50 protein-coding genes (1 of these 50 only partly in view) are annotated in these 56,928 nt (G+C 61.6%); 29 read left to right on the forward strand and 21 right to left on the reverse strand.

Annotated features, from left to right (window positions below; all coding sequences use genetic code 11):
• Positions 1 to 95: 95 nt before the first annotated feature.
• Positions 96 to 1,523 (forward strand): ISNCY family transposase, encoded by a 1,428-nt coding sequence (locus ACTJKL_RS19610; RefSeq protein ID WP_440852859.1) that lies wholly within the window; start codon positions 96 to 98, stop codon positions 1,521 to 1,523.
• A gap of 292 nt (positions 1,524 to 1,815) precedes the next feature.
• On the opposite strand, the gene ACTJKL_RS19615 is transcribed toward ACTJKL_RS19610, so the two are convergent.
• A complete protein-coding gene (locus ACTJKL_RS19615; protein WP_440853596.1) occupies positions 1,816 to 2,556 on the reverse strand; it encodes a hypothetical protein in 741 nt (246 codons plus the stop codon).
• A 234-nt stretch (positions 2,557 to 2,790) separates the two neighbouring features.
• Between ACTJKL_RS19615 and ACTJKL_RS19620 the strand changes: the two genes are divergently transcribed.
• On the forward strand, positions 2,791 to 3,183 hold the full coding sequence (locus tag ACTJKL_RS19620) for a GFA family protein (RefSeq protein WP_440853597.1): 393 nt from the start codon (positions 2,791 to 2,793) through the stop codon (positions 3,181 to 3,183).
• A gap of 27 nt (positions 3,184 to 3,210) precedes the next feature.
• Here ACTJKL_RS19620 and ACTJKL_RS19625 read toward each other — a convergent pair whose 3' ends face one another.
• A complete protein-coding gene (locus ACTJKL_RS19625; RefSeq protein WP_440853598.1) occupies positions 3,211 to 4,719 on the reverse strand; it encodes a winged helix-turn-helix domain-containing tetratricopeptide repeat protein in 1,509 nt (502 codons plus the stop codon).
• Between the two features lie 133 nt (positions 4,720 to 4,852).
• Here ACTJKL_RS19625 and ACTJKL_RS19630 point away from each other — a divergent pair, with 133 nt between their 5' ends.
• Both ACTJKL_RS19630 and ACTJKL_RS19635 read left to right on the forward strand, forming a co-directional pair.
• A complete protein-coding gene (locus tag ACTJKL_RS19630) occupies positions 4,853 to 5,065 on the forward strand; it encodes a DUF1127 domain-containing protein (protein ID WP_324763377.1) in 213 nt (70 codons plus the stop codon).
• Between the two features lie 11 nt (positions 5,066 to 5,076).
• Entirely contained in the window at positions 5,077 to 6,243 is a 1,167-nt protein-coding gene (locus ACTJKL_RS19635; RefSeq protein WP_440853599.1) for an MFS transporter, read from the forward strand.
• Between the two features lie 87 nt (positions 6,244 to 6,330).
• Here ACTJKL_RS19635 and ACTJKL_RS19640 read toward each other — a convergent pair whose 3' ends face one another.
• Positions 6,331 to 7,086 (reverse strand): SDR family NAD(P)-dependent oxidoreductase, encoded by a 756-nt coding sequence (locus ACTJKL_RS19640; protein ID WP_440853600.1) that lies wholly within the window; start codon positions 7,084 to 7,086, stop codon positions 6,331 to 6,333.
• Positions 7,087 to 7,254: 168 nt separating this feature from the next.
• Here ACTJKL_RS19640 and ACTJKL_RS19645 point away from each other — a divergent pair, with 168 nt between their 5' ends.
• The 6 genes from ACTJKL_RS19645 to ACTJKL_RS19670 all read left to right on the forward strand — a co-directional run bounded on the left by ACTJKL_RS19645 (position 7,255) and on the right by ACTJKL_RS19670 (position 11,310).
• Positions 7,255 to 7,836, forward strand: coding sequence for a L,D-transpeptidase (locus ACTJKL_RS19645; RefSeq protein ID WP_100673983.1), 582 nt, complete (start codon positions 7,255 to 7,257; stop codon positions 7,834 to 7,836).
• Positions 7,837 to 8,025: 189 nt separating this feature from the next.
• Positions 8,026 to 8,166, forward strand: a complete 141-nt coding sequence (locus tag ACTJKL_RS19650) for a hypothetical protein (RefSeq protein ID WP_003529619.1) — start codon at positions 8,026 to 8,028, stop codon at positions 8,164 to 8,166.
• Positions 8,167 to 8,328: 162 nt separating this feature from the next.
• Entirely contained in the window at positions 8,329 to 8,913 is a 585-nt protein-coding gene (locus ACTJKL_RS19655) for a hypothetical protein (RefSeq protein WP_440853649.1), read from the forward strand.
• A gap of 133 nt (positions 8,914 to 9,046) precedes the next feature.
• Positions 9,047 to 9,634 (forward strand): protein-S-isoprenylcysteine O-methyltransferase, encoded by a 588-nt coding sequence (locus tag ACTJKL_RS19660; protein ID WP_018097672.1) that lies wholly within the window; start codon positions 9,047 to 9,049, stop codon positions 9,632 to 9,634.
• Positions 9,635 to 9,643: 9 nt separating this feature from the next.
• On the forward strand, positions 9,644 to 10,429 hold the full coding sequence (locus ACTJKL_RS19665) for a hypothetical protein (RefSeq protein ID WP_440853601.1): 786 nt from the start codon (positions 9,644 to 9,646) through the stop codon (positions 10,427 to 10,429).
• Positions 10,426 to 11,310 (forward strand): SDR family NAD(P)-dependent oxidoreductase, encoded by an 885-nt coding sequence (locus ACTJKL_RS19670; RefSeq protein WP_379940816.1) that lies wholly within the window; start codon positions 10,426 to 10,428, stop codon positions 11,308 to 11,310. Before ACTJKL_RS19665 ends, ACTJKL_RS19670 begins: the two co-directional genes overlap by 4 nt.
• Positions 11,311 to 12,190: 880 nt before the next feature.
• On the opposite strand, the gene ACTJKL_RS19675 is transcribed toward ACTJKL_RS19670, so the two are convergent.
• From ACTJKL_RS19675 to coaD, 6 genes are all read right to left on the reverse strand, one after another.
• Positions 12,191 to 13,012, reverse strand: a complete 822-nt coding sequence (locus ACTJKL_RS19675; protein ID WP_275597969.1) for a transporter substrate-binding domain-containing protein — start codon at positions 13,010 to 13,012, stop codon at positions 12,191 to 12,193.
• Between the two features lie 290 nt (positions 13,013 to 13,302).
• On the reverse strand, positions 13,303 to 14,433 hold the full coding sequence (gene tgt / locus ACTJKL_RS19680) for a tRNA guanosine(34) transglycosylase Tgt (protein ID WP_440853602.1): 1,131 nt from the start codon (positions 14,431 to 14,433) through the stop codon (positions 13,303 to 13,305).
• Entirely contained in the window at positions 14,434 to 15,516 is a 1,083-nt protein-coding gene (gene queA, locus ACTJKL_RS19685; RefSeq protein WP_440853603.1) for a tRNA preQ1(34) S-adenosylmethionine ribosyltransferase-isomerase QueA, read from the reverse strand.
• A gap of 181 nt (positions 15,517 to 15,697) precedes the next feature.
• A complete protein-coding gene (locus ACTJKL_RS19690; RefSeq protein ID WP_003529604.1) occupies positions 15,698 to 16,207 on the reverse strand; it encodes a peptidylprolyl isomerase in 510 nt (169 codons plus the stop codon).
• Between the two features lie 24 nt (positions 16,208 to 16,231).
• A complete protein-coding gene (locus ACTJKL_RS19695) occupies positions 16,232 to 16,804 on the reverse strand; it encodes a peptidylprolyl isomerase (protein WP_018097677.1) in 573 nt (190 codons plus the stop codon).
• A gap of 26 nt (positions 16,805 to 16,830) precedes the next feature.
• A complete protein-coding gene (coaD, locus tag ACTJKL_RS19700) occupies positions 16,831 to 17,322 on the reverse strand; it encodes a pantetheine-phosphate adenylyltransferase (protein WP_018097678.1) in 492 nt (163 codons plus the stop codon).
• Positions 17,323 to 17,547: 225 nt separating this feature from the next.
• Here coaD and ACTJKL_RS19705 point away from each other — a divergent pair, with 225 nt between their 5' ends.
• Positions 17,548 to 17,679, forward strand: a complete 132-nt coding sequence (locus ACTJKL_RS19705; protein ID WP_003529597.1) for a hypothetical protein — start codon at positions 17,548 to 17,550, stop codon at positions 17,677 to 17,679.
• A 243-nt stretch (positions 17,680 to 17,922) separates the two neighbouring features.
• On the opposite strand, the gene ACTJKL_RS19710 is transcribed toward ACTJKL_RS19705, so the two are convergent.
• The 3 genes from ACTJKL_RS19710 to ACTJKL_RS19720 all read right to left on the reverse strand — a co-directional run bounded on the left by ACTJKL_RS19710 (position 17,923) and on the right by ACTJKL_RS19720 (position 21,820).
• The gene (locus tag ACTJKL_RS19710; protein WP_440853604.1) at positions 17,923 to 19,323 is read right to left on the reverse strand and encodes an MATE family efflux transporter; all 1,401 of its coding nucleotides are present in this window, start codon (positions 19,321 to 19,323) and stop codon (positions 17,923 to 17,925) included.
• A gap of 167 nt (positions 19,324 to 19,490) precedes the next feature.
• On the reverse strand, positions 19,491 to 20,750 hold the full coding sequence (locus ACTJKL_RS19715) for a TCR/Tet family MFS transporter (RefSeq protein WP_440853605.1): 1,260 nt from the start codon (positions 20,748 to 20,750) through the stop codon (positions 19,491 to 19,493).
• A 161-nt stretch (positions 20,751 to 20,911) separates the two neighbouring features.
• The gene (locus ACTJKL_RS19720; protein ID WP_324763366.1) at positions 20,912 to 21,820 is read right to left on the reverse strand and encodes a LysR family transcriptional regulator; all 909 of its coding nucleotides are present in this window, start codon (positions 21,818 to 21,820) and stop codon (positions 20,912 to 20,914) included.
• Between the two features lie 118 nt (positions 21,821 to 21,938).
• Between ACTJKL_RS19720 and ACTJKL_RS19725 the strand changes: the two genes are divergently transcribed.
• Positions 21,939 to 22,937 (forward strand): aldo/keto reductase, encoded by a 999-nt coding sequence (locus ACTJKL_RS19725; protein ID WP_440853606.1) that lies wholly within the window; start codon positions 21,939 to 21,941, stop codon positions 22,935 to 22,937.
• A 41-nt stretch (positions 22,938 to 22,978) separates the two neighbouring features.
• Here the strand turns inward: ACTJKL_RS19725 and ypfJ are convergent, their stop codons facing one another.
• Positions 22,979 to 23,914, reverse strand: coding sequence for a KPN_02809 family neutral zinc metallopeptidase (ypfJ, locus tag ACTJKL_RS19730; RefSeq protein WP_440853607.1), 936 nt, complete (start codon positions 23,912 to 23,914; stop codon positions 22,979 to 22,981).
• 213 nt (positions 23,915 to 24,127) lie between these two features.
• Between ypfJ and ACTJKL_RS19735 the strand changes: the two genes are divergently transcribed.
• The 3 genes from ACTJKL_RS19735 (at position 24,128) to ACTJKL_RS19745 (ending at position 29,293) form a co-directional block, all read left to right on the forward strand.
• Complete coding sequence (locus ACTJKL_RS19735; protein WP_440853608.1) at positions 24,128 to 25,171, forward strand: zinc-dependent alcohol dehydrogenase family protein; 1,044 nt, start codon at positions 24,128 to 24,130, stop codon at positions 25,169 to 25,171.
• Between the two features lie 202 nt (positions 25,172 to 25,373).
• A complete protein-coding gene (gene carB / locus ACTJKL_RS19740) occupies positions 25,374 to 28,865 on the forward strand; it encodes a carbamoyl-phosphate synthase large subunit (protein WP_440853609.1) in 3,492 nt (1,163 codons plus the stop codon).
• Between the two features lie 83 nt (positions 28,866 to 28,948).
• On the forward strand, positions 28,949 to 29,293 hold the full coding sequence (locus tag ACTJKL_RS19745) for a DUF6894 family protein (protein ID WP_379940830.1): 345 nt from the start codon (positions 28,949 to 28,951) through the stop codon (positions 29,291 to 29,293).
• Positions 29,294 to 29,296: 3 nt separating this feature from the next.
• Here ACTJKL_RS19745 and ACTJKL_RS19750 read toward each other — a convergent pair whose 3' ends face one another.
• Complete coding sequence (locus ACTJKL_RS19750; protein WP_440853650.1) at positions 29,297 to 30,739, reverse strand: MFS transporter; 1,443 nt, start codon at positions 30,737 to 30,739, stop codon at positions 29,297 to 29,299.
• A 319-nt stretch (positions 30,740 to 31,058) separates the two neighbouring features.
• Between ACTJKL_RS19750 and greA the strand changes: the two genes are divergently transcribed.
• Both greA and ACTJKL_RS19760 read left to right on the forward strand, forming a co-directional pair.
• Positions 31,059 to 31,535: a transcription elongation factor GreA gene (greA, locus tag ACTJKL_RS19755; protein WP_003529568.1), complete on the forward strand. Its 477-nt coding sequence runs from the start codon at positions 31,059 to 31,061 to the stop codon at positions 31,533 to 31,535.
• Between the two features lie 80 nt (positions 31,536 to 31,615).
• Positions 31,616 to 32,671 carry a glycosyltransferase family 4 protein gene (locus ACTJKL_RS19760; RefSeq protein ID WP_440853610.1) on the forward strand — a complete coding sequence of 352 codons (1,056 nt, stop codon included), beginning with the start codon at positions 31,616 to 31,618 and terminating at the stop codon, positions 32,669 to 32,671.
• Between the two features lie 6 nt (positions 32,672 to 32,677).
• Here ACTJKL_RS19760 and ACTJKL_RS19765 read toward each other — a convergent pair whose 3' ends face one another.
• The 4 genes from ACTJKL_RS19765 to ACTJKL_RS19780 form a co-directional block, all read right to left on the reverse strand.
• A complete protein-coding gene (locus tag ACTJKL_RS19765; RefSeq protein ID WP_440853611.1) occupies positions 32,678 to 33,700 on the reverse strand; it encodes a glycosyltransferase in 1,023 nt (340 codons plus the stop codon).
• Positions 33,697 to 34,728, reverse strand: a complete 1,032-nt coding sequence (locus ACTJKL_RS19770; RefSeq protein ID WP_440853612.1) for a glycosyltransferase — start codon at positions 34,726 to 34,728, stop codon at positions 33,697 to 33,699. Before ACTJKL_RS19770 ends, ACTJKL_RS19765 begins: the two co-directional genes overlap by 4 nt.
• Positions 34,729 to 34,746: 18 nt before the next feature.
• Positions 34,747 to 35,583 (reverse strand): glycosyltransferase family 2 protein, encoded by an 837-nt coding sequence (locus ACTJKL_RS19775; RefSeq protein WP_440853651.1) that lies wholly within the window; start codon positions 35,581 to 35,583, stop codon positions 34,747 to 34,749.
• A gap of 97 nt (positions 35,584 to 35,680) precedes the next feature.
• Positions 35,681 to 36,151: an Lrp/AsnC family transcriptional regulator gene (locus tag ACTJKL_RS19780; RefSeq protein ID WP_003529557.1), complete on the reverse strand. Its 471-nt coding sequence runs from the start codon at positions 36,149 to 36,151 to the stop codon at positions 35,681 to 35,683.
• Positions 36,152 to 36,584: 433 nt separating this feature from the next.
• Between ACTJKL_RS19780 and trxB the strand changes: the two genes are divergently transcribed.
• From trxB to ACTJKL_RS19815, 7 genes are all read left to right on the forward strand, one after another.
• Positions 36,585 to 37,559, forward strand: a complete 975-nt coding sequence (gene trxB / locus ACTJKL_RS19785; RefSeq protein WP_100674002.1) for a thioredoxin-disulfide reductase — start codon at positions 36,585 to 36,587, stop codon at positions 37,557 to 37,559.
• 234 nt (positions 37,560 to 37,793) lie between these two features.
• Positions 37,794 to 38,690: a LysR family transcriptional regulator VtlR gene (locus ACTJKL_RS19790; protein WP_003529555.1), complete on the forward strand. Its 897-nt coding sequence runs from the start codon at positions 37,794 to 37,796 to the stop codon at positions 38,688 to 38,690.
• Between the two features lie 643 nt (positions 38,691 to 39,333).
• Positions 39,334 to 39,624 (forward strand): ArsR/SmtB family transcription factor, encoded by a 291-nt coding sequence (locus ACTJKL_RS19795; protein ID WP_100674004.1) that lies wholly within the window; start codon positions 39,334 to 39,336, stop codon positions 39,622 to 39,624.
• Between the two features lie 48 nt (positions 39,625 to 39,672).
• Positions 39,673 to 40,794, forward strand: coding sequence for an alkene reductase (locus tag ACTJKL_RS19800; protein ID WP_127710960.1), 1,122 nt, complete (start codon positions 39,673 to 39,675; stop codon positions 40,792 to 40,794).
• A gap of 70 nt (positions 40,795 to 40,864) precedes the next feature.
• Positions 40,865 to 41,659: an aminoglycoside phosphotransferase family protein gene (locus tag ACTJKL_RS19805; RefSeq protein WP_338283146.1), complete on the forward strand. Its 795-nt coding sequence runs from the start codon at positions 40,865 to 40,867 to the stop codon at positions 41,657 to 41,659.
• Between the two features lie 58 nt (positions 41,660 to 41,717).
• Entirely contained in the window at positions 41,718 to 42,227 is a 510-nt protein-coding gene (locus ACTJKL_RS19810) for a GNAT family N-acetyltransferase (RefSeq protein WP_338283098.1), read from the forward strand.
• Positions 42,228 to 42,273: 46 nt separating this feature from the next.
• Positions 42,274 to 43,287 (forward strand): transglycosylase SLT domain-containing protein, encoded by a 1,014-nt coding sequence (locus ACTJKL_RS19815; protein ID WP_338283099.1) that lies wholly within the window; start codon positions 42,274 to 42,276, stop codon positions 43,285 to 43,287.
• Here ACTJKL_RS19815 and ACTJKL_RS19820 read toward each other — a convergent pair.
• Positions 43,277 to 44,317, reverse strand: coding sequence for an NAD(P)H-binding protein (locus tag ACTJKL_RS19820; RefSeq protein ID WP_338283100.1), 1,041 nt, complete (start codon positions 44,315 to 44,317; stop codon positions 43,277 to 43,279). The two genes, ACTJKL_RS19815 and ACTJKL_RS19820, sit on opposite strands and share 11 nt — an antisense overlap.
• A 90-nt stretch (positions 44,318 to 44,407) precedes the next feature.
• Here ACTJKL_RS19820 and ACTJKL_RS19825 point away from each other — a divergent pair, with 90 nt between their 5' ends.
• Positions 44,408 to 45,301, forward strand: coding sequence for a LysR family transcriptional regulator (locus ACTJKL_RS19825; protein WP_440853613.1), 894 nt, complete (start codon positions 44,408 to 44,410; stop codon positions 45,299 to 45,301).
• Positions 45,302 to 45,368: 67 nt separating this feature from the next.
• Here the strand turns inward: ACTJKL_RS19825 and gyrA are convergent, their stop codons facing one another.
• The gene (gyrA, locus tag ACTJKL_RS19830; RefSeq protein ID WP_324763353.1) at positions 45,369 to 48,164 is read right to left on the reverse strand and encodes a DNA gyrase subunit A; all 2,796 of its coding nucleotides are present in this window, start codon (positions 48,162 to 48,164) and stop codon (positions 45,369 to 45,371) included.
• A gap of 286 nt (positions 48,165 to 48,450) precedes the next feature.
• On the opposite strand from gyrA, the gene ACTJKL_RS19835 reads away from it, so the two are divergent.
• Positions 48,451 to 49,080, forward strand: a complete 630-nt coding sequence (locus tag ACTJKL_RS19835) for a MarC family protein (protein WP_100674011.1) — start codon at positions 48,451 to 48,453, stop codon at positions 49,078 to 49,080.
• 66 nt (positions 49,081 to 49,146) lie between these two features.
• Here ACTJKL_RS19835 and ACTJKL_RS19840 read toward each other — a convergent pair whose 3' ends face one another.
• A complete protein-coding gene (locus ACTJKL_RS19840; RefSeq protein WP_018097703.1) occupies positions 49,147 to 49,671 on the reverse strand; it encodes a single-stranded DNA-binding protein in 525 nt (174 codons plus the stop codon).
• Between the two features lie 286 nt (positions 49,672 to 49,957).
• Between ACTJKL_RS19840 and uvrA the strand changes: the two genes are divergently transcribed.
• The 3 genes from uvrA to ACTJKL_RS19855 form a co-directional block, all read left to right on the forward strand.
• The gene (gene uvrA / locus ACTJKL_RS19845; protein WP_440853614.1) at positions 49,958 to 52,879 is read left to right on the forward strand and encodes an excinuclease ABC subunit UvrA; all 2,922 of its coding nucleotides are present in this window, start codon (positions 49,958 to 49,960) and stop codon (positions 52,877 to 52,879) included.
• Positions 52,880 to 52,978: 99 nt separating this feature from the next.
• Positions 52,979 to 53,782, forward strand: coding sequence for a DUF72 domain-containing protein (locus tag ACTJKL_RS19850; protein WP_440853615.1), 804 nt, complete (start codon positions 52,979 to 52,981; stop codon positions 53,780 to 53,782).
• A gap of 673 nt (positions 53,783 to 54,455) precedes the next feature.
• A protein-coding gene (locus ACTJKL_RS19855; protein ID WP_440853616.1) for a vitamin B12-dependent ribonucleotide reductase crosses the window boundary here: on the forward strand, positions 54,456 to 56,928 show its 5' portion. The gene runs 1,319 nt beyond the window's last position; only the first 2,473 of its 3,792 coding nucleotides appear in the window; it begins with the start codon at positions 54,456 to 54,458; its stop codon lies off the right edge, out of view.

Raw genomic sequence — 56,928 nt, forward strand, 5'->3', positions numbered from 1 at the left:
GTCGTCGCCTCTCGGGATGCTGGTCAAACGTCAACGTTTGGAAGGAAGACTGGCGACGTGAAGCGTGGTTGAGACCATGAGCGTTCGGAGTCGTCATGTCTTGTTTGATCACCATGTCGCAGAAGGAATTGCATCGTCTTGAACTCATACAGCGGATTCGCGGTGGCAGCCTGACCGTCGTCGAGGCGGCCGCGTTGCTTCGTCTCAGCCGCAGTCAGGTCCACCGGCTGTTGCAGGCCTATGACCTGGACGGCGCCGACGGTCTCGTGTCGAAGAAGCGCGGCCGTCCGAGCAACCGGCGTCATAGCGAGGATTTCCGCAACCTGGTGCTCGATCTGGTGCGTGAGCATTACGGGGATTTTGGACCAACGTTGGCGGCCGAGAAGCTGCTGGAGCGCCACCGGATTGCCGTCAGCAAGGAGACGCTGCGTCAGTGGATGATGGAAGTCGGCATCTGGGTGTCGCGACGCGAGCGCAAGAAGCGGGTCTTCCAGCCGCGCGGCCGGCGCGATTGTTTCGGCGAACTCGTTCAGATCGACGGCTCGCTTCATTGGTGGTTCGAAGGCCGCGGCCCCAAATGCGCCCTGCTCGTCTATATCGACGATGCCACCGGCAAGCTGTTGCACTTACGCTTCGCCGGATCGGAGAACACCTTCGACTATCTGCACGCGACGAAGGCCTACCTGCAGCAATGGGGCAAGCCGATCGCCTTCTATAGCGACAAGCATGGCGTCTTCCGCACCACCCATGCTTCCAAGAAGGACAGAACCAGTGGCCTGACGCAGTTCGGGCGAGCCCTTTATGAACTCAACATCGACATCATCTGCGCCAACACCCCGCAGGCCAAGGGACGCGTCGAGCGCGCCAACCAGACGCTGCAGGATCGCCTCGTCAAGGAACTGCGGCTGCGCGGCATCGACACGATCGCGGCGGCGAATGCCTATGCGCCGGAGTTCATGGCCGACTTCAATCGCCGCTTTGGCAAGGCGCCGCGCAATCCGAAGGACATGCATCGGCCGTTTGCCGCGCATGAGAACCTCGATGGCGCGATGTGCCGCAAGGAGATCCGCAAGCTGTCGCAGTCGCTGACGCTGCGCTATGACAAGGTGATGTTCATCCTCGATCCGACCGACCTCGCCACGGCGCTCGCCGGCAAGAAGGTCATTGTCTGCGACTATCCCGACGGTCGCCTCGAGGTCACCCATGAGGGGACGTCCCTGCCCTACAGAACCTTCGACACGCTGCGCTCGGTGCACCGCTGCGAGGTGGTTGAGAACAAGCGCCTTGATGACATGCTGGCGGTGGTGGCCGAGATGCAGGCCGGACGAGAGCAACAGCGCAGCAAGGGCGGGCCGCGCCGCACCGGCCAGACGGACCATATGTTCGGCATTCGCGACGGCAGCCAGAGCAATGGCTATCAAAAGCGCGGCACGAAGCCTGGCCGGAAGACGGATTTTACCAAGGATCCGGTGGTCATCGCCAAGCGCCAGCAAGCCCTTGCGCAGCTGAAAGCGGCGGAGTGATCGGGATGTCAAAGCTAAAGTTTATCTTGCAGCTGGAGCCATCCGCCGCCGACCGGGCTGCGCAACCCTGACCAGTTCCACCCGGCCGGCGGCTTGCGTCTCCGTACTTTGTAAATATTGCAACTTGCAAATGCAGTAGTAATGGATAGGATGTTGTCGCGTTTCTAAGTTGATTACTTTGTCTCATCTTTAAATAGCTGTGACAATGCATGTAGCCGGGGTACATTCTATTTTCAAGTGCGACATGGCAATAAAAACAATGGCTTGCCTCTTGCAGATCTTTGCATGTGTCTCAAGAGACAGTGATCTCGGCTTCCGTATCGGATTCCAACTTTAAACAGGCTGTCCATAGAGGTGTTTTGTAATAGGTACCGTCCTGCAGAAAATCTAGCCCTTCGCGCTCTTCCTGCAGCAATCCCAGCCAGCACAGGGGCCGAATAATGTCGTAGCGGAACTCCCCTCTGATCGTCGTAGCTTGGATAATCATATCTGCTTGCGCCAGCGAGTACGACTCGCTCGGGTATAACTCGCTCACCAGGTCGTCCAGCGAACAGCCCTTTCTCGCCTTGATATTGATAAGATTGAGAAAGACGTGCCACCACCGCATCCGCACGCGCACATCGTCCCGTGTCTGCGCGTAGTCGATATAGGCATAAAGATAGTCCGTCGCGATCTGATCGAAGAAGGTGTGGGGTCTTGCAAGAAAATCCCGACCGCGTTTGGTGGGAAACAGTCGGTCTTTTTTTCGCCGCACAAGCCTTAGGTGCTTGAGCATGTCGTGGACCACCGAAAGCGGCGGCATGTCAGCTTCGTTCAGAACCTTGTTGACGCTGTATAGATCCTCCGGAGTGTTGCCGGGCCAATCGAAGTGAACAGCGGCCCAGTGCACGAACTTACGGTTCATCGCACCGGACGCAGTCAGACCGATACCGCCTTCGGTCTCGGCATAGGAGATGGCCATGACCATGCCGCGAACCAGTGGCGACATGGCCACTACGTCCACGTCCGCAACGAGCTTAATTTCCGGAAGCATTGCGCGCGCTCCTGGCGAATCCGGTCGCTTGAATTTATCCGGAACGATCTCCCAAGAGCGCGGAGATTGAAACCCCGAAAAGCTAAGCAAAGGGAAGAAAGCCCCTCACGCGGCCCGGCTCTTGCAACCCGGACCAGCCCGTCACATTCTACAAGATAGACATGCGACAAGCCGCACATCTCGGGATGCCGGACAACGTCAACGCTGAACCGCTTGATTTAAGGGAGACACGGTATGGACCGATTCACAGGCGGTTGCCTGTGCGGCAACTTGCGATTTGTGGCGTCGGGACGACCATACCGAGTCGGTCTCTGCCATTGTCTCGACTGCCGCAAGCATCACGGGGCCCTTTTTCACGCGTCCGCCATTTTCCCTGAGCATTCTGTGACGATCGACGGCGAGACACGCGATTACGCCGGTCGGCATTTCTGTCCCCGTTGCGGCTCGATCGTCTTCGCACGCACCGGAGACGAAATCGAGGTGAACCTGGGATCCCTGGACGCCCCGGATCAATTGACGCCAACCTACGAAAGCTGGACCGTCCGTCGCGAATCCTGGCTGCCGCCGTTTCCCCTCAAGAGACGATACGAGCGGGATCGTGATGAAACGAGTCGCTTCGAGGAATAGGCCCCACGAACGGACGATGGATGCGCGTCAATCCGGTAGACCCGCCTTGCGGTAACCGTCAACGAAATGCGCAAGCGTCACAGGGTCGCGGAACGGCTCCGTACTCGCCCAGTGTCGGGTTGTGAAATGCGGGTTGGCGACGAGGAACAGTTCGACCTCGGCGCGCGCCTCGTCGAGCCGGCCCAGTTGGGCAAGGCTTGCCGCCAGGAAACGTCGCGAGCTGGTACGATACGTCTCGTCCCTCCGCAGTGTCTCGACGGCGGCTTCGTATTCGCCGGCGGCATATTGGGCCTGGCCGAGCGTCAGATAGTACCAGCTTGCCGGAAACGGGTTCAGCCGGAACGCCTTGCGGATGTGCTCAAGGCCCTCCTCCACCCGCCCGGCCAAGACCGCTATGTCGGATAAAGTCGCCCAGGTATCGGCCTCATTCGGGTCGAGCTCGATCGCCTTGGCGAATTCCGCATCCGCCTCGGCGAAGCTGCGCTCATATGCAAGCAGGTTGGCCAGCACCCAATGGCAGCCGGCATCGTTCGGATCGATCGCCACGGCTTTGCGTGCCAGTTCCAAAGCAATGCTACGGTTCGGCTCGACCGGTTCGCCCCAATGCACCCATCTCATCCAGTGGTTCATGGCAAGCCAGCGATTGGCCTCGGCATATTCCGGATCAAGCGAAATCGCGCGCGTGAGCATCAGATGCGCTTCCCGCGCCGTCTGAGGCGAATCATCGATCAGCTTGCGCGCCCGCACGCAGAGATCGTAGGCCTCGAGATTCTTGGGGCGATTGCGCGGCGGCTGTGGGCGCAGCCGGCCGAGCAACGCCTCCACGATCTTGCCGGTGACCTCGTCCTGAACTGCAAAGATATCTTCGAGGCTGCGATCGAAGCGTTCCGCCCATAGATGATTGCCGCTCACCGCATCGACCAGCTGTGCGTTGATGCGCACGCGCCCCGCGGCGCGTCGTGCGCTACCCTCCAGCAGATAGCGTACGCCAAGGTCCGCGGCGATCTCGCGCACGTCCCTCGGCTTTCCTTTGAAGGCGAAGGCCGAGTTGCGCGCGATGACGAAAAGGCCGGAGATCCTGGACAGGTCGGTGATCAGGTCTTCGGTCAACCCATCAGCGAAGGATTCCTGCTCCGGATCGCTGCTGAAATTAACGAAAGGCAACACGGCGATCGATGGTTCGTTGGGCAGCGCCAGTGGATTTCGCTTCGCGCCACCGACCTGTTCGACAGGCCCAGTGAAGCGGTAGCCGACCCGCGGAACCGTGGCGATCCATTCTCCGCCGTCGGGGGGCGCACCAAGCATTTTCCGCAGCTGCGCGATCTGGACGGTGAGGTTGCCTTCCTCGACCGCCCTGCCCGGCCACGCCGCATCCATCAACTCGGCTTTTCCGAGGATTTCGCCCGGCCGTCCGGCGAGCGCCTCAAGCAGCTTCAGCCCGCGATAGCCGACGGCGACGGGATCATCGTTCCGAACGAGCGTTCCCGCACCCGGATCAAGGACGAACGGACCAAAGACGATGCGCGATCGCTGCATAGGCGCATCTATAGTGCGTTTGGAAGTTTTTGAGAACTTTTTGGAGGAGCTTAATTACGACGCTTTTCGCATCCCGCAGAATTCGTCCTCCCCAGGTCGAGGGCTCTGCCTCTCAAGCCGTATGGAGGTTGCAATGAACGATATCCCCTCCGTTATGACGGAAATGCCGCGTCGGCCCTACCGCCTCGCGACCCTTCGAAGCATTATCGCGACGTGGGAGGAGCGGAAGCGCTTTCGCTGCGAACTTGAGCAGAAGTTGAAGGACGATCCGCATTTGATCTGCGATATCGGTCTGACGAGGCTTGAGGCCGAGGCGGAGATCGCCAAGCCGTTCTGGCAAGTATAGGCGTAGTCTGCATGACCACTGAAAGCACGACATTAGCGCTCCACGAGCGGATCCCATGGGCCGCCATGGCCGGCATCATCGCGACCGTCACGGTGTTCGCCGTGGCACAGGGGCTTACCTATCCCCTGCTCAGCTTCATCCTGGAGCGGCAGGGGACGACGCCCGGCCTGATCGGCGTGTCCGCGGCGATGACCCCGCTGGGTTTCATCGTATCCGCCCTCTTCATACCGGCACTGGCGCGGCGCATTGGCGGGGCGCGGCTTGCGATCCTGTGTTCGGGCCTGGCCGCGCTCACGCTGATCGCAATCGGCTGGTCGCGGGAGGTCTGGATCTGGATGCCGCTGCGTTTCCTGCTCGGCTTCTTCGCCAATCCGCTTTACGTGATCAGCGAGACCTGGCTGCTCTCGATCACGCCCGCGCGGCGGCGCGGCCGCATCATGGGACTCTATTCGTCGATCGTCTCGGGCGGCTTCGCCATCGGCCCGCTCTCGCTCGGTCTTGTCGGCACGCAAGGGTGGCCGCCCTTCATGGTCGGCATCGTCGCCTTCCTTCTCTGCGGGCTGATCGTGCTTGCGGTCGTGCCGCACCTGCCGAAGATGCCACATGAAGGCGAAGCGACATCGGTCGGAGGCTTTTTCGCACTGGCGCCGCTCCTCTTGTTCGCGGTTTTCGCCGCCGCCGCCTTGGAGCAGACCCTGCTTTCCCTGTTCGCGGTCTATGGCGCGGCGCTCGGCAGCACAGAAGGGCGCATCGCCTCGCTCATCACCTGTTTCATCGCAGGCAATGCCGTGCTGCAGATATTGCTCGGGCGGGTGGCCGAACGGTTCGGGTCGCTGCGGACGATGATGCTCTGCGCCTTGGCTTCGCTAGGTGGCTGCCTGCTGCTGCCGGCGATCTTCGAATCATGGCTCATCTGGCCGCTCTTTTTCGTCTGGGGCGGAGCCTCGTTCGGAATCTACACAATGTCGCTGATCCAGCTCGGCGAACGTTTCACCGGCCAGGCCCTGATCGCCGGCAACGCGGCCTTCGCCTTCGTATGGGGCATCGGCGGCATCGTGGGCTCGCCCGCGACCGGACTGGCGATGCAACTGATCGGACATCAGGGGCTGCCATCATCCCTTGGCCTGCTTTGCTTCGTGCTGGCGGTGTTTCTCGTGGCAAAGAGACGGCGGATCTGACCGGGATTGCGTCGTGCCGCGGTCCAACACGTTGAAACTACGCACTTCCGGACGGAATGCCGTTCTCCACCCTTTCCCGGAAGTGCTCTAATGCGCCGTAAAGGCACCGTCGACCGGATGATAGCTGCCGGTGATGAAGCTCGCCTGTTCCGACAGCAGGAAACAGACGAGAGCGGCAACTTCCTCCGGTTTTCCCCGTCGGCCGAGCGGCTGCAGCGCTTCCAGGCGTCGTGTCTTCGCCAATTCCGAATGTCCCGACAGAAGCGGCGTTTCGATCCAGCCGGGGCCGACCGCGTTGACGCGAATCCCCATTCTTGCATATTCGATCCCGGCAGCTTTGGTGAGCCCCACCACCCCGTGCTTGGCGGCGGTGTAGGCAGACGCGGTGGGCAAGGCGACCGCGCCGAGAATCGAGGACATGTTGACGATGGCGCCGCCGCCATTTCCGAGCATGGCGGCGATCTGGTATTTCATACAGTAGAAGACGCCGTTCAGGTTGACTTCTATCAGCCTGCGCCAATCTTCGAGCGGGTAGTCCGCGGTCGCTTTGCGCGGCCCCTCTATGCCTGCGTTGTTGACCGCCAGATGCAATCCGCCGCATTCCTGCACGGCGAAGGCGACCATCTGCTCCACCGCCTCCGCGTCGGTGACGTCGACGGTGAAATCTCGCGCCCTACCCCCGGCTGAGCGAATCTCGGCGGCGACGCTTCGCGCCGCTTCGGTGTCGCGGTCTGCGACGATCACTTCCGCACCCTCGCCGCCAAGTTGCCTGGAAACGGCGGCGCCGATGCCGGAACCCGCGCCGGTCACGATTGCGATTTTTCCTTCCACGCCAAGTTTCATCGTGCCGCTCCTTGTCTCCGCTGCTTCCCCGAACCAGTCGATCAGACGCCGGTTCCGGTCGCAAGAGGTTTCATCCTTGCGGTCGTAACCGTTGCAAGGCTTGGCCGACACGCGCTTGGGTGTTAAACACGAAATCGTAGGGACTCACAATTTACTCAGCAGGTGAGAATGGAGAACGATCGCATTACGCGCCGGGTACTCGTGCTGGGTAGCCTGGCTCTATTGGCCTCCGGTTGCAGTTCGTTGCGACCAGCCGACAGCCCGCAAACGGCCAGGACCCGTATAGACCCACGATACCGCAGGCAGGAGGTCGCCTATTATGGCGGCGAAGCGCCCGGAACGATCGTTGTCAATACGGGAGAACGCTATCTCTATTATGTTCAGGGTGGCGGTTCGGCGATTCGCTACGGGATCGGCGTAGGTGAGGAAGGCCGCACCCTCAAAGGCCGGGCGAAAATCGGCCGCAAGGCGGAGTGGCCCTCCTGGACGCCGACTGCAAACATGATTCGCCGCAAGCCGCATCTGGCACAATATGCCGGCGGAGTGAGCGGCGGGTTGCATAACCCGCTTGGAGCCGCGGCCCTCTACCTTTACCAGGGCGGAAACGACACTATGTTCCGGCTGCACGGGACGAACGAGCCCTGGACGATCGGGCAGGCCGTATCGAGCGGGTGCATTCGCTTGACGAACGACGACATCGTCGATCTTTACAGCCGTACCCCGGTGGGTACGACCGTGCTGATCGTTTGATGGCGTTTTCCGTTACATTTCGGTATAAATGACTAAGCCCCGTGTGTTCCGACGCGGTTGATAACCCGGTAACCATAAAGCGGTTATCAACTGTGTCCTTTCTGCACTAGGCCCCGGCGCAAATCGCCACTATTACTTGAAGTGTTGCCTTCGATAACCCATTCCGACTATTGAGGAAAGGACTACTTGATGAGCCGAATTCTAGTTGTGATGATTGCGTTGCTTTCCGTTGCCGGCCTCACCGCGTGTGATACGATCGGCAAAGGTAAGGGTAAGGCCCCGCCGCCTGCTGCCGTCGATACGGTAGAGCCGGCGCCGGTATACAAGTAACAGTGACTTTGCGCCGTGGGAGAGCTCAACGAGCGCTCTCCCACGGCGCGTTATTCAGGCTAGACCGGCTGTGAGACTGACGGCATAGTACGTGTCAAGAACTCCAGCGAGCCGGCCCGAGGTCTGGATTGTCAGAACTCGGAAGACAATCTAAGTGGTGTGATGACGCTTGCACGAGGCCGCATATCCTTTGTGATCTTGGTCGCACTGGCAGCAGCAGCATGCCAGACACAAGACAAAAATCCCGAACCGCGCTACGTTTCCAGCAGCCTGAATGGGCCGGCGAAACTCGAATCTCAAGCGCGCGAGCAGGGTTATTTCATCGAATTTCGCTCCCGCTACGCGCTGAGCTATGGCCACACCTACGTCATCTACGGGCGCACGAACAAGTCTGGCGCGGTCGTTCAGCGTCAGGTTGCCGGCCTTGCACCGGCCACGCTCGATCCGACGCCGTATGTCCTCGGCCATTTTGTGCCCGTTCCCGCCGAAACCGGCGCGAGCGACGGTGACCTCGAGGAAGAATACCGCTCGGCAAGCTGGCGCGTCATGCTGACGGAGGCGGAATACAAGAAGGTCGTGGCGTTCATCGACAAACTGAAAGCCAGGTCGAAGGTCTGGCACGCGTCGCTATACAACTGCAACGCCTTCGTGGCCGAAATCGCCCGCTCCATGGGCTATAAGACGCCCGGCATCTGGCTTCGACCGCAGGAATTCATTACAAGGCTTCGGGAGATGAACGGAGGTTGAGAGGCGACGGGCACAGAGCTCGCGATCCAGCCGTCACCGTTCGACATAGAATCACGCTGCGAAGCATCGGCTGAAGAAGGTTCCCGCCCGATCGTTGACGCCAGGCGCATGCTAAGGATTTGGGGAACTAGACATGTCGGTATCCTCCATCGGCGAGATCGCCTGGGTGCTCGGAATCGTTGCCTGGTACTTCATTCGCCGCCCCTATGAACGCCGGGCCAAGCGCGTGCGAGTCGTCAGCCATCGCCGCTCAACCTCCGAGATGCTGGGGCTGGCGGCAGCCCTGCTCGGCCTCGCGATCATTCCCGCTTTTTATGTCGCAACCGGCATCCCGGAGGGAGCCGACCACCCTGCCCGGCTCTGGGCCGTCGTGGTCGGTGCCGCGATTTTCTGTCTGGCCATGTGGGTCTTTCGCAGAACCCACAAGGAACTCGGGCGCAACTGGTCGATCACGCTCGAGATTCGCGACAAGCACGAACTGATTCGCCGCGGTCCTTACGCCCTGGTCCGCCACCCCATGTATACTTCGTTCCTGCTGATGGGCGTCGGTCAGGCGTTTCTTCTGCCGAACTGGGTCGCAGGGCTGGCGGGTCTTGCCGGCTTCGCGGTCCTCTTTCTTCTGAGGGTGGACAAGGAGGAACGCATGATGATGGAAATGTTCGGCTCTGAGTATCGCGACTACATGGCGGACACCAAGCGGATCATTCCGTACATTTACTAGAGGTGCATGATGCGAGGCCGAGCCCTCAAGCTTTCAGCCTCTCGGCGCCTGGTCGGGGATCTCATGCGATTTTCGATGAAGGTGCCGCGGGTGAGCGTGCAGCGGCGGATGAATCTCGGGCCGTTGCTCAAGGCCAGAACATCGCTTGAAAGCAGACCATCCTGGACCGCGCTCTTCCTCAAAGGATACGCCCTTCTCGCGCAGGAGACGCCCGAGTTGCGGCGCGCTTACGTCAAGTTTCCCAGACCGCAGCTCTACGAGTATCCGGGAAGCATCGCTTCCATCGCGCATGAAAGGGAGTACGAGGGCGAACGAATCGTGCTGCTGACGACGATCAAGAATCCGGAGCGCCGTTCGATTACGGAGCTGGGCTCCTTGATGCAGGCGGCGCGAACCAGCCCCGTGCTGGAGGTCAAAGAATTCCGGCGCGCCTTGAAGATCGCCCGCCTCCCCGGCCCTGTCAGATGGCTTCTAATGTGGCTCGGTTTGAATATCGGCCGGCAAAGGGCGCGCCGTTTCGGTACATTTCAGCTGTCGGTCTATTCGGGCCTCGGCGCAGAATCGCTCAACCCTCTCACGCCTTTGACCTCACTTCTGAATTACGGCCCGATCGACAAGGATGGCTCGGTCACGGTGCGTATCCACTATGACCACCGGGTCATGGACGGCGCCAACGTCGCGCGCGCCCTCGAGCGGTTCGAGAGGATATTGAACGGCGAAATCACCGCCGAGCTGGAGGGGCTTGCATCTGGGCGCGACGTGACCGCTGCGGCAGGTTCCGAGGCAGCGCGATGACTTCGGGCGGTCAAAGTCGTCCGGCCGTAGTCGTCGTCGGTGCATCGCGGGGAATCGGCAAGGCAATCGCCGAAGTGGCCGCGAGGGATGGCACGCCGGTCGTGATGGTTGCGCGTTCGGCCGAGTCACTGGCGGCCGCCGCCGACGGTATCCGCAAGGCCGGAGGCGAGGCGTTCACGGTCCCGCTGGATTTCCTGGCTGATGACGCGACGCTCGGTCTCGAGAACTTCCTGTCCGCAAACGGCCTGTTCTGCGACGTACTCGTCAACAGCGCCGGTTATGGATTGCGCGGAGGGGCGACGGTCCTGCCGCTCGATGAACAGCTCGGCCTCGTCGACCTCAACATCCGCGCCCTTACCGAACTCACCCTGCGTTTCCTGCCGGCAATGGTCGCGCGCGGTCGCGGCGGCGTCATCAATCTCGGTTCGGTCGCAAGCTTCACGCCGGGGCCGTATATGGCGCTCTACTATGCCAGCAAAGGTTTCGTCCGCTCCTTTTCGGAAGCGCTGCATCAGGAACTGCGTCGCACCGGCGTGACCGTCACATGCGTGGCGCCGGGCCCGGTCTCGACGGAATTTCTGGCAACCTCCGGCGCCAATCGCGTCGCGCTGTTCAAGATCCTGCCCAAGCTCGAATCGGGCTATGTCGCTGAAAAGGCCTGGCGCGGCTTCAAAGCGGGCCGCCGCCTCGTCATACCCGGCATTGCGTCCAAGCTGACGATCCTGTTGGCGACACTGGTCCCGTCGGCGATCATGCTGCCCCTGATCGGCCGATTGCAGCGCAGGAGCAAGGATCCGTGCCCTTGCGGATCCGGAAAAAGTTTCACCTCGTGCTGCGGTGCCCGCGGCAATTCGCTCGGAATCACCACGCAGAGTCGATAGCGAAGTAGTCGCGGAGTGGCGAGCGGCCATGAAACACCGGCCTCTCCGATGAGGTCGAGCCTCTACGATCGATGAATAAACAGATTAAATGGCGTCCATATCTCCTTGATAATCAAGCGACATCGTCAAAGCCCCTTCTATAGCGTTTCACTGTGCCATTGAAACAGTGAGACGCTATAGCCCTCTGAAACTACGCGCTCTCGGACAGAGAACCGCCACACCTTTCTTGCAAGTGCTCTAACAAAGGCCAGTTGAGATTTCGGATTCCCGCAGCGGCTTGTTTTGTTTGATCTCCTCATTCCTGTGCTTGTCACAGGAATCCCAGCCAGACCAAGTCCTTGGGCTGAAAGAACGCTTCCCGTGCCGCAGACGCGGCGCTGCTGGATCCCCTGTGACGAGCACAGGGATGAGGGTAGAGAGGGTGCGGTCCCTCGGCGCGCTTCATAAACCGTGACGATAGTAAGGCGGCGCGGAAGCTCCCGCCCGTATACAGCGTCCCGCTTCGCTTCGATGTAGTGGCCGCACATCTCGGTCCCTCATTCCTGTGCTCGTCACAGGAATCCAGCCAGACCAAGTCCTTGGGCTGAAAGAACGTTTCCCGCGCCGCAGACGCGGCGCTGCTCTCATCTCTGTGACAAGCACAGAGATGGCGAAGGAGGAGAGGTTGCATTGAAGCAAGCACGTCCGGCGGGAAACTGCTACGACGCGATCGACTGATTTCCAGATCCGAAACGCATCGTTCGGGGATTTGGCCAGGCTCCCATGGACGGCCAAGCGGCTTTTCCCTGACACGGGAAGAACCAGAGCATCGGATCCTGGAAGACCGGATGCTCTGGTCGTGGCTTCAGCACCTCCGAAGAGCGCCGGCTTCGTGACGCTATCAGTCCTTGCTGTAGTCGGCGCCGTACCACTTGGTCGTCAGTTTTCCGAGTGTGCCATCGGCCTTCATCGCTTTGATGATTTCACCGATTTTGGCAGTCCATTCCGGGTCGCCTTTATCGGCAATGACGACCGCGGGCGACCGAAAGGGATAGACATCCTCGAGGATACGGACGGGATAGTCGTTTCTGACTGCATTTTTTGCGGTCTGCTCGGGGGCGATGACCGCGTCCAACCGAACACCGTTGCCAAGACGCAGGTCGTCGAAGGGCATCATGGAATCGGGAAACGTGCGCACCTCGCCCGGTTCGAGTTTGTATTGAACCGGCGGCAAGCCCGGCGCATCGATCTCCAGGCGACGGTTGATGAAGTCTTCGGACGCCGTGCCTGTCTCGACGCCGATAACCTTACCATTCAGATCTTCTTCCGATTGAATGCCGCTTTCGGCATGAACGACGTAGACGTAAGGGCTGTAATAGTAGATTCCGGCGAAATCGATGACCTCTGCGCGCGCCTTGGTCGGAGCGACGGAACCGACCCCGAGATCGAAACGGCCCTGCCAGTGCCCCCCGGTCATGGTTGCCCATTCCGGAGTTTCGAAACGCACGTTCACGCCCAACCGGTTGCCGATTTCTTTGGCGACATCAATGTCAAAGCCGACAAGGACATTGTTTTCATCGAGGAACCCCTGCGGCGGCCAGCCGACATTGGTGGCGACGACCATCTCTTTTTTCTCGTTGACGCGATCAAGCGTAGGGCCTGCCACTGCCGAACTGCAAAATATAAACAGAGACGCCGATGCTATAGCAGCAATTCTTTTCATGTTTTCTCCTATCCCCCGTTGAACGGTCAACAACTCCTTTGACGTTTTTTGCTGGGATAGTTCTACAAACGGACGCAGTCCGCAAACCCATTTATTAGAATTGTGCTATCGGAATTTCCGATTCCACCTTCCGAAATCGGTTCTGATAGCTTCGGGTTGTCGAAATGAAACCAGCACCGCCGGAGGGTCCAGTTCGTTTCTGTCGGTGGAAGGCCGTCGGTGACGGCGTCGTTCAGGGGAGCCAAACTTTCGGGCGCGCAGATCGCAGTTACCAGCGGGCCACGCGAAGATCACACCGGTGGCAGATCGCCGCGCTGCCAGCCTTCCATGGTCTCCGCCATGAAATCGGTATAGCGCCCTTCTTCGATCGCCTTGCGGATGCCGGCCATCAACTCCTGATAATAGGCCAGATTGCTCCAGCTGAGCAGCATGCCGCCGAGCGATTCGTTTGAACGAATCAGGTGGTGCAGGTAGGCGCGCGAATAGTCGCGAGTCGCCGGACAGGAAGACTGTTCGTCGAGCGGGCGCGTGTCTTCCGCGTGTCGGGCATTGCGCAGATTGATGCGGCCGTAGCGCGTGAAGGCAAGCCCATGGCGTCCGGAGCGGGTCGGCATGACGCAGTCGAACATGTCGATCCCATGCGCGACCGACTTCAGGATATCGTCCGGCGTTCCGACGCCCATCAGATAGCGCGGCTTGTCGGCCGGCAGGACGGGGCAGGTCACGTCGAGCATGCCGAGCATGACCTCCTGCGGCTCACCAACGGCCAGCCCCCCGACGGCATAGCCCTTGAGGTCCAGATCCCGGAGGGCCAGGGCCGAGCGTTCGCGCAGCCTGGGAATGTCGCCGCCCTGTACGATGCCGAACATCGCCCTCCCCGGCTGATCGCCGAAGGCGACCTTGCAGCGCTCTGCCCAGCGCAGCGACATTTCCATCGCGCGCTCGATCTCGTCCGGTTCCGCCGGCAGCGCCACGCATTCGTCGAGCTGCATCTGAATGTCACTGCCGAGCAGGCCCTGGATCTCGATCGAACGTTCGGGCGACATATGATAGAGCGTGCCGTCGACATGGCTCTTGAAGGTAACGCCCTGTTCGTTGAGCTTGCGCAGGCTTGACAGCGACATGACCTGGAAGCCGCCGCTGTCGGTCAGGATCGGCCGCTCCCAGCGGATGAACTTGTGCAGTCCGCCAAGCCTGGCGACCCGTTCGGCGCCCGGGCGTAGCATCAGGTGATAGGTGTTGCCCAGAATGATATCGGCGCCCAGATCGCGCACCTGGTCGAGATACATCGCCTTGACCGTGCCGACGGTTCCGACCGGCATGAAGGCAGGCGTACGGATCGTCCCGCGAGGGGTCACCACTTCGCCACGGCGCGCATTGCCGTCGTTGGCAAGCAGTTTGAATTGAAACGCTTCGGTCATCTAATCTTTCCGGAAGAGCAGGCTCGAATCGCCATAGGAATAGAATCGGTACCCCGTTGCGATCGCATGCGCATACGCGGCGTGCATCGTCTCGAGCCCCGCAAAGGCCGAGACGAGCATGAACAGGGTCGATTTCGGCAGGTGGAAATTGGTCATCAGCATATCGACCGCGCGGAAGCGATAACCCGGCGTTATGAAAATCCCGGTTGCGCCCGACCAGGGACGGATGCTTCCGTCTTCGGCGGCTGCGCTCTCGATCAGCCGAAGCGATGTCGTGCCGACACAGACGATGCGGCCGCCGCGTTCGCGCACGGCATTGAGCTTCGCAGCGGTCATCGGATCGACGTGACCGATTTCCTCGTGCATCACGTGGTCGGCGGTATCGTCTGCCTTGACGGGGAGGAAGGTTCCCGCACCTACATGCAGCGTGACGAAATACCGTTCGATCCCGGCCTCGTCCAGGCTGGCGAAAAGCCGGTCGGTAAAGTGCAGCCCTGCAGTCGGCGCGGCTACCGCCCCTTCCTCGCGCGCATAGACCGTCTGGTAGTCGGTCCGGTCCCGTGCATCGTCGGCACGCTTGGATGCGATGTAAGGCGGCAGGGGAATGTGTCCGACGGCCATGATCGCCTCATCGAGCGAGGGGCCCGAGAGATCGAAGCGAAGCGTCACCTCGCCGGCATCGCCTTTCTCCTCGACCACGGCCTCCAGCGACCCGAGCAGGCAGGCATTGCCGCCATGACCGAAGCTGATCCGGTCACCCGGCTTCAATCTGCGGGCCGGACGGGCGAAAGCTTTCCAGCGACTGGGCGCAACCCGCATATGCAGCGTCAGCGACACGGGCGTGCTTATGTCCTCACCCCGGTAGCGGACGCCTTCGAGCTGCGCCGGTATGACCTTGGTGTCGTTGAAAACCAGCGCATCGCCCGGCCGCAGGAATGACGGCAGATCGAGGACGCCGCGATCTTCGAGAACCGGTTCGCCGTCGGGGCGAACGACGAGCATGCGGGCGCTGTCGCGCGGGCTTGCGGGCCTCAGCGCAATCGAATTTTCCGGCAGGTCGAAATCGAACAGGTCTACGCGCATCTATGGTATCAATTAAAAGCAAACCCGCCCCGGCGGCTCGCGCGCGATCGGGGCGGGCAGGTCAGTGCGCTACAGCGCCGCGCGTCTGACAAGACGCGCGAAGATCGCCGCAGCACGTCGAACCGCTGCATGTTCCGCCCTTGGATCGATGACGATCCAAGGCAACATGCAGTAGCGCAGATCAGGCGTCGGCGGCAACCCGCATCGAAACGATGGTATCCGGATCGCGGACCGGTTCGCCGCGCTTGATGTTGTCGATATTCTCCATTCCTTCGACGACCTGGCCCCAGACCGAATACTGCTTGTTGAGCCAGGGAGCGTCGGTGAAGCAGATGAAGAACTGGGAATTGGCCGAGTTCGGCATCTGGCTGCGCGCCATGGAGCACGTTCCGCGCACATGTGAAACGTCGGAGAATTCGGCCTTCAGATCCGGCTTCGAGGAACCGCCCATGCCCGCGCGGGACGGGTTGAATTGCTCGCCGCCGGTCTTGCCGTATTGCACGTCACCGGTCTGGGCCATGAAATCCTCGATCACGCGGTGAAAGACCACCCCGTCATAGGCGCCTTCACGCGTCAGTTCCTTGATGCGGGCGACATGGCCCGGAGCCACGTCCGGCCGCAGCTCGATCACCACCCTGCCCTTTGTGGTTTCCATGATGATCGTATTTTCCGGATCCTTGATCTCGGCCATGATTCTTCTCCTTCTGTTTCAGTCTTACCTGCCGACCTTAACGCTGATCATGCGATCTGGATCGGCGACGGCACCATTATTGGCGTCATCGCCGAGCTTGATCTTGTCGACATTCTCCATGCCTTCGACCACCTTGCCGACGACCGTGTACTGGCCGTTGAGGAAATCGCCCGGTGCGAACATGATGAAGAACTGCGAGTTGGCACTGTTTGGATCCTGGGCGCGGGCCATACCGACCGTGCCGCGCTCGAAGGGAACGTCGGAGAACTCGGCCGGAAGGTTGGGCTTGGACGAGCCGCCGGTTCCAGCGCGATCGGGCTGGTAGCCGTCCTTCACGTCGCCGAACTCGACGTCGCCGGTCTGGGCCATGAAGCCCTTGATGACGCGATGAAAGGCGACATTGTCATATTCTCCCGCCGCGGCCAGTTCCTTGATCTGCTGGACGTGCTTCGGGGCGATATCCGGACGCAGTTCGATGACCACCGGACCATCCTTGAGCTGAACCGTCAGAATGTTTTCGCCGGACTGCGCCAGCGCACCTCCCGTGAAGGTTGCGAGCGCCAAGGCTCCGGCAAAAGCGAATTGGAGAATCTTCATTGGGACTCCTTGCGTGATGTAAAGCTTTATTTGCGCTTTGCCTGCAGCGCCTGGTGAACCGCCCCAGGGACGAAAGCGCTGACGTCACCGCCCATAGCCGCGATCTGCCGAACCAATGTGGCCGTAATGGGCCGCGAGGCGGTACCTGCCGGCAGGAACAGGGTCTGAATGTCAGGGGCCATCTGCCGGTTCATGCCCGCCATCTGCATCTCGTAGTCCAGGTCCGTTCCATCGCGGAGCCCCCGGACCAGCAGCCTTGCGCCGTGCTTGCGGGCGGCATCGACCACGAGATTGTCGAAAGAGACGACGGAGATGTCGGCTGCCCTCTCCGGCAGCGTCTCCTCAAGCGCGGCCCGGATGAGATCCGCCCTTTCGTCGAAAGTGAAAAGCGGCGCCTTACCGGGATGAACTCCGATCGCGACGATGACCTTAGCTGCGACGTTCAATGCCTGGACGAGTACATCGAGATGCCCGTTGGTGATCGGATCGAAGGAGCCGGGATAGAAAGCCGTGGTCATCGCGCCTGTTTCCGTTTGGTGAAGCCTTTTGTCACGGACGGCCGCGGACCGCAAGGGTTGTACGATCCTTGCTTCCTGTTCCCCCGGAAACAGCGTCGGCAAAATGGTGAATGCTAGATGAACGCAACGTTTAAGAGGGTTTCACACCGCAAGTCTTAGTGTGGAGCCAAGTCGACGGGAACTTTTTTCAGTACCTGCCGTTTAAAACCACGAAAGGAGACGGCCATGGGACTTGCTCTATTTTCAATGGCGATGTTCTTCGCGATGGTCGTTGCGACGATCCATGCGCTGCGAGACGAGGACCGTGACCGCGCGACCGTGCTGTTGCCGCTGGCCGATAGACGCAGGCGCAAATGACGAATTCTAATATCGTGGCTCGCCACAGTTGAAACCAATGCCTCCAGGAAACTTCTCGCCGGAAGTTTCACAAGCGATCCCATTCTTCCCCTGATGCGATCGCTTCTACAAGCCGGACGGTCTCCCCTGCCCGTCCGGCTTTTTCTTTGCGCACATGCCCTGCCTTTCTGGCTGGATACCTGTGACAAGCACAGGAATGAGGAAATCAAACAAGACGCCGCGGGTATCCGATCTCGACAGGCCTTAGCCGGCCGGGGCCACGCTCACCCTGCGGAGGAGACGGAAGAAGCGCCAGTTGAGCAACAGCGCCGCAGACGCAAGACCGAGGACAAAGCCGAACCAGACGCCGACGCCGCCGAAACCCAGCGGAAAGGCAAAAGCCCAGGCGCAGAAAAAGCCGATCGGCCAATAGGCGATCATCGCCAGGATCATCGGTATGGTCGTGTCCTTGAGGCCGCGCAGCATGCCGGCGGCAATGGCCTGCAGGCCGTCGACGAGCTGGAAGGCACCGGCGATGACGATCAGTGGTCCTGCAAAGGCGAGAACCTCGGCTGCATCGTGCCGCCTCGTATCGAGGTAGAGGCCGGCAAGCTCGTGCGGAAACAGGGCGAAAATCGTGCTGCCGACGGCAGCAAAGCCGACGCCGAGCGTCAGCACGGCAATTGCGGCACGCTTCACGCCTACCATGTCGCCGCTGCCATAGGCCAATCCTATGCGAACCGTTCCGGCCTGCGCCAGCCCAAGCGGGATCATGAAAGCGATGGACGCGAACTGGAGTGCTATGCCGTGGGCCGCCAGCTCGATGGTTCCGATCGTGCCCATGAGCAGCGAAGCCACGGTAAACAGGCTGACTTCCGCGAGAATCGTCACGGAGATCGGAATGCCGAGATAGACCACCTCTCCGAAAGCCGGCCAATCCGGCCGCCAGAAGCGGACGAACAGCTCGTAGCGATGCAGTTCCGGCTGCCGGCGGATATAGCCTATCGTCAGGGCCGCACCGAGCAGCGCCACGCCGAGAGCGGCGACGGCCGCTCCGAAGATGCCCAGCTCCGGAAAACCGAAATGGCCGAAAATTAGAACATAGCAAAGCGCGGCATTGAGAACCAAGGTCACGAGCGTCACGTAGAGGATCACCCCTGCCCGCTCGAGCCCGCTCAAGAATGCCCTGAGGACCATGAAAATGAGGCTGGGGAAGATCGCCCATTGCGCGATATGCAGATATTCTCCCGCAAGCGCAGCGACTTCGGGTTTCTGCCCGGCAAAGAGAAGGATCGGCTCGGCCATCCAGAGGACCGGCGCAGTCAGCACGCCGTAAAGCAGCACCACCCACATGCCCATGCGTACCGAGCGCCGGACGGAGACCTGATCGCCCCGGCCCTGCGCCTGAGCAACCATGGGGACCACCGCATTGGCAAATCCGCTGCCGAATATGAAGACCGTGAAGAAGACCTGCGTCGCGAGGATGATCGACGCCAGCTGGGTGGCGCCCAGCTGGCCGACCATGAGCACGTCCGTCGTATTGATTGCCAACTGGGCCAGCTGGGCGCCGATAAACGGCACGCCAAGATAGAGGCTCGCGCGAAAATGCGTGGGCCATGAATTGTCGCTCTGCGCAAGCACGAAGTCTTTGGTCGCGGTCAGCATGAGGAATCCTGGCTCTGCACCGGCAATGGGCAAAGGGAAAAATGAAGAAGAGAGAACGAATTAGAGCACCACCAGGGCTTGCGCCAGCGGTAAAGGCCGAACTGCTCGATTTTTCATCGATCGATCAAGAATATTGATCAATCTGGAGGCAGGGAAGCCACGGACCGCTATGCCTCCGTCACGCTCGGAACGGCATCCCGGATGACATTTCCCCGGCCGGCGCGGACCTTGGCAAGGAAAATCACCAGCGCGGCGACGATCAAACAGCCTGCCAGGGCATAGGGGGCGCCGGAAAAGCGATAGGCGGCTGCAGGGTCGGTGAAGAAGGCGAAAATTTGCGTGAACATCAGAGGCCCGAGGATCGTGGTGATGCTGGATATGCTGGTGAGCGCACCTTGCAGCTCGCCCTGTGCCGAAGGCGGGACATGGACGGAGGCTATGCTGCGGAGCGGTGGGTCGGCGAGGCTTTCGAGCGCCGTCGCGACGATCACCGCATAGACCATCCAGCCTTCCCAGGCAGTCGCATAGCCGGCCATCCCGAGGGCTGTGAAAGTGAGCCCGAGTGCTGCGGTTCGCCTTTCTCCCAGTGCGGGCACGACGCGGGGGAGCACCAGCGCCATCACGATTGCGCCGCCGACACCGAAGATCCCCAGCGAAAGTCCGATCTGCCCTTCGCTCCACCCGTAGCGATAGGAAGCAACGAAGGACCAGACGGCCGGGTAGACGGCGTGAGCCAGCCAGTAGAGGAAGAAGACGAGGCCTACCCAGCCGATCCCCGGATAATGCCGCATCTGCTTGAGCGCGCCGAGCGGATTGGCCCGATGCCATTCGAAGCGGCGCCGGTTGGCCGGGGCGAGCGTTTCCGGCAGGAGAAAGACCCCCATGATGAAATTGACGAAGGAGAGCGCTGCAGCACCATAAAAGGGCACTCTCGGGCCCAATTCGCCAAGGAAGCCTCCGATGACCGGGCCGAGCGCAAAACCGGTGCCGAAGGCAATGCCGATCAGCCCGAAATTCTTGGCGCGGTTCTCATCGTCGCTGACATCGGCAATGTAGGCGGATGCGGTGCCGAATCTCGCGCCGCTGATGCCGGCAAGGCTGCGTCCGATGAAGAGCATCCAATAACTGGTCGCAAGCGCACAGATCAGGTTGTCGATAGCGAATGTCAGCACGGAGGCGAGCAGGACCGGCCGACGCCCGAATCGATCGCTCAGATTCCCGATTAGCGGTGCGAAGAGAAATTGCATCGCCGAATAGACGAGCAACAACCACCCGCCGTCGATGGCGGCCTCGCCGACATCCGCGCCCGTCAGCTCCTCCAGATAGGTCGGCAACACCGGCACGATGATTGCGATGCCCATGATGTCGAGGAAGAGAATGAGGAAGACGAGGAACAGGCCGCGTCTCACGAATTTCTTGTCGAGCATGAAGCTCCCTCCCCGCTTTCCGCCGGAGCGGAGACAGAACGTGAACGACGTTACCAGATTAGGTGTAACGGCTTGCCTGATCCGAAACAATACGTGAACATGTCAAAGTTTAAGATGGTACCGATCGGTTGTGCTGATAGCTCGTATAGCCTCCGCGTGCATCATTGCCCCGCATGCCGCTGCTCCGACTTCAGGAAGTCCACGAAGGCGCGCACGGGCGCCGGCAGGTGCCGGCGACCGGCATAGTAAAGGAACGGCCCGGGAAAGCTGGTCTCCCATGCTGCGAGGATGCGAACCAGTCTCCCGGCCTCGATCTGCGGCATCAGGAACTCCTCGAAGGTACGTATCACCCCCAGGCCGTCGACGGCCGCGCCGAGCTCGAGGTCGACCGAATTGGCGAGCACTGCCGGCGGCGGCGCAATATTCATCGCCATTTCTCCCTCGCCAAATTCCCACGGCAGCGAAACGCCGTTCTGGAATCGGTGGCGGATGGTCGCGTGGTCGAGAAGATCGCGCGGATGTTGCGGTTCGCCGTGACGGGCGAGATAGTCCGGAGCGGCCGCGGTGATGTAGCGCTGCACGCGCGGACCGATGGGAATTGCGATCATGTCCTTCTCGACGCGTTCCTCGTAGCGCACGCCGGCATCGAAGCCGGCGGCAAGCACATCGATGAAGCCATCCTCGGCGGTGACCTCCAAGGTGATCGCCGGATGCGCTTTCATGAATCGGCCGACGAGCGGCGGCAGGATGACCCTTGCGACGATGGTCGGAACGTTCAACCGCAATGTACCTGCCGGACTGCCGCGCTCGCTCGCCACCTGATCGAGCGCTCCGGCAATCTCCCCGAGCGCCGGCGACAGCCGCTCGAGCAAGCGCTTGCCCGCTTCCGTCGGCGTGACGCTGCGCGTCGTGCGGTTGAGCAATCTGACGCCAAGTCTGGCCTCGAGACGCCGCAGCGCTTCGCTGAGCGCCGAAGCGGAAACGCCGCGCTTGCGGGCGGCCGTACGAAAGCTGCGCTCGCGTGCAACCGCGGCAAAGGCGTCGAGATCGGCAAGCGGCAGATCATGCATTGTACAAAATTCAGAACAAGTCGTTTGGCTTGTAGGTGATTATCGCACACTGCCATCCGAAGTAAACATTGCATCGACGCAAGCGGCCGCGGGACGGCCTCATCAAAGGAGAAACGAGATGCATATGGTTTCGCTCGGGAATTCCGGTCCGAAGGTCTCGGCAATCGGGCTTGGCTGCATGGGAATGTCGGGCATGTACGGTCCGTCCGATCGCGCGGAAAGCATCGCCACCATTCATGCGGCCCTCGATGCGGGCATCACCCTGCTCGACACCGGCGACTTTTACGGCATGGGGCACAACGAGATCCTGATCGGCGAGGCGCTGAAGGGACGCAATCGAGACCAGGTGCAGTTGAGCGTCAAGTTCGGCGCATTGCGGGATCCGGCCGGCGCATGGCTCGGTTACGATGCACGACCGAACGCTGTACGCAACTTTCTCGCCTATACGCTGCAGCGCCTTGGTGTCGAATATATCGACGTCTATCGCCCCTCCCGTCTCGATCCGAACGTGCCGATAGAGGAGACGATCGGTGCCGTTGCCGATATGGTAAAGGCAGGCTATGTGCGCCATATCGGTCTCTCCGAAGTCGGCGCGGACACGATAAGGCGCGCGGCAGCCGTTCACCCGATCTCAGACCTCCAGATCGAATATTCGCTGGTTTCGCGCGGCATCGAGGACGAGATCCTGCCGGTCTGCCGCGAACACGGCATCGCCGTCACGGCCTACGGTGTGCTGTCGCGCGGGCTGATCAGCGGCCACTGGCAGAAAGATGCCGCAAAGGGCGGCGACTTCCGAGCGATGAGCCCCCGGTTTCAGGAAGGAAATGTTGAGCGAAACCTCGCCTTGGTCGAGGCGCTCAGACGCATCGCCGAGGCCAAAGGCGTTACCGTCGCCCAGATCGCCATCGCCTGGGTCGCCGCTCAAGGTCACGATATCGTGCCGCTCGTCGGTGCGCGCCGACGGGACCGTCTCGCCGAAGCACTCGGCGCGCAGGCGGTCCGACTGGACGCTGACGACATATCTGCGATCGAAAGCGCCGTGCCGAAAGGCGCCGCCGCCGGTGCGCGTTATCCGGAAGCACAGCTCGTGCACATGGACAGTGAGCGGCAGAGATGACGAAGGAACGCCGGACCGGGCTCCCCGCTCCGGCATTGTGATCAGATAGCGCCGGAAAAGGTGTCGCAATCCGACATCTTGCCGCTGTCGAAGCCCCGCTGGAACCACCGCATCCGCTGCTCGGACGTGCCGTGATTGAAACTTTCCGGGACGACATAGCCCTGCATGCGCTTTTGCAGCGTGTCGTCGCCGATCTGGGTCGCAGCGTTCAGCGCCTCCTCCAGATCGCCACGCTCCAGCAGCCCCTTCTGCTCGGTGTACTTGCCCCAGATTCCGGCGAAGCAGTCCGCCTGCAGTTCGACCCGGACCGACATCTGGTTCGCCTCGGCCTCGCTCATGCGTTGCCGCATTTCATTGAATTTGGGCAATACGCCGATCAGGTTCTGGACATGATGGCCGACTTCATGCGCAAGCACATAGGCCTGGGCAAAGTCGCCGGAGGCCTCGAACTTCTGGGCCAGCTCGTCGAAGAAGCTCATATCGAGATAGACCTTTCGGTCGCCGGGGCAATAGAAGGGACCCGAGGCGGACGAGGCAAAGCCGCAGGCCGAGCGGACCGAGCCGCTGAACAGCACCAGCCTCGGTTCTTCATATTGCTCGCCGCTTGCCTGGAAGATGCCGTTCCAGGTGTCCTCCGTTTCGGCAAGAACCGTGGCCATGAAGGCCTTCATCTCTTCTTCCTCGGCCGTGCCCTGCGGCGCCGCGGAGCCGTCGCTCTGCTCGAAGCCCGGCATGTTCGCCGGGCCCCCACCCTCGAGCACCTGGAGCATGTCGATGCCCATCGCCTTCAGGACGAAATAGAGAATGACGAGGAAGATGAGCGTGCCGAAGCTCATGCCGCCACCGGCGCGACGCATTCCGCCGCCACCACCGGGCAGGCGGAATCCACCGCCACGACCGAAAGGACCGCCTCCCCGGGGGCCGGCCCCGCGTTGATCCTCGATGTTTCCGGACTGGCGGCGGCCCTTCCATTCCATGATCTGTCCTCCAGAAGGCGTCGCCTCTACTTTAGCGCGCTGAGTGATTTTATAAGCCGGGGCGGCGATCCTTGTAAAACGCAATCGCCGTCACCCGGTTGCATCCGACGTATCGTTTTGTGGAGCGGAGCTGCCGGCGCGAAGGACGAGGCCTCAGGATTGACGCTCGCGCCGTGTTCGGCTCCAATGGAAAGCAGGCGACGGGAGGAACAGATGAAGGCAGTGCGTCTGGAGTCGGTGGGCAATATCTCCGTTCGGAACGTCGAGATTCCCGTGCCCGGGCCTGACGATCTGCTCGTCAAAGTGGAAGCCTGCGGCATCTGCGGGACCGATCGTCATCTTCTTCATGGAGAATTTCCGTCGACGCCGCCGGTAACGCTCGGCCATGAATTCTGCGGCATCGTCGTTGAAGCGGGGAGCGGCGTTCGAGACATCGCACCGGGTGCGAGGATTACCGGAGATCCCAACATCTCCTGCGGTAGCTGCCCCCAGTGCCAGATGGGCCGGGTCAATCTCTGCCGGAACCTGCGCGCGATCGGCATCCATCGCGACGGCGGCTTCGCCGAATACGTCCTGGTGCCGCGCAAGCAGGCGTTCGAAATTCCGCTTACTCTCGATCCCGTGCACGGCGCTTTCTGCGAGCCTCTCGCCTGCTGCCTGCACGGTGTCGATCTTTCGGGCATCAAAGCGGGCTCAACGGTGACGATCCTGGGCGGCGGCGTGATCGGCCTGCTGACGGTGCAGCTCGCGAGGCTCGCCGGCGCCACGACGGTCATTCTCTCGACACGCCAGGCAGCGAAGCGTCGTCTGGCCGAGAATCTCGGCGCCACCGCATCGGTCGACCCGTCGGCCGGCGACATCATCGAGGCGATCGCGGGTCCGGCAGGTCTCGTCCCCGGAGGGGTCGATGTCGTCATCGAGTGCGCCGGGGTCGCGGAAACGGTGCAGCAGTCGACGCGCCTCGCCAAAGCGGGCGGTACGGTCGTGATCCTCGGCGTGCTGCCGCAAGGCGAAAGGGTCGAAATCGAACCGTTCGACATTCTTTTCCGCGAGCTCCGCGTGCTTGGTTCCTTTATCAATCCTTTCGTCCACCGCCGCGCGGCCGACCTGGTCGCGGCAGGCGCGATCGAGATCGACCGGTTGATTTCACGGCGCATATCGCTCGATGAGGCGCCTGATGTCATTTCAAATCCCGCCGCTGCCGGCGAGGTGAAGGTATTGGTGATCCCGTCCGCCGAGCGGGTGGCGCAGCAGTAGCGATTCCATAGGAGAACCGTTGGTTCGAGAGGCGGAACAAATATCTTCGCTTTCTTGTCGATTCCCGAATTTTCGGGGTTCCGCTGGCGAAAACATTTGCCTATAAGCCGCTTCTAGCCTGAAAAGACCATCAATGCGCGACCCGGCCGGTGACCTCCCAACCTGGCCGGTTTTTCGCGCAGCTAGAAACGGATGATTGCCCATGCCGAAGCGCCAAGACATCAAATCGATCCTCATCATCGGCGCGGGGCCGATCGTCATCGGTCAGGCATGCGAATTCGACTACTCCGGCACCCAGGCGTGCAAGGCGTTGAAGGAGGAAGGCTACCGCGTCATCCTGGTCAACTCCAACCCGGCGACGATCATGACCGATCCCGGACTGGCGGACGCGACCTATGTCGAGCCGATTACGCCCGAGGTCGTCGCCAAGATCATCGCCAAGGAACGCCCGGACGCCCTGCTGCCGACCATGGGCGGACAGACGGCGCTCAACACGGCCCTGTCGCTGCGCCGCATGGGCGTGCTCGACCGCTACAATGTCGAAATGATCGGTGCGAAGCCCGAGGCGATCGACAAGGCGGAAGACCGTGCCCTGTTCCGCGAGGCCATGGCGCATATCGGCCTGGAGACGCCCAAGTCGCGGCTGGCGAACGCCACGGACATCAAGGACCACGACCGCAAGTCACACGAGGCGGAGCGCTCGGCCCTCAAGGCGAAGCTTTCCGGTGACGAACTCGACAAGGCGCTGGACGAACTCGAAAACCAGTGGAACCTGGGCGAAGGCGATCGCAAGCAGCGCTATGTGAACCATGCCATGGCGATCGCCGCACAAGCGCTCGACGATGTCGGCCTTCCCGCGATCATCCGGCCGTCCTTCACGCTCGGCGGCACCGGCGGCGGCATCGCCTATAACCGTTCGGAGTTCTTCGAGATCGTGGGCAGCGGTCTCGACGCGTCGCCGACGACGGAAGTCCTGATCGAGGAATCGGTCCTCGGCTGGAAGGAATATGAAATGGAGGTCGTCCGCGACAAGGCGGACAACTGCATCATCATCTGCTCGATCGAGAACATCGATCCGATGGGCGTCCACACGGGCGATTCGATCACCGTTGCGCCGGCGCTGACCTTGACCGACAAGGAATATCAGATCATGCGCAACGCCTCGATCGCGGTGCTGCGCGAGATCGGCGTCGAAACGGGGGGCTCGAACGTGCAGTTCGCCGTCAACCCTGAAAATGGCCGCCTCGTCGTCATCGAGATGAACCCGCGGGTGTCGCGCTCCTCCGCACTCGCATCGAAGGCCACCGGCTTCCCGATCGCCAAGATCGCCGCCAAGCTCGCCGTCGGCTATACGCTCGACGAGCTCGAGAACGACATCACCGGCGGCGCGACGCCCGCATCCTTCGAACCTTCGATCGACTACGTCGTCACCAAGATCCCCCGCTTCGCCTTCGAGAAATTCCCGGGAGCCGAGCCGACGCTCACGACCGCAATGAAGTCGGTGGGCGAAGTGATGGCGATCGGCCGGACCTTCGCCGAATCGCTGCAGAAGGCGCTGCGCGGACTTGAGACCGGGCTGACCGGACTTGACGAGATCGAGGTTCCCGATTTCGACGACAACGGCGACGGCCGCAATGCCATCCGCGCTGCGCTCGGCACGCCGACGCCGGACCGCCTGCGCATGGTCGCCCAGGCGCTGCGTCTCGGCATGAGCGAAGCCGAAGTGCATGAAGCCTGCAAGATCGACCCCTGGTTCATTGCCCAGTTCAAGGCGATCGTAGACATGGAGGCGCGCATCCGCGAGCACGGCCTGCCCACCGACGCCGAGAACCTGCGCATGCTGAAGGCGATGGGCTTCTCCGACGCCCGGCTCGCTACGCTTACCGGCAAGCGTCCGAAAGAGGTGGCAGAGCTCCGCAACGCACTGAACGTGCGCCCCGTCTACAAGCGCATCGACACCTGCGCGGCCGAGTTCGCATCGCCGACCGCCTACATGTATTCGACCTACGAGACGCCTTTCATAGGTGCCGCCCGGTCGGAGGCGCAGGTTTCCGATCGGAAAAAGGTCGTCATCCTCGGCGGCGGACCGAACCGGATCGGCCAGGGCATCGAATTCGACTACTGCTGCTGCCATGCCGCCTTCGCACTGAAGGACGCCGGCTACGAAGCGATCATGATCAACTGCAACCCGGAGACGGTTTCGACAGATTACGACACCTCCGACCGGCTCTATTTCGAGCCCCTGACGGCAGAGGACGTGATCGAGATCATGCGTGCCGAACAGGAAAACGGCACATTGCACGGCGTCATCGTCCAGTTCGGCGGCCAGACTCCGCTGAAGCTTGCCGAAGCGCTGGAAAAGAACGGCATCCCGATCCTCGGCACCGCGCCGGACGCGATCGACCTCGCCGAGGACCGTGATCGCTTCCAAAAGCTCCTGATGAAGCTCGACCTCAACCAGCCGAATAACGGCATTGCCTACTCCGTCGAGCAGGCCCGCCTCGTCGCCGGCGAAATCGGCTTCCCGCTGGTCGTGCGCCCGTCCTATGTTCTCGGCGGTCGCGCCATGCAGATCATCCATTCGGAAAGCATGCTGCAGAGCTATCTGCTCGATACCGTTCCGGGGCTGGTTCCTGAAGATATCAAGCAGCGCTATCCGAACGACAAGACCGGCCAGATCAACACCTTGCTCGGCAAGAACCCGCTCCTCTTCGACAGCTACCTGACGAATGCGATCGAAGTGGACGTCGATTGCCTTTGCGACGGCAAGGATGTCTTCGTTTCGGGCATCATGGAGCATATCGAGGAAGCCGGCATCCACTCGGGCGACTCCGCCTGCTCGCTGCCGGTGCATTCGCTCGGCACGGAGATGGTCGACGAGCTGGAGCGTCAGACGGGGGCGCTTGCCAGGGCGCTGAATGTCGGCGGTCTGATGAACGTGCAGTTCGCCATCAAGGACGGCACCATCTATGTGCTCGAAGTGAACCCGCGCGCTTCACGCACCGTTCCTTTCGTCGCCAAGACGATCGGCGCGCCGATCGCCAAGATCGCCGCCCGCGTCATGGCCGGCGAAATGCTCGACGAGGCGATCGCCGCCTATGGCAAGAAGCCGGATCCGCGCAACCTGAAACATATCGCCGTCAAGGAGGCCGTGTTCCCCTTCGCCCGCTTCCCGGGCGTCGATACGCTGCTTGGCCCGGAAATGCGTTCGACCGGCGAGGTCATCGGCCTCGACACCGACTATGCGCTGGCCTTTGCCAAGTCGCAGCTCGGTGCCGGCGTCGACCTGCCGCGCGACGGAACGGTTTTCGTTTCGGTTCGCGACGAGGATAAGGAACGGGTGCTGCCCGCGATTCGCATTCTCGCCGATATCGGCTTCAAGGTCATGGCGACCGGCGGCACGGCGCGCTTCCTCGGCGAGCAGGGCATCGTGGCAACCAAGATCAACAAGGTCCTGGAAGGACGGCCCCATGTCGAGGACGCCATCCGCAACCGGCAGGTCCAGCTCGTGATCAACACGACCGACGGCAACAAGGCGATCTCCGACTCGAAATCGCTTCGCCGTGCGACGCTGATGCAGAAGGTGCCCTATTACACGACGATGGCCGGCGCCGAGGCCGCGGCACTCGCCATCAAGGCACTGAAGGCAGGCAACCTCGAAGTGCGTCCGCTGCAGAGCTACTTCGAAGCCTGACCATTGCGGATTTACGCTTCTGAACGCAGCCTGAATGTCCGATTCAGGCTGCGTTCCATTGCCGCATGGTTCCATGCCCCGACATGCGGAAACGGATCACCCGTGACGCGCATGGTTGGGGCAACGACATGCAGCTATATTTCTTCGATCTTCATTGGGATGACGATTGTGTCACCGATGACGAGGGCATCCTTCACTTCGATGAGGGATCAGCGCTCTATTACGCCCAGCGCATTGCCGACAGGATCGGCCGCGACGCGGATTATGGTTCCCTGAAGGTCACGATACGCTCGCAGGCAGGCGCGCTCCTTGCAACCGTCACGCCTTCGCAGGGCCGCGCCGCCGAACAGGAAGCCCTGCTCGGCCGCCGCCCCGGCCTGTTCCCGCATCCGTTCAAAGCCGGCCTTGCGCCGGCCGCCGCTCGGTGAACGCTACCGGATGGCTGCCCTGCCCTCGCATCGCGCCAGCCGCAGGGTCCTGATCCCGAAGAAGAGCGACGCGGCGGCGAGAACGCAGCCGAGCGCGAAAACGCTCAGCATTGCCGTCGAAATCACCCGAGCGCTGACACCTTCGTCGAATCCTCCGGCATTGGCGACCGCTCCGAAAACGGCCGCGCCGATCGCGTAGCCGGCGGATTGCAGCGTCGGCAGCAGCGCCGAGGTCTTGTCGCGTTCCTCGATGGTCGAGACGTTCATCAGCAGCTGGCTCAGCGTTCCCCAGCAAAGGCCGAAACCGGCTCCGACGGCGCTCTGGCTGACGAAGACGAGGCCGTATTCGCCGGAACCGACGGCGAGCGTCAATCCGCCGAGGCCGAGGCAGAGGAACAACGGCCCGGTCCAGACCAGCCGTACGCGCGTCTCGTGAGAGCGAAGGCTCGCGACGATGATTGCCGTCAGGCTCCAGGATATGGCCATCAGGGCGTTCGAGAAGCCGGCGGCGGTCGGGCCGAAACCCCAGAGATGTTGCAGTGTGTAGACGAGATAGACGGAGCCCGAGGCCTGTGCCAGAGGCATCAGCAACACGACCCAGAGCCCCGTTCCAAGCGGGCGGTCGAACGAAAACGCGCCGAAGGGGAGGATGGACTGCGGCGATCGGCGGTCGAAGCGAACGGTTGCGACGAAGACCGCGAGTGCCGCCGCCAGCAGCGCCGACATCCTGTAGCCGTCGGCAGCCGTATTCGAAAGCGAGATCAGCATTATGCCGAAGCCGAACGCCACGAGGCGCAGCAAGGGAACCGGTCCGGCCGCCCTTGGACCTTGCTTTGGCTGACGAAGGATTGCGACGACGAGCGCTATGAAGATTGCGGCTGCCGGTATGTTGACGAAGAAGGCCGCACGCCAGGACCAATATTCCGTGAGCAGGCCGGATATCAGCGGCCCCCCGAAGGCGGCGGCAGCCCATACGATCGCTTCTGCGCCGAAGATCTTGGGCACCAGCCGCTGTGGAAAGAGCTCCGGTATCAGCGCGTAGCACAGGGCGGCAATGATACCCTCCCCAAGGCCCTGAAGCACTCTCCCGGCCAGAACCTGCGGCATGCTGCTCGCCATCGTCGCGATGGCCGTGCCCGTCGCGAAGACGAGCGCGGCAACGACCAGCGTGTTGCGCGCACCGAACCGGACCTTCAGGCTTGCCGCCAAGGCGCCACCGACGATGGCGAAAACGAGGTAAAGCGTGAAGGCCCAGGACAACAGGGCGGCTCCGCCAAATTCCGCGACGGCCGTCGGCAGTGCCGTCGAGACGAAGAACTCGTTGAAGGCAAAAAGCGCCACGCCAAGGCACAGCGTCACGGTTGCGGCGAGGTGGCGCGGCCGAAGGAGCTCGCTCCAGCTCCCCTCCTCCACGTCGATCTCCGTCTGCGGCGCCGGACCGGCCACTTGTGATTCCTCTTCGACTAAACTCATGATTCGGCCCCGTGTGGTTGGTATGGAGCCGGCACTGATACGACCTCAATCGCGGTTGAGGTAAAGAGGCTTTACTGCAGAATCTCACCTTTATCCCAACCCGCCGGAAGCCGCGGATCGACATGACGTGCCGCGCGAGGATCGCGAAAAATCTGGCTTTCGGACTTCGGATTCTGTTATAAGATCGGTTCGGTTTGTTCGGACGGTTCCGGTGCTTGCGCTCCGGAGGCCGTTTTCTTTTGCGCTGGCGCCGCCGAAAGGCGGCGCCGCGTGTTTGATGAAGGATGATGAAATGGTCGACAAGGTGCCCATGACACAGGGTGGATTCGTCAATCTGCAGGAGGAGCTGCGCTGGCGCCAGCAGGAAGAACGGCCGCGCATCATCGAAGCGATCGCCGAGGCCCGCGCCCATGGCGACTTGTCGGAAAACGCCGAATATCATGCGGCAAAGGAAGCCCAGAGCCATAACGAGGGAAGAATTTCCGAACTCGAAGACCTGATTGCGCGCGCCGAAGTCATCGATCTTTCGAAAATGTCCGGATCGAAGATCAAGTTCGGCGCCAGGGTGAAGCTCGTCGACGAGGATACGGAAGAAGAAAAGACCTATCAGATCGTCGGCGATCAGGAGGCCGACGTCAAACAGGGACGCATCTCCATCTCCTCTCCGATCGCCCGCGCGCTGATCGGCAAGGAGGTCGGCGACTCGATCGAAGTCAATGCACCCGGCGGATCCAAGGCATATGAGATTCTCGCCGTTCAATGGGGCTGACCTGCCTTTAGGGGCGCGCCGGCCCCGCGCCGCCCCTCCTCCCTTGAATTGATTGTCGCAGGCGCAAGGAGAGCGCACAGGTGGTCGATATCCGCGACGTCGAAGTGATCGCGCCCAATTTCAAGCAGCGCCTGTCCGGCGTCACCTCGACAATCATTCAGCTGGTGCCTGTGCAGCGTGCCCTTGGACAGAAGATCGCGGTTCTCGGGCCGGGCCTGCCCAAGAGCCTTCCTTCGGTCCGCTTTCGCGATCTCATTCATCTCTGGAAGAGGCCCGAAGGCCGGCCCTGCCGCGTTTGGCACGCGCGTCGAAACGTCGAAATGCTCCCGGCCATCCTTCTGCGCGACCTGCTGCGCATGAAGATCCGGATCATCTTTACCTCCGCTTCGCAACGCCGGCATACCGGATGGAGCAAGTTCCTCATCCGCCGGATGGACGCGGTTATCGCCACCAGCGGCAGGACGGCCGCCTATCTCAATGTACCGAACACCGTCATCCTGCACGGGATCGACACCAAGCGCTTTCAGCCACCCTTCGACAAGACGGAGGCGAAGAAGGCACTCGGCCTCGATCCCGCGAAGAAATTCGTAGGATGCTTCGGGCGCGTACGACATCAGAAGGGGACCGACCTCTTCGTCGACAGCATGATCGCCCTCCTGCCCTGCCGGCCGGGCTGGGGCGCTATCGTTGCCGGGCGGGCCACCGGCCCTCACCTCGCCTTCGAGTCGGAACTGAAGGAACGCGTCGCCAAAGCCGGTCTCGCCGACCGCATCCTGTTCGTAGGCGAACACACGAATATTCCCGACTGGTACCGCGCCCTCGATCTCTTCATCGCCCCGCAACGCTGGGAAGGCTTCGGCCTGACGCCGCTCGAAGCAATGGCGACCGGGGTCCCCGTCGTGGCAACCGATGTCGGCGCGTTTTCGGAACTGGTAACCAGCGGTTCCGAGGAGACGGGCCGCATCATCGCGGCCGACGATCTCAAGGCGATGGTCGATGCGGCAGCCGCCTTCATGGACGACCTGCCGCGGCTTGCCGCCGCCGGCGCCCACGGCCTGGCACGGACCGCCGAAAACTTCGCCATCGAGCAGGAAGCCCGCGCGATCGGAGCGGTTTACGAAAGCCTGATGCGTTGATCTTGGCTACGGCTTCGAGGCAAACAGCTGCAGATAGGCGTCAGTGATCGCTTCCCTTGAGAACTGACCGACAAGCGTCTCGTGGCCGCGCTCGGCCAAGCGCGTGCTTAGGGAATTGTCGGCCACGATCTGCTCGACGGCGCGGGCGAAACCTTCGGCATCGCCGATATCGACCATCAGGCCGTTTTCGCCGTCGCGCATGAACCATTGCGGCCCCTCGGAACGGGTCGATACGACTGGCGTTCCCTGGGCCCATGACTCGAGAATGACGTTGCCGAGCGGCTCGTGGCTGGACGACATCACGAAGACGTCGGCCGCAGCCAGGAAGGGCCTCGTGTCTTCCTGCCAGCCGGCAAAGCGAACGCGGCTGGAAACGCCGAGGTCCGTCGCGAGCTTGTGCAGATTGTCACGCTCCTCTCCATCGCCAAGCAGCCAGAGATAGATCCCCGGCAGTCTGGCGACCGCTTCGATCAGCGTATGAAACCCTTTCCGCTCGACGAATCGGCCCATGGACATCACCACGGACGCATCGGCTGGCGTATCGAGCATTGCCCGGTCTATCGCCTCGACGCGCCCGGTTCCGGTGAAATTGGAGATGACCCTTATCTCCCGTTTCCAGCCGAGACCTCGAACGCGCTCGGCAATTCCCGGCGTGTTGCACACGATGCAGTCGGTGTTTCTGAAATAGCTCAACCGTGTCGGATAATCGCCGAGGCGCGAGATCTTGAGTGCGCCTTTGTAGTTCGGCATCAACTCGCTTGCCCGGGGCGCCCAAGCCATCAGGACATCGGGCTTCTCGCGCCGCGCCATGTGCTTCACCTTCAACGGCAGCAGGATCCGATCGAGCGAGAGGTTGCGAAAATGGCTTTCCCGGATCGTCGCGGCGCCTTCGATGTCTCGCCGCCAGCCGCGTCCGGGGCGGATGATCGCCGACTGCTCGACGCCGCGTTCCGCAAGCGCATTGACCAGGTGTACGAAGAAACGCTCGGCGCCGCCGTCCTTGCCGAAATGAAAGTGAGTGACTTTCATCGCTTTGCGACACCTCTGTCGAAAAGGTCGAGATAAGCGTCGGTGATCGCTTTTTCGGAGAAGCGCGTGCGCAAGGTTTCGCGGCCGCCGGCGCTCAGCCTCTCGCGAAGTGCCGGATCGTCGCGCAGCCGGCGAATGGCCTCCGCAAGACCCACGTCATCGCCGCAATCGACCATGAGAGCATCGCTCTCATGCGTCATCACCCAGGATGGCCCCTCAGCGCGAGAGGCTATCGTGGGCTTTCCGGCGCCCCAGCCTTCGAAGCAGACATTGCCGAGAGGCTCGTGCGACGAGTTGATGACGAAGGCGTCGCCGGCGGAGAGAAAACCATAGGCGTTGGTCTGCCATCCGGTGAAGCGGACGCGATCGCGAAGCCCGAGTTCGTCGGTCAGCTGCTCGAGCTGCTCTCGTTCCGGACCATCGCCGACCAGCCAGAGATAGGTGTTGTCCACCTCCCTCACGGCGCGGATGAGCCCTGCGAAACCCTTGCGTTTGACGAAGCGGCCCATGCCGACCACGACGAAGGCATCCGCCGGTGTCTGCAGGTCGGCCCGCGCTACGGGCGGTGCAGGCTTTGCGCGGGTGAAGTTCGCGATCACCTCGATGTCGCGCTTCCAGCCAAGTTCGCGAACCTTGGCGGCCATATCCGGTGTGATGCAGACGAGTGTCTCGACATTGGTATAGTAGCCGAGATGTTCGGGATAATCCCCCAGCCGGGAAATGCGAAATGCCTTGGCATGAGCCGGCATGAAGCGGCTCGCCCGCAACTGCCAGGCCATTATGACGTCCGGCTCGAACTCGCGAAGGACCCGGTTCATCCGCCATTTCAGGAGGAAGCGAGAAAGCGAAATGCGCCGAAAAACCCCTTCATAGATCGTAGCACTGTTCTCCAGGTCCCTACGCCAGCTGCGGCCCGGGCGGATCAGTGCCCGTTGTTCGACGCCCCTCTCATGCAGCGCATTGACGAGATTGACGAAGAACCGCTCCGCACCGCCCTCCGTGCCGAAGTGAATATGCATGACCTTCATGCCGAACCCCCTGATCGATCAGTGCGAAAGCGCATCATCCACATTCGGGCGCACCTTCAGAGCGTGCCGCTGGTAGATCTTCGCCGCCGTCAGGAAGGCATAGACCGCCCCGGTCATGGCCTCGATGAAGCCCGACAGGCCGCAGCGCCAGAGACCGTTGCGGAAATAGAGCCTGAGAAAATAGATCGGCGGGGTGAAGATGAGCTTGTAGAAGCGCGGCCGTTTTCCGGATTCGACCTGCTGGTCCGCTTTCAGCGTCGAGTATTTGTTTTCCTTCAGGATCTGCTCGTCCATGACCAGCGGGCGGAAATGAAGGAGACTGCCGGTCCGGGCATTGTCGACGTTTCCCTCGGGAACGATGCCTTCATGGACTTTCTGGCTAAGGTCGTAACGTCCCTTGCCGCGCCGGATCAGCCGCAAGTTCCGCCGCTCGCGGACGTTTTCGGGGGTGTAGCCATAGCCGATCAGATAGGGACGACGCGCCACGCGCCAGCCGACGGTTTCGGCCGATGCTGCGAGCAGCTCAGGCAGCAATTCCCGTAGCGCCTTGTCCAATCTTTCGTCCGCATCGATGTTGAAGCACCAGGGCTGGCTGCACCGCTCGAGCGCGAACTGCTTCTGCCCGGCATAGCCGCGCCACGGCTCGTACATGAAACGGATGGGCCATCCCGCGTCGATATAGGATTGAACCAAAGCGGCGGTGCCGTCCGTCGATCCGGAATCGACGATCACGATTTCCGCGCACCGCTCGAGGCTCTCGATGCATTTGCCGAGATAAGCCTCCTCATTCAAGCAGATGATGAAGGCTGAAAGCGGAAGCTTGGGGGTCGTATGGCCGTCCCGCGTCGCCGGAATCGGCAGGGTTCCCTCGCTCTCGTCCTGGTAATTGCTCAATTCATTCGGTCCGCGGGGCGTTTGGTTGCGATGCTCGGCGGCCGGGCCGCCCTGCACATCAGATTTCTACCTGACATGCGTCCTTCACTTGACGGATCGTCAGCATCGTCCGCACCGTGTCGACATTCTCGGTGGCGGTCAGCTCTTCAATAACGAAATCCTGAAAGCTCGCAAGGTTTTCGGCCACGCACTGCAGCAGAAAGTCCGATTCCCCGGAGACCATCCAGGCCTCGCGAACAAGCGGCCACGAGGCGGTGCGGGCGGCAAACGCCTTCAGATTGGCATCGGACTGGTGCTTGAGGCCGACCATGCAGAAGGCGACGAGGTCGTATCCCAGCGCGGACGCGTTCAGAAGCGCACGATAGCCTCTGATGACGCCGGCCTCCTCGAGCTTGCGCACGCGGCGCAGGCACGGAGGAGCCGAGATCCCCACCCTCTCGGCCAGTTCCACATTCGTGATTCGGCCGTCGTCCTGCAGTTCGCGCAGTATCTTCATATCGATGGCATCGAGCTCGACGCGTACGACCATTGCCCAAATCCCCAATCCTGCCGGCCTTGCGGGGAAGGCCCCGTTTTATCCGCCGATCAACTGCACCACAGGCCGTAACCGCGCGACCTATCCGTCCGCACCAAAGGGCGCCTGGCGGCGGCTGCCCCCGGGCTGTCTCCGTGCTTGGGTAGCACGTAACCGAATGCCGATACGAGAGCGCTTGCAGTTGCATGCACAAAAACCTTGTGCGCCCGGGCGCTGGAGCGTGTTATGCCGGTGCTGCGGGTCAAAACCGATGCAAATATGCCCGATCTGGTGTCAAATCGACGCTGACCACGCAACCACTTGTGTGTATCAGAGGACGCGCCCTTGAAAGTGCGCGCTGTGAATACCTAAAGTAAGGCAATATTTGCATTGGCGGATTGCACCGGAGGACGCTCCCTGCTCTCTCCGGCGGACGAAGGACAAAAGCATGACTGCGCGCCACACGAAAGTGTTGATTATCGGTTCCGGCCCTGCCGGTTATACCGCGGCCATCTATACGGCGCGAGCCATGCTTTCGCCGGTCCTCATCGCCGGTATGGAACAGGGCGGCCAGCTGATGATCACCACGGATGTGGAGAACTATCCGGGCTATGCCGATCCGGTCCAGGGGCCCTGGATGATGGAGCAGATGCTGAATCAGGCGATCCACGTCGGCACGGAAATCGTCAACGACCTCGTAACCGACGTCGACCTGTCCGTCCGCCCCTTCCGCCTCAAGACGGATAGCGGCACGGATTGGACGGCGGACGCTTTGATCATCGCCACCGGCGCCAAGGCGAAATGGCTCGGCATCGAAACCGAGCCGACCTTCATGGGATTCGGCGTTTCCGCCTGTGCCACCTGCGACGGGTTCTTTTATCGCAACAAGGATGTCATCGTCGTCGGCGGTGGCAACTCCGCGGTGGAGGAAGCACTTTATCTCTCCAATCTGGCGAAGACCGTCACCGTCGTTCACCGCCGGGATGCTTTTCGCGCGGAAAAGATCCTGCAGGAGCGCCTTTTCGCAAAGCCGAACGTCAAGGTGATTTGGGACCACGAGGTTCTGGAATATCTCGGGACCCCTGCAAAGCCGCCGATGCCGGCCTCGGTCAACGGCGTGAAGCTTCGCAACACCAAGACCGGGGAAACATCCGACATGGCCATCGACGGTGTTTTCGTCGCGATCGGTCATGCGCCTGCGGTCGAGCTCTTCAAGGGCAAACTTCGCCAGAAGCCGAACGGGTATCTTTGGACTGCGCCGGATTCCACCGCGACCGACGTCCCGGGCGTCTTCGCCGCCGGCGACGTGACCGACGACATCTATCGGCAGGCGGTTACCGCCGCCGGCATGGGTTGCATGGCTGCGCTCGAAGCGGAGAAATACCTGGCGGGTCATATGCCCGTCGCAATTGCAGCCGAATAGAAGCTGCTAAACAGGGCACGCGCCGGGATCGGGGCGCGGCTCTGCTAGCGCGGGATGAGGAAAAGTGCGTGCGGTTTTCCGCCCGCATCCCGCGTCTCAACTTATTAGAATCGATCACGTTCATGATCTTAGGTCGGTCCGACCTAAGATCATCGTGATCTAGGGAACAGATGCATCGGTCGTCTCCGGAGAAAAGTGGCAAGCTTTTCCGGCTGAGCCTTTATGGGGGATTCTATGTCGCTGGACTGGGACAAACTGCGCATTTTCCATGCGGCGGCCGAGGCTGGCTCGTTCACGCACGCGGCAGACAAACTCCACCTTTCGCAGTCGGCGATCAGCCGGCAGGTCAGTTCGCTCGAGCAGGATGTCGGTATCAAGCTCTTTCATCGGCACGCCCGCGGCCTGATCCTCACCGAACAGGGCGAAATGCTCTATCGCACCGCGCACGACGTGCTGATGAAGCTCGAAAGCGTCAAGGCGCAGCTTAGCGAGACGACGGACAAGCCGAGCGGCAAGTTGCGGATCACGACCACGGTCGGCCTCGGCCAGGGGTGGCTGACCGACAAGATCCAGGAATTCATGTCCTTGTATCCGGAAATCCAGGTACAGCTCATCCTCGACAACGAGGAGCTGGATGTGAACATGCGTCATGCGGACTGCGCCATCAGGCTGCGGCAGCCGCAACAGTCGGATCTGATCCAGCGCAAGCTCTTCACCGTGCACATGCATGTCTATGCCGCGCCGTCCTACATCAACAAATATGGCGAGCCGCAATCGCTTGACGATCTCGACAATCACCGGATCATCACCTTCGGCGAGCCCGCCCCCAACTATCTGCTCGACGTGAACTGGCTGGAGATTGCCGGACGCGATTCCGACAATCCGCGCATTTCGCATCTGCAGATCAACAGCCAGACATCGATCAAGCGCGCCTGCCTGCTCGGCATCGGCATCGCCATGCTTCCGGACTATATCGTCGGCCGCGATCCCGGTCTCATTCAACTGCCGATAAGCGCCGATATCCCCTCTTTCGATACCTATTTCTGCTATCCGGACGAATTGAAGAACGCGGCGAAGCTGAAAGTCTTCCGCGATTACATCGTCGCAAAAGCGAGAAACTGGAACTTTTGACGTTCCGTTCAATTGCCCGAATTGTGAGCAATTGCCAGATTCTTGCGTAAACCTTTGTTATTGCATGTCTCTTTTCGAGCGAGAGCGAAGCTCCTCGCGAAGCGCATCGTTGTGCGCTGCAAAAATGAGCAGCGATGCGCAAACGGCATGGCTGTCATGCATATTAAATGATTGCCGACAGCCCAAAAAAGCAGCATACCAAACTCAGCTGATGCATCTTTGGTGGCTTCTCCTCCCAGTGCCACCGCAGCAGCTGTTCCCCTCTGGAGGTTTTAATTACCTTCACAACTACAAGGGCCCAAGTTTTCTTGTGGCCCTCTTTTTTTGCCTGCGGGAGCCCCACAGCCCTCAGTTGCGAAAATCTTCGGAACGGCTATTGAAAGCGGCTACGGCCCTCCCCATATCTCTTTCAGCTGGTGCATCTAGCGGCTTTCTCCTCCCCAGCCGCTGCAGCAGCTGTTCCCCTCTGGAGGTTTGAAACCTTCACAACTGAAAGGGCCCAAGTTTCTTGTGGCCCTCTTTTTTTGCCCGCGTTTTGCCCGGCATTCACAGGTCATTTGGGCTCGGTATTCACGACGTTGTGACTTCCTGTATCGAATTTTAGCGATATATATATCGAAGAAACTAAATACGTCGAAATACAATGGATAGAGACGAAATCCTCAAAGCACTGGCGCATCCGACGCGCATGGAGATCCTGACCTGGCTGAAGGAGCCGCAGACGCATTTCTCCGGCCAGGAGCATCCGCTCGACATGGGCGTCTGCGCAGGGCAGTTCGAAAGATGCGGCCTGTCGCAGTCGACGGTTTCATCTCATCTCGCCGTGCTGCAGCGCGCCGGTCTGGTGACGACCCGCCGCGTGGGCCAGTGGGTCTTCTATCGGCGCAATGAGGAGACCATCGCAGCGTTTCTGAAGACCATCGGCGATCTCTGATTTCCCCCACTTCCTCCCAAGTCTCAACCGCAATGGAAAGGACAATCCATGGCCTCTCTCTTCGATCCGATCACGATCGGCGATATCAGCCTCAGCAACCGCGTGGTGATGGCACCTCTGACCCGGAACCGTTCACCCCAGGCCGTGCCCAATGATCTGAACGTCGCCTATTACGAACAGCGCGCATCCGCCGGCCTGCTGATCACCGAAGCGACGGCGATAAGCCACCAGGGCCAGGGCTATGCCGACGTGCCGGGCCTTTACAAACCGGAGGCCCTCGCCGGCTGGCGCAAAGTCACGGATTCGGTTCACAAAGCCGGTGGCAAGATCGTCGTGCAGATGTGGCATGTCGGGCGGATATCCCACGACTCGCTCCAGCCGCAGGGCGGCAAACCGGTCGCCCCTTCCGCTATCCGCGCAAAATCGAAGACCTATCTCGTCAATCCCGATGGGACCGGCAGCTTTGCCGAAACCTCCGAACCGAGGGCGCTCGAACTGGCGGAGATCGGCGGAATCGTCGAGGATTACCGCAAAGCTTCTCGGGCCGCGATCGAAGCCGGTTTCGACGGCGTCGAGATCCATGCTGCCAACGGCTATCTGATCGACCAGTTCCTGCGCTCCGGGTCCAATCAGCGCACGGACGCCTACGGCGGCTCGATCGAGAACCGCGCCCGCTTCCTCTTCGAGGTGGTCGATGCCGTTACCAAGGAGATCGGCGCTGGCCGGGTCGGGATCCGCATCTCTCCCGTGACCCCCGCCAACGACGCCTTCGATCCGGATCCGCAGCCGCTCTTCACCTATGTCGCCGAGGGCCTGGCCCGCTATCCGCTCGCCTATGTGCACGTGATCGAGGGCGCTACCGGTGGGGCGCGCGACCATCAGCAGGGTGACCGGCCCTTCGACTACACAAGCCTCCGTGCCGCCTACGCAGCCGCCGGCGGCAGGGCAGCCTGGATGACGAACAACGGTTACGATCGCGATCTGGCGCTGAAGACGGTCGAAAACGGCGAAGCCGATCTGGTTGCTTTCGGCAAACCCTTCATCGCCAATCCGGATCTCGTTCGTCGTTTGAGAGACAACGTGCCCCTGAATGCGCCGGACCAGGCGACCTTCTATGGCGGCGGCGCCAAGGGTTATACGGATTACCCATCGCTCGAAAACGTCGCCTGAATCGATAAAGACCAAGGAGCCCCGCCCAATGCGCGGGCTCCTTGCGCAGCGAATCGATTATGCTGTCCCGATGTTCACGTCCTTCATCGATGAATGGTCTCTAGAGCCCGCAGGCGACCCTATCCTCACGCGGACGAGCCATCTCCTGCCCGTTCGCTGGCGCGGCGTGCCGGCGATGCTCAAGGTGGCAGACGAGCCGGAGGAAAGATTTGGTGGGCAGTTGATGCGATGGTGGGATGGCCACGGCGTCGCCCGGGTCTACGCCGCAACCGAAAGCGCCATCCTCCTCGAACGGTCGGAGAGCCGCCGATCGCTTTTTCATATGGCGATGACCGGCAGCGACGACGACGCCACCCGGATCGTCTGCCGCACCGTTGCCGCGCTGCATGCACCACGGCCCTCCACGCCGGCGGGTCTCGCACCGCTCGAGCGCTGGTTCCAGGCGCTGGACCCTGCAGCCCGCGCCCATGGCGGTATTCTCAGGACCTGTGCAGACGCTGCCCACCATCTCCTATCCGCGCCCGAAGTCCCGGTCGTCCTGCACGGAGACATTCACCACGGCAACATTCTCGACTTCGATGCCCGGGGCTGGCTCGCCATAGATCCCAAGGGCCTCTATGGCGATCGCGGTTTCGATTACGCCAATCTCTTCTGCAATCCGGAGCTTCCCGTCGTAACCGCTCCGGGGCGGCTATCCGGACAGCTTGCAATCGTCGCCCATGAGGCGCGGCTGGAGCCGAAGAGGCTCCTTCGGTGGATCGTCGCCTATGCCGGCCTGTCGGCGGCCTGGTTCCTTGGCGACGGAGAAAGCCCGGAAAGCACTTTGGCAGTGGCCGCGATTGCAGCCGCGGAGCTGAGCGGCTAGTGGACGGGGAGAAACTCGGCTGTTGAGCCGACAAGTCCGCTGGACCCGGAGGAAGAGTATGGAAATCAGAGATGCCGCAGAAACCGATCTTCCGGCGATATGCGCGATCTACAACGACGCTGTGGCGAACACGACGGCGATCTGGAACGAGACCCTTGTCGACGTCGCCAACCGGAAAACCTGGCTGAAAGCACGCAACGCTGCCGGCTTTCCGGTGCTTGCCGCCCTTTCCCCTGACGGCGAGGTCGTCGGCTACGCCTCCTTCGGCGAGTGGCGCGCCTTCGACGGATACCGGCACACGGTGGAGCACTCGGTCTATGTGCGGACGGACCAGCGCGGCGGCGGCATAGGCCGGGCGCTTATGCTCGCGCTCATCGATCGTGCCGAAGCACTTGGCAAGCACGTGATGGTCGCGGGGATAGAGTCGGCAAACCTGCCGTCGATCCGTCTCCATGAGCAACTCGGTTTTCGTGAGGCCGGCCATATGAAGGAGGTCGGCACGAAATTCGGCCGATGGCTCGACCTCATCTTCATGCAACTGATCCTTCGCACCGGTTCTCCGGACTGAAAGCTTTGCAGCCCGATTTCTCGTCCGCAACGAAGATGCTATCTATATGCACTCGTTGGTCGCCGAGGGCCGCATGGTCGCGTACGAAAAGGCAGGCACAAGCTTTATCCGGAGCACCCTGAAGGGACGTCTGGCACGCGTCGCCGCGGCCGTGTTGTCCGTGGTCATGTGTTTTGTCTCCGCCCACTCCGGGGCTGCGGAGGCACGCACCGACGCGCCGGCTCCGCCGCGGAAGTGCCTCTACTCGGGGGTGTCCACGGCAAACCCCTTCCTCCGTCTCTGCATCAGCCCCGACAATTTCGCCCGCGACGTCTGCGGCATCATCGAACATTATGCCAAGGCGAACGATCTGCCCGCCGCTTTCTTCGCCCGTCTGATCTGGCGCGAAAGTCTTTTCCAGCCGGACGCCATCAGCCCCAAGGGCGCAGAAGGAATTGCCCAGTTCATGCCCGCGACGGCAAAGCTGCGCGGCCTCTCGGACAGCTTCAACGCGGTGGCGGCGCTCGGCAAATCCGCCGAATATCTGAGGGAGCTCAAGTCCCGGTACGGCAATCTCGGTTTTGCGGCGGCGGCCTACAATGCCGGCGAAGCAGGCCTGGAGCGCTTCCTGGAAAAGGACCGTCTACCCTATGAAACGCGGGATTACGTGCTGGCGATCACCGCCTATTCGGTCGAAGACTGGCGCGACAACCCACCGAAGTCGCTCAACATCGAACTCGACAAGAACAAAAGCTTCCTCGATGGCTGCGTCGCGCTTGCCAATACGCGGCGCTTGCGCGAGCTGGTTATCGCCGATGAAGCCGTCTGGGCGCCCTGGGGCGTTCAGCTTTCGGCCCACTATCAGAAATCCATGGCGCAGCGGCTGTTCCTGAATGCCGTGAAAAGATTGCCCGCTCCGATCAACAGCGAAAAGGCAGTTCTGGTGCGGGAGCGCAATGCCAGCTTCGGGTCCAGGCGCCGCTACGCTGCCCGCATCGGCCGGCAGACACGCGCCGAGGCAGACCAGCTTTGCGCCGCCATCCGCAAGAGCGGTGGCGTCTGCGTCGTGTTCAAGAACTGACGGATGCACGCCCCAGCGCGTTGCCGCTATGCCCGGCGGGGAAATTGTTGCTCGTTTCACTGCGCAGGCAATCAAGAGACGCAAGCGTCGTTGCAACGGCTTGGTCGATCGGCGTATGCGGCTCTTCACCCAGCAGCGCGACAAGGCGATCGTTGCGCATTTCAAGCGGCTTCCGCCACAGGTAGCGCATCTCCTTAACTTCCCGAAAGAAAGGGACGACGGGCGACGCCAGCGTGACGAGCCACCACGGAAAGGACCGAACCCTTAGGTGCGGCCTGTCCGCCGCACGTCTGATCGCGGCGATCATTCTGGTGCCTTCATCGTCGAAGTGTCCGCGCATATGGTAGACGGCGAAGGGCGGGAGGGTTTCCGCACGCTCGATCAGGCGTGCCATCGTCTCCGCCATGTCCGGCAAATAGGCCCATTGGTGAGCGACCCCTTTCGCGCCGGGATAAGTTACCGTCGTCAGCGGTTTTCCAGGCTTCACCAGCCCTTGCGAGAACCAGTTGTTCCCAGCATTCGGCCCGAAGAAATCCCCCGCCCGGAGGATGATGACGCCGGTGCCTTCCTCAGAGGCAGCTTTCAGCCGGGCCTCCATTTCCTTGCGAATCGCTCCCTTTTTCGTCAGTGGCCGCTGCGGTGAATCCTCACGAAGAATTGGGAAAGCGTCGGGACCGAAGTTATACATCGTGCCCGGTAACACGATGCGGGCGGCAGCCTGTCCGGCTGCACCTATGGTGTTGTCGAGCATCGGCAGCACCAGGCGTTCCCAATCGCGGTAACCGGGCGGATTGACCGCATGAACGATGAACCCCACTCCCTCTGCCGCGGCACGAACATCCTCCGCGTTCATCGCGTCGCCTTGAATCCACTCGAGGGCCGGCATTTCTGCGGATACCTTCGCAGCGTTGCGGTGCAGCGCGCGGACTTTCCACCCACGCGCATTCAGGTTTTGCGCCACGGCGCCACCGATTCCGCCTGTTGCACCCAGCACCAGGACCGTTCCTGTATTCTCTTTCGTCGCGCTCATCATTCTCTCCATCGCTTGACGAAGGGAGCATCGGCCATCATTCGGCTAAACGGAATAGTCTAAATAGGTCTTTCCGCTATACTGAAATGCATGAACCTCATTGAGCCGAGTTGGGACTTCTACCGCACCTTTCTCATGGTGTTGCGCGAGCGCTCGCTATCGGCCGCGGCGCGCCAGCTCGGCCTGACCCAGCCGACCGTTGGCCGGCACATAGATGCCTTGGAGACGTCCGTGGGGTTTCCGCTCTTCACGCGTTCGCCGCACGGATTGATGCCGACCGACGCCGCGCTGGAGTTGCGGCCCTATGCCGAGACCCTGGCAGCGACAGCTGCAGCCCTGTTGCGTGCCGCATCAGGACAACACGGTGCGATCGGCGGAACGGTCCGTATCAGCGCCAGTGAGGTCATCGGCGTTGAAGTCCTGCCCCCGATCCTCGCCGAATTGCACAGGGACTATCCGGACCTCTCCGTCGAACTTTCCGCGTCGGATGTCGTCGAAGACTTGCTTCGCCAGGAGGCGGATATCGCTGTGCGCATGGTCGCGCCGGCCCAGGAGGCATTGGTTGCGCGCCATATCGGTGCGGTTCCGCTCGGTTTCCATGCGCATCGCTCCTATCTGGAGCGCCGTGGGATACCGCAGACGCTTGAGGATCTCTCCCGCCACAGCGTGATTGGCTATGACCGGGAAACGCCGGCGATCCGCTCGATCATAGGAAGAGCATCGGACTTGCCGATCGGGCGCTTCGCTTTCAAATCCGATAGCAACCTTGCTCAACTCGCGGCGATCCGCGCCGGTTTCGGCATCGGCATTTGCCAAAACGCCCTTGCCGCCCGCGACTCGGATCTCATGCACGTGCTGACGGATGCCTTTGAACTGAAGCTCGAGACCTGGCTCGTAATGCACGAAAATCTCCGTGCGACGCCACGTTGCCGCGTGGTTTTCGATGCCCTTGCCCGCGGGCTTCTCGACTACCTGCGCCAATAAATCGATTCCCAAAAAAAGAGACCCGCCGCTGGAAAGCGGCGGGCCTGAACTTATTCCTGCGCTTCGATCACTCGTCCGGTGTCGACGTGGTGTCCGGCGGCAGCTCCGGTTCGGCCATGACGCCTTCGGCACCTACGGCTTCGATCTCCTCGTCGCCATCCGGCTCACTGATCCGCTCGACCGAAACGACCTTCTCGTCCTTGGCGGTGGAGAAAATGGTCACGCCCTTGGTGGCGCGGCTCGCCAGGCGAATGCCTTCCACCGGAACCCGGATGAGCTGACCTCCATCGGAAACGAGCATGATCTGGTCGTTGTGCTCGATCGGGAAGGCGGCGACGAGTTCGCCGATTTCCGCCGTCTTCGAGGTATCGGTGGCGCGAATGCCCTTGCCGCCGCGGCCTGAAGTGCGGAAGTCGTAGGACGAGGAACGCTTGCCGAAGCCTTTCACCGAGACCGTCAGGATGAATTGCTCGCGCGCCTTCAGTTCCTCGTAGCGCTCATTGGTGAGTTCGCCGCCATTGGTGACCTCCTCGCCGACAAGCACGATTTCCTCTTCTTCACCGGTCAAGGCGCGACGCTCCGCTGCCGACCGTTTCAGATAAGCGGCACGCTCCCACGGCTCGGCTTCGACGTGAGCGACGATGGCCATCGAGATGATCCGGTCGCCGTCACCGAGCGAAATGCCGCGAACGCCGATCGAGTTGCGGCCCGCAAAGACGCGGACATCGGCAACGGGGAAGCGGATGCACTGGCCGAGGGCTGTCGTGAGCACCACGTCGTCGAACTCGGTGCAGGTGTCGACCGAGAGGATTTCGTCGCCCTCCTCTTCGAGCTTCATCGCAATCTTGCCGTTGCGGTTGACCTGGACGAAGTCTGAGAGCTTGTTGCGACGGACCGTGCCGCGGGTCGTCGAGAACATGACGTCGAGGTTTTCCCAGGTCGTCTCGTCCTCGGGAAGCGGCATGATCGTGGTGATGCGCTCGCCGGGTTCCAGCGGCAGCATGTTGATCAGCGCCTTTCCGCGCGACTGCGGCGTGCCGATCGGAAGGCGCCAGACCTTCTCCTTATAGACGATGCCGCGGGAGGAGAAGAACAGAACCGGCGTGTGCGTATTGGCGACGAACAGCCTGGTAACGAAATCCTCGTCGCGCGTGGCCATGCCCGAGCGGCCCTTGCCGCCGCGGCGCTGCGCCCGATAGGTCGTCAGCGGCACACGCTTGATGTAGCCGAGATGGGACACGGTCACCACCATGTCCTCCTGCGCGATCAGGTCCTCGTCGTCCATGTCCGGACCGCCGTCGGCAATCTCGGTTCGGCGCGGCGTGCCGAACTCGTCGCGGACTGCGGCAAGTTCGTTCTTGACGATCTGCATGATACGGAGACGGGACGACAGGATGTCGAGGTAGTCCTTGATCTCCTCGCCGATCTTGTTGAGCTCGTCGCCGATCTCGTCGCGGCCGAGCGCGGTCAGACGCTGCAGGCGCAGATCGAGGATCGCGCGAGCCTGTTCTTCGGACAGGTTATACGTAGCGTCGTCATTGATCCGGTGACGCGGGTCGTCGATCAGCCGGATCAGCGCATCGACGTCGTGCGCCGGCCAGCGGCGTTCCATCAGCTGTTCGCGCGCGGTCTGCGGATCCGGCGCCTGGCGGATGAGCTTGATCACCTCGTCGATATTCGCGACCGCGATCGCGAGACCGACCAGCACATGCGCCCGCTCGCGCGCCTTGCGCAGCAGGTATTTCGTGCGCCGGCTGACGACATCCTCGCGGAAGGAGACGAAGGCGCGCAGCATATCGAGCAGCGTCATCTGCTCCGGCTTGCCGCCGTTCAGCGCCACCATGTTGCAGCCGAAGGAGGTCTGCAACGGCGTGTAGCGGTAAAGCTGGTTGAGAATGACTTCGGCGTTGGCGTCGCGCTTCAGTTCGATGACGACGCGATAGCCCTGGCGGTCGGATTCGTCGCGAAGATCGGAAATGCCCTCGATCCGCTTCTCGCGGACGAGTTCGGCCATCTTCTCTATCATCGTCGCCTTGTTCACCTGATAGGGGATCTCGGTGATGATGATCTGCTCGCGATCGCCGCGCATCGGCTCGATATGGGCACGCCCGCGCATGATGACGGAGCCGCGGCCGGTCTCGTAGGCCTGACGGATTCCCGAACGGCCGAGGATCAGCGCCCCGGTCGGGAAATCCGGCCCCGGAATGATCTGCATCAGCTCCGGCAGTTCGATCGCGGGATTGTCGATCAGGGCGATACAGCCGTCGATCACCTCTACGAGGTTATGAGGTGGGATATTGGTCGCCATGCCGACGGCGATGCCGCCGGCCCCGTTGACGAGGAGGTTCGGGAACTTTGCCGGGACGACGACGGGCTCGTGCAGGGTGCCGTCGTAGTTGTCGCGGAAATCGACCGTGTCCTTGTCGAGATCGTCCAGCAGCGAATGCGCCGCCTTCTGAAGCCGGCACTCGGTATAACGCTCTGCCGCCGGCGGATCGCCGTCGACGGAGCCGAAGTTGCCCTGGCCGTCGATCAGCGGCAGCCGCAGAGACCAATCCTGCGCCATGCGTGCGAGCGCATCGTAAATCGCCATGTTGCCGTGCGGATGGTATTTACCCATCACGTCACCGGTGACGCGGGCGCATTTTACGTATTTCTTGTTCCAGTCGATGCCGAGCTCGCTCATCCCGTAGAGGATGCGGCGATGAACGGGTTTGAGACCGTCGCGCACGTCGGGAAGCGCGCGCGACACGATCACGCTCATGGCGTAATCGAGATACGACCGCTGCATTTCCTCGATGATGGAAATCGGCTCGATGCCTGGCGGATTTTTTCCGCCGCCGGGGGTGCTTTGCTCAGTCAATGGCGATCACGATCTTTGTTCAGAATCAATCGGTTTTTTATAGCCGAATGCGGCTCGGAGCGCCAATTTTCGGCCGGTGTTTTGAACAGTCTTTTGCCGCAGGAACAGGCTTTTCTAGGGCAAGGAAAGGAGCTCGCAAGGAAAGCTGCGCGCCTCGGGGATGGCGCTGGTTTAAGCCATTGCGTTGCACTTGGCTACCCGCTCTTTCCAAGCTCGCATCGCTTGCCTAACAATGCGGGCCGCACCACCGGGAAGAGCCGGGGTAGAAATCCGGAAGGGGATACGGATGTTCGATGTCGATCTCTTGGTCAATGCGCTGACGACGCTGCTCGTCACGCTTGATCCGCCCGGCCTTGCGCCGATCTTCCTGAGCCTGACCGTCGGCTTGAGCCGGCAGCAGCGCTTCCAGGTCGCGACCCGCGGCTCGCTCATCGCTTTTTTCATCCTCGCCGCCTTTGCGCTTTTTGGCGACGGCATCCTCGGTCTGCTCGGCATCTCGATCGGCGCCTTCCGGATCGCCGGCGGCATGCTGCTCTTCTGGATCGCTTTCGAGATGATTTTCGAGAAACGCCAGGAGCGAAAGGAAAAGGCCGGAGAGACGGCGATCACGAAGGACCACCTTCACAATATCGCGGTCTTTCCTCTCGCACTGCCGCTGATTGCCGGGCCGGGAGCGATCTCGGCAACCATCCTTCTCGGCAGCTCCTTTCCCTCGGCATTGGATCGGGTGCAGCTCATCGTCGTCATCGCCGCATCGATGGCCATATTGTTCCTGGCGCTGGTGATCGCCGAGCGCATCGACCGATTCCTGGGCGTCACCGGCCGGGCGATCCTTACCCGCCTCCTCGGCGTCATCCTTGCCGCACTCGCCGTTCAATTCGTCGTGGACGGCGTGCGCTCGGCGTTTCAGGTCTGAAGGCATAACGAGAACGGCCCGCGACGAAGCGGGCCGGATGGGTCTCGGACTGGCTGGAGCAGTCGATCAGAACGGAATGTCGTCGTCGAGATCGCGCGAGAAGTTGCCGCCCTGGTTCGGCTGGTTCGATTGACCGCCGGACCGGGCGCCGCCCGAGGAGGACCGCGACTGATCGTATTCCTCGTAGCCGCCACCGCCGTAGTCGCTGCCGCCGCGACCTGCGCCGCCGCCCTCGCCTCCGCGACCGTCGAGCATCGTCAGGGTCGAGTTGAAGCCCTGAAGGACGACCTCGGTCGAATAGCGGTCATTGCCGGTCTGATCCTGCCACTTGCGCGTCTGCAGCTGGCCTTCGATGTAGAGCTTGGCGCCTTTCTTCACATATTGTTCGACGACCTTGCAGAGGCCTTCGTTGAAGACGACGACCGTGTGCCACTCCGTCTTCTCGCGGCGCTCGCCCGAATTGCGGTCGCGCCAGGTTTCGGAGGTGGCAATTCTGAGGTTGGCGATCGGCCGGCCGTCCTGCGTGCGCCGGATTTCCGGGTCGGCCCCGACGTTTCCGATCAAGATCACCTTGTTGACGCTACCAGCCATATCGCTTTTCCCGTTTCTGCCGCCGGACCGCTCGGCCGGCTTTCCAATGTCTCATGTGCGAACACCTTAGCGGCCCGCCGCCGCCGATACGCCCCGTATCGCGCATAATCCACAGCTGATTTGGCGTGGATATGGCAGAGTTTGTTCTTTTTTTGTTCTAGTATTCCTCTATGATCCTGTCAACCGAATCGCAATTGAACCGCCTCTTTTGCCGATTGCGCCTCGACATGGGCGCGGCCGTCATTACATAGGGGGCTTTCAACCGACATACAAAGCTGGCCTTCCGATGAGCGAACTCAAGACCATCTCCATTCGCGGCGCTCGCGAGCACAATCTCAAGGGCATCGACCTTGATCTGCCGCGCAACAAGCTGATCGTGATGACCGGCCTTTCGGGCTCCGGGAAATCCTCGCTTGCCTTCGACACGATCTACGCCGAGGGCCAGCGGCGTTATGTCGAGAGCCTCTCGGCCTATGCGCGCCAGTTCCTCGAAATGATGCAGAAGCCCGACGTCGATCAGATCGACGGGCTCTCGCCGGCGATCTCGATCGAGCAGAAGACCACGTCGCGCAACCCGCGCTCGACTGTCGGAACCGTTACCGAGATCTACGACTATCTGCGCCTGCTCTTCGCGCGCGTCGGCGTGCCCTATTCTCCCGCTACGGGCCTGCCGATCGAAAGCCAGACCGTCAGCCAGATGGTCGACCGGGTGCTGGAGTTCGGCGAGGGAACGCGCCTCTATATGCTGGCCCCGCTCGTGCGCGGGCGCAAGGGCGAGTACAGAAAAGAACTCGCCGAGCTGATGAAGAAGGGCTTCCAGCGCGTAAAGGTAGACGGGCAATTTTACGAGATTGCCGACGTGCCGGCGCTCGACAAGAAATACAAACACGACATCGACGTGGTCGTCGACCGTGTCGTGGTGCGGCCCGATATCGGAACCCGTCTCGCCGACAGTATCGAAACCTGCCTTACGCTCGCCGACGGCTTGGCGATCGCCGAATTCGCCGACCGCCCCCTGCCTCCGGAAGAGACCTCCGCCGGCGGCTCGGTCAACAAGTCGCTGAACGAAACGCATGAGCGGGTGCTGTTTTCCGAGAAGTTCGCCTGTCCCGTCTCGGGTTTCACCATTCCCGAGATCGAGCCGCGGCTTTTCTCCTTCAACAATCCCTTCGGAGCCTGCACGACCTGCGACGGGCTGGGCAGCCAGCAGAAGATCGACGAGGCGCTGATCGTTCCGGAGCCGAACCGCACCCTCAGGGACGGCGCCATCGCACCCTGGGCGAAATCCACCTCGCCCTACTACAACCAGACGCTCGAGGCCCTCGGCACGGTTTTCGGCTTCAAGCTCGGCAGTCGCTGGAGCGAGCTTTCCGAGGAAGCACAGGACGCGATTCTCCACGGCACGAAGGACAAGATCACCTTCCACTATCAGGACGGCGCCCGATCCTACAACACGACGAAAACCTTCGAGGGCATCGTGCCGAATCTCGAACGCCGCTGGAAAGAGACCGACAGCGCCTGGGCGCGCGAGGAGATCGAGCGCTATATGTCGGCGGCGCCCTGCCCCGCCTGTGCCGGTTACCGGCTGAAGCCGGAAGCGCTTGCCGTCAAGATCCACGCGCTGCATATCGGCGAGGTTTCCGATATGTCTATTCGCGCCGCACGCGACTGGTTCGAGGTCTTGCCCGAGCATCTCAGCACGAAGCAGAACGAGATCGCCGTGCGCATCCTCAAGGAGATCCGCGAGCGCCTGCGCTTCCTGAACGACGTCGGCCTCGAATATCTGAGCCTTTCACGCAATTCCGGCACGCTTTCGGGCGGAGAAAGCCAGCGCATCCGGCTCGCGTCGCAGATCGGCTCAGGGTTGACGGGCGTTCTCTATGTTCTCGACGAGCCCTCGATCGGCCTTCACCAGCGCGACAATGCCCGCCTCCTGGATACGCTGAGGCATCTGCGCGACATCGGCAACACGGTCATTGTCGTGGAGCATGATGAGGATGCGATCCTGACGGCCGATTACGTCGTCGACATCGGCCCGGCGGCCGGCATTCACGGTGGCGAGGTCATTGCGGAAGGGACCCCTTCCGATATCATGTCCAATCCGAAATCGCTGACGGGGAAATATCTCTCCGGCGAGCTTTCCGTTGCCGTGCCCGGCGAACGGCGCAAACCGAAGAAGAAGAAGGAAGTCACCGTCGTCGGCGCGCGCGCCAACAATCTGAAGAACGTGACCGCATCGATCCCGCTCGGTGTCTTCACCGCCGTCACCGGGGTATCGGGCGGGGGCAAGTCCACCTTCCTGATCGAGACGCTCTACAAGGCTGCCGCCCGCCGCGTCATGGGCGCGCGCGAAAATCCGGCCGAACACGACCGGATCGACGGCTTCGAGCATATCGACAAGGTGATCGACATCGACCAGTCGCCGATCGGCCGCACGCCGCGCTCCAACCCGGCGACCTATACCGGAGCCTTCACGCCCATTCGCGACTGGTTCGCCGGGTTGCCGGAAGCAAAGGCGCGCGGCTACCAGCCGGGCCGCTTCTCCTTCAACGTCAAGGGCGGCCGCTGCGAGGCCTGTCAGGGTGACGGCGTCATCAAGATCGAGATGCACTTCCTGCCGGATGTCTACGTCACCTGCGACGTCTGTCACGGCAAGCGCTACAATCGCGAGACGCTGGACGTTCACTTCAAGGGAAAGTCGATCGCCGATGTGCTCGACATGACGGTGGAGGAAGGCGTCGAGTTCTTCGCGGCCGTTCCGGCGGTGCGCGACAAGCTGGTGACACTGAACCAGGTGGGCCTCGGCTATATCAAGATTGGCCAGCAGGCGAACACGCTTTCGGGCGGCGAAGCCCAGCGCGTCAAGCTCGCCAAGGAGCTGTCGAAACGCTCAACCGGGCGCACGCTCTATATTCTCGACGAGCCGACAACAGGCTTGCATTTCCACGACGTAGCCAAGCTTCTTGAAGTTCTGCATGAGCTGGTCAATCAGGGTAACTCCGTGGTGGTCATCGAGCACAATCTCGAAGTCATCAAGACGGCCGACTGGATCATCGACTTCGGCCCGGAAGGCGGCGACGGCGGCGGCGAGGTCATTGCGCAGGGGACGCCGGAAGAGGTCGTGAAGGAGCAGCGCTCCTATACCGGCCAGTTCCTGAAGGAGCTTCTGGAGCGCCGGCCAGTGAAAAAGGTGGTTGCAGCGGAGTGATGTGGCCGGGCCGGACGCCTCGTGAAATCGGGTGGCGTCTCTGATTCGCCGCGGCTACAGCGGTTTTGCGCGTCTGAGTGAGCATCGAGGAGGAAGAGGATGGCAAATTCGGGACAAATCCGCATCGGCATCGGCGGATGGAACTTCGAACCCTGGGAAGGCACCTTCTATCCGGACGATCTTCCGAAGAAGCGGCAGCTCGAATTCGCCGGCAAGGAATTGCGGACGATCGAGGTCAACGGCACCTATTACAGCTCACAGAAGCCGGCGACTTTTGCCAAGTGGGCGTCGGAGGTTCCCGACGGCTTCATTTTTTCGCTGAAGGCGAGCCGCTTCGTGACCAATCGCAGGGTCCTGTCCGAAGCCGGTGAATCCATGGAGCGGTTCCTGACCCAAGGACTGACGGAACTCGGCGACCGCCTCGGTCCCATCCTCTGGCAGTTCGCGCCGACCAAGAAATTCGACGCGGAGGATTTCGAGGGATTCTTGAAGCTCCTGCCGGAAAAGCAGGACGGCCTTAAGCTCCGCCACGTGGTCGAGGTCCGCAACCCCAGCTTCCAGGTTCCGGACTTCGTCAAGCTCATTGAAAAATACAAGGTGGCCGTCGTTCTTGCCGAGCATGCGGACTACCCGATGATCGCCGATGTCACGAGTGATTTCGTCTATGCACGGCTGCAGAAGGGCAGCGACGAGGTGAAGACCTGCTATCCGCCGAAGGATCTCGATCGCTGGGCCGAGCGGCTGAAGACCTTTGCCGCCGGCGGTGAGCCGGACGACCTGGAGAAAGCTGCGTCGGAACGCAAGCCCGAGACGGCACCTCGCGACGTCTTTGCCTTCTTCATCTCCTCAGGCAAGGTCAACGCGCCGAACGGCGCCAGGGAACTGCAGAAACGCGTGGCCTAGGCGTGGCCATCGCCGAGGTCTTGTTCATGAACCCCTCTGTCAGGCCAGAGGGGCAGCAAGATCACCGCATCCGAATCACCAAACGGGCCGCTTCACACACCCACCTGATTCGCAATCGCGAGTAGCGCTGGGCTACGTCTTTTACCCGCTTTTTCATCCATAAAAATTTGAATTTCGGCCTGCCGCTAGCTCATCTTCGCAGGCAAGCGGTGGAAGTCCCTGTTTTTCAACGGATTGATCGATGTCCCCGTTTTCCACAGTCCACCCACACAAGATATAGCGCCCAAACTTCCGTCACAAACCACCCCTTGACGCCCCGAGGCGATTCACGGTTAATGGATTTCACGTTGCGACGGCGGCGGACCGGGAAGTTCAGAGGCCGGTTCACACCCCCAAATCGTCGGTTCCGACATGCGGCCCGGGCGAATGAGCCCGAGCGGCTGCAGTGGCGGAATTTGCGCGAAATTTGGGTCGCCAAAGCGGCATTTCGAGCTGGCGTAAAGAGCCTGTTAATACTATATTTAGTGTTTGCAGCCAGCATCATCACAAGATACAGGGTTACCCAGGAGCTGGGTTTCCTCACATCGACAGAAATTTTCAGGCTGGCTGCGAGATCCATCGCGGCCGGGCGAGGTTAACTGCGCTTTAGCGCATGGCAACAAAGGACGGGACAATGAAGATCGAGCGTCGTTTCACAAAGGCAGGGCAATCCGCCTATGCCGAGATTGAGTTCCGCAAGGCGACGAGTGAGATCAAGAACCCGGACGGGTCCGTGGTCTTCCGCCTTGCGGATATCGACGTGCCAGCGCAGTTCTCGCAGGTCGCCGCCGATATTCTCGCCCAGAAATATTTCCGCAAGGCCGGCGTGCCGGCAAAACTGAAGCGCGTCGAGGAAAACGACGTGCCGTCCTTCCTCTGGCGCTCGGTTCCGGACGCCGACGCGCTGAAGGCGCTGCCGAAGGAAGAGCAGTACGGTTCCGAAACCGATGCCCGCCAGGTTTTCGATCGCCTGGCCGGCACCTGGGCCTATTGGGGCTGGAAGGGCGGCTATTTCGACACGGAAGAGGACGCCGGCGCCTTCCGTGACGAGCTCGCCTACATGCTCGCCACCCAGCGCGTTGCTCCGAACTCGCCGCAATGGTTCAACACCGGCCTCCACTGGGCCTATGGCATCGACGGCCCCGGCCAGGGCCACTTCTACGTCGATCCCTTCACCGGCAAGCTGACGAAGTCCAAGTCTGCCTACGAACACCCGCAGCCGCACGCCTGCTTCATTCAGTCGGTCGCGGACGACCTCGTCAACGAGGGCGGCATCATGGATCTCTGGGTGCGCGAGGCGCGCCTCTTCAAATACGGCTCCGGTACCGGCTCGAACTTCTCGCATCTGCGCGCCGAAGGCGAAAGGCTCTCGGGCGGCGGCAAGTCCTCCGGCCTCATGAGCTTCCTGAAGATCGGCGACCGCGCCGCGGGCGCCATCAAGTCGGGCGGCACGACGCGCCGCGCCGCCAAGATGGTCGTCGTCGATATCGACCATCCCGACATCGAGGAATATATCAGCTGGAAGGTCAAGGAAGAGCAGAAGGTCGCCGCCCTCGTCACCGGCTCGAAGATCGTCGCCAAGCACCTGAAGGCGATCATGAAGGCCTGCATCAATTGCGACGGCAGCGACGATGCCTGCTTCGATCCCAAGCAGAACCCGGCGCTGAAGCGCGAGATCCGCGCCGCCAAGCAGGCGCTGGTTCCGGAGAATTATGTCAAACGCGTCATTCAGTTCGCGCGTCAGGGTTATAAGGACATCCAGTTCAAGACCTATGACACGGATTGGGATTCGGAGGCCTATCTCACGGTTTCCGGCCAGAATTCCAACAACTCGGTCTCGATCAAGGACGACTTCCTGCGCGCCGTGGAGGCGGATGGCGATTGGCACCTGACCGCCCGCAAGGACGGCCGCGTCATGAAGACCCTGAAGGCGCGCGATCTCTGGGAGTCGATCTCCCACGCCGCGTGGGCCTCGGCCGATCCGGGCCTGCACTTCAACACGACGATGAACGACTGGCACACCTGCCCGGCTGCAGGCCCGATCCGCGCATCGAACCCGTGCTCGGAATACATGTTCCTCGACGACACGGCTTGCAATCTCGCCTCGCTCAACCTGATGCAGTTCAAGGATGCCGCGACCAAGCGGATCAATATCGGCGACTACGAGCATGCCGTCCGTCTTTGGACGGTCGTTCTCGAAGTCTCGGTGATGATGGCGCAGTTCCCGTCCCGCGAGATCGCCGAGCTCTCCTACGAATACCGCACGCTCGGCCTCGGCTATGCGAATATCGGCGGCCTGCTGATGTCGTCAGGCATTCCCTATGACTCCCCCGAGGGCCGCGCCATCGCCGGCGCGCTGACCGCGATCATGACCGGCGTCGCCTATGCCACCTCGGCCGAGATCTCCGCAAAGCTCGGCCCCTTCCCCGGCTTTGCGCCCAACCGCGACAACATGCTGCGCGTCATGCGCAATCACCGCCGCGCGGCTCACGGCGAGACCGCCGGTTATGAGGGCCTGTCCGTCAACCCGGTCGCGCTCGTCCACGGCGATTGCCCAGACCAGGACCTGATCGCCCATGCCAAGAGCGCCTGGGACAAGGCGGTCGAGTTCGGCGAGAAGCACGGCTACCGCAACGCTCAGGCCACCGTGATCGCGCCGACCGGTACGATCGGGCTCGTAATGGATTGCGACACGACCGGGATCGAGCCCGATTTCGCCCTGGTGAAATTCAAGAAGCTCGCCGGCGGCGGCTACTTCAAGATCATCAACCGTGCGGTTCCCGAGGCGTTGCGCACGCTCGGCTACTCGGAAAGCCAGATCGCCGAGATGGAGGCTTATGCCGTCGGCCACGGCAACCTCAACCAGGCGCCCGCCATCAACCCGACGACGTTGAAGGCCAAGGGCTTCACCGACGAGAAGATCGAAGCCGTCAATGCGGCGCTTAAAGCTGCCTTCGACATCAAGTTCGTCTTCAACCAGTGGACGCTCGGCGCCGATTTCCTCAAGGCGACGCTGAAGGTCAGCGACGAGCAGCTTGCCTCAATGGACTTCAACCTGCTCGAGCATCTGGGCTTCTCCAGAAAGGACATCGAAGCCGCCAACATCC

This window comes from Sinorhizobium sp. 22678 (assembly GCF_052044265.1).
Classification (GTDB): domain Bacteria; phylum Pseudomonadota; class Alphaproteobacteria; order Rhizobiales; family Rhizobiaceae; genus Sinorhizobium; species Sinorhizobium meliloti_A.

Excerpts from the sequence above, each read along its gene's own strand:
- ACTJKL_RS19610 (WP_440852859.1), top strand. The coding sequence starts at position 96 with ATGTCTTGTTTGATCACCATGTCGCAGAAGGAATTGCATCGTCTTGAA.
- ACTJKL_RS19615 (WP_440853596.1), bottom strand. The coding sequence starts at position 2,556 with ATGCTTCCGGAAATTAAGCTCGTTGCGGACGTGGACGTAGTGGCCATG.
- ACTJKL_RS19620 (WP_440853597.1), top strand. The coding sequence starts at position 2,791 with ATGGACCGATTCACAGGCGGTTGCCTGTGCGGCAACTTGCGATTTGTG.
- ACTJKL_RS19625 (WP_440853598.1), bottom strand. The coding sequence starts at position 4,719 with ATGCAGCGATCGCGCATCGTCTTTGGTCCGTTCGTCCTTGATCCGGGT.
- ACTJKL_RS19630 (WP_324763377.1), top strand. The coding sequence starts at position 4,853 with ATGAACGATATCCCCTCCGTTATGACGGAAATGCCGCGTCGGCCCTAC.
- ACTJKL_RS19635 (WP_440853599.1), top strand. The coding sequence starts at position 5,077 with ATGACCACTGAAAGCACGACATTAGCGCTCCACGAGCGGATCCCATGG.
- ACTJKL_RS19640 (WP_440853600.1), bottom strand. The coding sequence starts at position 7,086 with ATGAAACTTGGCGTGGAAGGAAAAATCGCAATCGTGACCGGCGCGGGT.
- ACTJKL_RS19645 (WP_100673983.1), top strand. The coding sequence starts at position 7,255 with ATGGAGAACGATCGCATTACGCGCCGGGTACTCGTGCTGGGTAGCCTG.
- ACTJKL_RS19650 (WP_003529619.1), top strand. The coding sequence starts at position 8,026 with ATGAGCCGAATTCTAGTTGTGATGATTGCGTTGCTTTCCGTTGCCGGC.
- ACTJKL_RS19655 (WP_440853649.1), top strand. The coding sequence starts at position 8,329 with ATGACGCTTGCACGAGGCCGCATATCCTTTGTGATCTTGGTCGCACTG.
- ACTJKL_RS19660 (WP_018097672.1), top strand. The coding sequence starts at position 9,047 with ATGTCGGTATCCTCCATCGGCGAGATCGCCTGGGTGCTCGGAATCGTT.
- ACTJKL_RS19665 (WP_440853601.1), top strand. The coding sequence starts at position 9,644 with ATGCGAGGCCGAGCCCTCAAGCTTTCAGCCTCTCGGCGCCTGGTCGGG.
- ACTJKL_RS19670 (WP_379940816.1), top strand. The coding sequence starts at position 10,426 with ATGACTTCGGGCGGTCAAAGTCGTCCGGCCGTAGTCGTCGTCGGTGCA.
- ACTJKL_RS19675 (WP_275597969.1), bottom strand. The coding sequence starts at position 13,012 with ATGAAAAGAATTGCTGCTATAGCATCGGCGTCTCTGTTTATATTTTGC.
- tgt (WP_440853602.1), bottom strand. The coding sequence starts at position 14,433 with ATGACCGAAGCGTTTCAATTCAAACTGCTTGCCAACGACGGCAATGCG.
- queA (WP_440853603.1), bottom strand. The coding sequence starts at position 15,516 with ATGCGCGTAGACCTGTTCGATTTCGACCTGCCGGAAAATTCGATTGCG.
- ACTJKL_RS19690 (WP_003529604.1), bottom strand. The coding sequence starts at position 16,207 with ATGGCCGAGATCAAGGATCCGGAAAATACGATCATCATGGAAACCACA.
- ACTJKL_RS19695 (WP_018097677.1), bottom strand. The coding sequence starts at position 16,804 with ATGAAGATTCTCCAATTCGCTTTTGCCGGAGCCTTGGCGCTCGCAACC.
- coaD (WP_018097678.1), bottom strand. The coding sequence starts at position 17,322 with ATGACCACGGCTTTCTATCCCGGCTCCTTCGATCCGATCACCAACGGG.
- ACTJKL_RS19705 (WP_003529597.1), top strand. The coding sequence starts at position 17,548 with ATGGGACTTGCTCTATTTTCAATGGCGATGTTCTTCGCGATGGTCGTT.
- ACTJKL_RS19710 (WP_440853604.1), bottom strand. The coding sequence starts at position 19,323 with ATGCTGACCGCGACCAAAGACTTCGTGCTTGCGCAGAGCGACAATTCA.
- ACTJKL_RS19715 (WP_440853605.1), bottom strand. The coding sequence starts at position 20,750 with ATGCTCGACAAGAAATTCGTGAGACGCGGCCTGTTCCTCGTCTTCCTC.
- ACTJKL_RS19720 (WP_324763366.1), bottom strand. The coding sequence starts at position 21,820 with ATGCATGATCTGCCGCTTGCCGATCTCGACGCCTTTGCCGCGGTTGCA.
- ACTJKL_RS19725 (WP_440853606.1), top strand. The coding sequence starts at position 21,939 with ATGCATATGGTTTCGCTCGGGAATTCCGGTCCGAAGGTCTCGGCAATC.
- ypfJ (WP_440853607.1), bottom strand. The coding sequence starts at position 23,914 with ATGGAATGGAAGGGCCGCCGCCAGTCCGGAAACATCGAGGATCAACGC.
- ACTJKL_RS19735 (WP_440853608.1), top strand. The coding sequence starts at position 24,128 with ATGAAGGCAGTGCGTCTGGAGTCGGTGGGCAATATCTCCGTTCGGAAC.
- carB (WP_440853609.1), top strand. The coding sequence starts at position 25,374 with ATGCCGAAGCGCCAAGACATCAAATCGATCCTCATCATCGGCGCGGGG.
- ACTJKL_RS19745 (WP_379940830.1), top strand. The coding sequence starts at position 28,949 with ATGCGGAAACGGATCACCCGTGACGCGCATGGTTGGGGCAACGACATG.
- greA (WP_003529568.1), top strand. The coding sequence starts at position 31,059 with ATGGTCGACAAGGTGCCCATGACACAGGGTGGATTCGTCAATCTGCAG.
- ACTJKL_RS19765 (WP_440853611.1), bottom strand. The coding sequence starts at position 33,700 with ATGAAAGTCACTCACTTTCATTTCGGCAAGGACGGCGGCGCCGAGCGT.
- ACTJKL_RS19770 (WP_440853612.1), bottom strand. The coding sequence starts at position 34,728 with ATGAAGGTCATGCATATTCACTTCGGCACGGAGGGCGGTGCGGAGCGG.
- ACTJKL_RS19780 (WP_003529557.1), bottom strand. The coding sequence starts at position 36,151 with ATGGTCGTACGCGTCGAGCTCGATGCCATCGATATGAAGATACTGCGC.
- trxB (WP_100674002.1), top strand. The coding sequence starts at position 36,585 with ATGACTGCGCGCCACACGAAAGTGTTGATTATCGGTTCCGGCCCTGCC.
- ACTJKL_RS19790 (WP_003529555.1), top strand. The coding sequence starts at position 37,794 with ATGTCGCTGGACTGGGACAAACTGCGCATTTTCCATGCGGCGGCCGAG.
- ACTJKL_RS19795 (WP_100674004.1), top strand. The coding sequence starts at position 39,334 with ATGGATAGAGACGAAATCCTCAAAGCACTGGCGCATCCGACGCGCATG.
- ACTJKL_RS19800 (WP_127710960.1), top strand. The coding sequence starts at position 39,673 with ATGGCCTCTCTCTTCGATCCGATCACGATCGGCGATATCAGCCTCAGC.
- ACTJKL_RS19805 (WP_338283146.1), top strand. The coding sequence starts at position 40,865 with ATGTTCACGTCCTTCATCGATGAATGGTCTCTAGAGCCCGCAGGCGAC.
- ACTJKL_RS19810 (WP_338283098.1), top strand. The coding sequence starts at position 41,718 with ATGGAAATCAGAGATGCCGCAGAAACCGATCTTCCGGCGATATGCGCG.
- ACTJKL_RS19815 (WP_338283099.1), top strand. The coding sequence starts at position 42,274 with ATGCACTCGTTGGTCGCCGAGGGCCGCATGGTCGCGTACGAAAAGGCA.
- ACTJKL_RS19820 (WP_338283100.1), bottom strand. The coding sequence starts at position 44,317 with ATGAGCGCGACGAAAGAGAATACAGGAACGGTCCTGGTGCTGGGTGCA.
- ACTJKL_RS19825 (WP_440853613.1), top strand. The coding sequence starts at position 44,408 with ATGAACCTCATTGAGCCGAGTTGGGACTTCTACCGCACCTTTCTCATG.
- ACTJKL_RS19835 (WP_100674011.1), top strand. The coding sequence starts at position 48,451 with ATGTTCGATGTCGATCTCTTGGTCAATGCGCTGACGACGCTGCTCGTC.
- ACTJKL_RS19840 (WP_018097703.1), bottom strand. The coding sequence starts at position 49,671 with ATGGCTGGTAGCGTCAACAAGGTGATCTTGATCGGAAACGTCGGGGCC.
- uvrA (WP_440853614.1), top strand. The coding sequence starts at position 49,958 with ATGAGCGAACTCAAGACCATCTCCATTCGCGGCGCTCGCGAGCACAAT.
- ACTJKL_RS19850 (WP_440853615.1), top strand. The coding sequence starts at position 52,979 with ATGGCAAATTCGGGACAAATCCGCATCGGCATCGGCGGATGGAACTTC.